The sequence below is a fragment of the Ewingella americana genome, assembly GCF_006438725.1.
GTDB classification, from domain to species: Bacteria; Pseudomonadota; Gammaproteobacteria; order Enterobacterales; family Enterobacteriaceae; genus Ewingella; species Ewingella americana_A.
Genome location: NZ_RCZD01000005.1, coordinates 460454 through 501960, shown reverse-complemented (window position 1 = coordinate 501960; position 41507 = coordinate 460454). Strand labels below are relative to the sequence as shown.

General features: G+C 49.3%; 40 protein-coding genes and 4 tRNA genes (1 of these 44 cut by a window edge). 12 read left to right on the top strand and 32 right to left on the bottom strand.

Annotated elements, in window-relative coordinates; translation table 11 throughout:
- On the bottom strand, positions 1 to 196 hold a 196-nt coding region (locus tag EAH77_RS25375; protein WP_206664890.1), incomplete at its 3' end, for a hypothetical protein.
- A gap of 170 nt (positions 197 to 366) precedes the next feature.
- Complete coding sequence (gene gmhB / locus EAH77_RS12350; RefSeq protein WP_140473042.1) at positions 367 to 933, bottom strand: D-glycero-beta-D-manno-heptose 1,7-bisphosphate 7-phosphatase; 567 nt, start codon at positions 931 to 933, stop codon at positions 367 to 369.
- Positions 934 to 1109: 176 nt separating this feature from the next.
- Between gmhB and metN the strand changes: the two genes are divergently transcribed.
- The 6 genes from metN (at position 1110) to proS (ending at position 6798) form a co-directional block, all read left to right on the top strand.
- Positions 1110 to 2141: a methionine ABC transporter ATP-binding protein MetN gene (gene metN, locus EAH77_RS12345; protein ID WP_140473040.1), complete on the top strand. Its 1032-nt coding sequence runs from the start codon at positions 1110 to 1112 to the stop codon at positions 2139 to 2141.
- Complete coding sequence (locus EAH77_RS12340) at positions 2134 to 2787, top strand: methionine ABC transporter permease MetI (RefSeq protein WP_140473038.1); 654 nt, start codon at positions 2134 to 2136, stop codon at positions 2785 to 2787. Before metN ends, EAH77_RS12340 begins: the two co-directional genes overlap by 8 nt.
- A 61-nt stretch (positions 2788 to 2848) precedes the next feature.
- Positions 2849 to 3664, top strand: coding sequence for a MetQ/NlpA family lipoprotein (locus EAH77_RS12335; RefSeq protein ID WP_140473037.1), 816 nt, complete (start codon positions 2849 to 2851; stop codon positions 3662 to 3664).
- Positions 3665 to 3848: 184 nt separating this feature from the next.
- Positions 3849 to 4256: an Rcs stress response system protein RcsF gene (gene rcsF, locus EAH77_RS12330; protein WP_140473035.1), complete on the top strand. Its 408-nt coding sequence runs from the start codon at positions 3849 to 3851 to the stop codon at positions 4254 to 4256.
- Positions 4253 to 4960: a tRNA (N6-threonylcarbamoyladenosine(37)-N6)-methyltransferase TrmO gene (gene tsaA / locus EAH77_RS12325; RefSeq protein ID WP_140473033.1), complete on the top strand. Its 708-nt coding sequence runs from the start codon at positions 4253 to 4255 to the stop codon at positions 4958 to 4960. The genes rcsF and tsaA overlap by 4 nt, the downstream gene beginning before the upstream one ends.
- A gap of 119 nt (positions 4961 to 5079) precedes the next feature.
- The gene (proS, locus tag EAH77_RS12320; protein ID WP_140473031.1) at positions 5080 to 6798 is read left to right on the top strand and encodes a proline--tRNA ligase; all 1719 of its coding nucleotides are present in this window, start codon (positions 5080 to 5082) and stop codon (positions 6796 to 6798) included.
- Between the two features lie 160 nt (positions 6799 to 6958).
- Here proS and luxS read toward each other — a convergent pair whose 3' ends face one another.
- The 14 genes from luxS to mltB all read right to left on the bottom strand — a co-directional run bounded on the left by luxS (position 6959) and on the right by mltB (position 18232).
- Positions 6959 to 7474, bottom strand: a complete 516-nt coding sequence (gene luxS / locus EAH77_RS12315) for an S-ribosylhomocysteine lyase (RefSeq protein WP_140473010.1) — start codon at positions 7472 to 7474, stop codon at positions 6959 to 6961.
- Positions 7475 to 7630: 156 nt separating this feature from the next.
- Entirely contained in the window at positions 7631 to 9193 is a 1563-nt protein-coding gene (gene gshA / locus EAH77_RS12310) for a glutamate--cysteine ligase (RefSeq protein WP_140473008.1), read from the bottom strand.
- 84 nt (positions 9194 to 9277) lie between these two features.
- Positions 9278 to 9706, bottom strand: a complete 429-nt coding sequence (locus tag EAH77_RS12305; protein WP_140473006.1) for a YqaA family protein — start codon at positions 9704 to 9706, stop codon at positions 9278 to 9280.
- Complete coding sequence (gene yqaB, locus EAH77_RS12300) at positions 9703 to 10269, bottom strand: fructose-1-phosphate/6-phosphogluconate phosphatase (protein ID WP_140473004.1); 567 nt, start codon at positions 10267 to 10269, stop codon at positions 9703 to 9705. Before yqaB ends, EAH77_RS12305 begins: the two co-directional genes overlap by 4 nt.
- A gap of 169 nt (positions 10270 to 10438) precedes the next feature.
- Positions 10439 to 10515, bottom strand: a tRNA-Arg gene (locus tag EAH77_RS12295).
- A gap of 52 nt (positions 10516 to 10567) precedes the next feature.
- Positions 10568 to 10644, bottom strand: a tRNA-Arg gene (locus EAH77_RS12290).
- A gap of 111 nt (positions 10645 to 10755) precedes the next feature.
- Positions 10756 to 10832: transfer RNA gene (locus EAH77_RS12285), tRNA-Arg, on the bottom strand.
- An 8-nt stretch (positions 10833 to 10840) separates the two neighbouring features.
- Positions 10841 to 10933, bottom strand: a tRNA-Ser gene (locus EAH77_RS12280).
- A gap of 327 nt (positions 10934 to 11260) precedes the next feature.
- Positions 11261 to 11446 carry a carbon storage regulator CsrA gene (csrA, locus tag EAH77_RS12275; RefSeq protein WP_013574027.1) on the bottom strand — a complete coding sequence of 62 codons (186 nt, stop codon included), beginning with the start codon at positions 11444 to 11446 and terminating at the stop codon, positions 11261 to 11263.
- A 256-nt stretch (positions 11447 to 11702) separates the two neighbouring features.
- Positions 11703 to 14330, bottom strand: a complete 2628-nt coding sequence (alaS, locus tag EAH77_RS12270) for an alanine--tRNA ligase (RefSeq protein ID WP_140473002.1) — start codon at positions 14328 to 14330, stop codon at positions 11703 to 11705.
- A 137-nt stretch (positions 14331 to 14467) separates the two neighbouring features.
- Positions 14468 to 15022 (bottom strand): recombination regulator RecX, encoded by a 555-nt coding sequence (recX, locus tag EAH77_RS12265; RefSeq protein ID WP_241673452.1) that lies wholly within the window; start codon positions 15020 to 15022, stop codon positions 14468 to 14470.
- A gap of 230 nt (positions 15023 to 15252) precedes the next feature.
- Entirely contained in the window at positions 15253 to 16320 is a 1068-nt protein-coding gene (gene recA / locus EAH77_RS12260; protein WP_140472998.1) for a recombinase RecA, read from the bottom strand.
- Between the two features lie 110 nt (positions 16321 to 16430).
- Positions 16431 to 16925: a nicotinamide-nucleotide amidase gene (gene pncC, locus EAH77_RS12255; protein WP_140472996.1), complete on the bottom strand. Its 495-nt coding sequence runs from the start codon at positions 16923 to 16925 to the stop codon at positions 16431 to 16433.
- 194 nt (positions 16926 to 17119) lie between these two features.
- On the bottom strand, positions 17120 to 18232 hold the full coding sequence (gene mltB, locus EAH77_RS12250) for a lytic murein transglycosylase B (RefSeq protein ID WP_140472994.1): 1113 nt from the start codon (positions 18230 to 18232) through the stop codon (positions 17120 to 17122).
- 325 nt (positions 18233 to 18557) lie between these two features.
- On the opposite strand from mltB, the gene mutS reads away from it, so the two are divergent.
- Positions 18558 to 21113 (top strand): DNA mismatch repair protein MutS, encoded by a 2556-nt coding sequence (gene mutS, locus EAH77_RS12245; RefSeq protein WP_140472992.1) that lies wholly within the window; start codon positions 18558 to 18560, stop codon positions 21111 to 21113.
- 171 nt (positions 21114 to 21284) lie between these two features.
- Here mutS and rpoS read toward each other — a convergent pair whose 3' ends face one another.
- The 4 genes from rpoS to surE form a co-directional block, all read right to left on the bottom strand.
- Complete coding sequence (gene rpoS / locus EAH77_RS12240; RefSeq protein ID WP_140472990.1) at positions 21285 to 22286, bottom strand: RNA polymerase sigma factor RpoS; 1002 nt, start codon at positions 22284 to 22286, stop codon at positions 21285 to 21287.
- 50 nt (positions 22287 to 22336) lie between these two features.
- Entirely contained in the window at positions 22337 to 23341 is a 1005-nt protein-coding gene (gene nlpD / locus EAH77_RS12235; RefSeq protein WP_140472988.1) for a murein hydrolase activator NlpD, read from the bottom strand.
- A gap of 243 nt (positions 23342 to 23584) precedes the next feature.
- Positions 23585 to 24211: a protein-L-isoaspartate(D-aspartate) O-methyltransferase gene (locus EAH77_RS12230; RefSeq protein ID WP_140472986.1), complete on the bottom strand. Its 627-nt coding sequence runs from the start codon at positions 24209 to 24211 to the stop codon at positions 23585 to 23587.
- Positions 24201 to 24965: a 5'/3'-nucleotidase SurE gene (gene surE / locus EAH77_RS12225; RefSeq protein ID WP_140472984.1), complete on the bottom strand. Its 765-nt coding sequence runs from the start codon at positions 24963 to 24965 to the stop codon at positions 24201 to 24203. The genes EAH77_RS12230 and surE overlap by 11 nt, the downstream gene beginning before the upstream one ends.
- A gap of 294 nt (positions 24966 to 25259) precedes the next feature.
- Between surE and EAH77_RS12220 the strand changes: the two genes are divergently transcribed.
- The 4 genes from EAH77_RS12220 (at position 25260) to EAH77_RS12205 (ending at position 29480) form a co-directional block, all read left to right on the top strand.
- Positions 25260 to 25637, top strand: a complete 378-nt coding sequence (locus EAH77_RS12220) for a GtrA family protein (RefSeq protein ID WP_241673447.1) — start codon at positions 25260 to 25262, stop codon at positions 25635 to 25637.
- A gap of 377 nt (positions 25638 to 26014) precedes the next feature.
- The gene (locus EAH77_RS12215; RefSeq protein ID WP_241673446.1) at positions 26015 to 26998 is read left to right on the top strand and encodes a glycosyltransferase family 2 protein; all 984 of its coding nucleotides are present in this window, start codon (positions 26015 to 26017) and stop codon (positions 26996 to 26998) included.
- The gene (locus EAH77_RS12210; RefSeq protein WP_140472982.1) at positions 26998 to 27336 is read left to right on the top strand and encodes an EamA family transporter; all 339 of its coding nucleotides are present in this window, start codon (positions 26998 to 27000) and stop codon (positions 27334 to 27336) included. The genes EAH77_RS12215 and EAH77_RS12210 overlap by 1 nt, the downstream gene beginning before the upstream one ends.
- A 50-nt stretch (positions 27337 to 27386) precedes the next feature.
- Positions 27387 to 29480 (top strand): DUF7024 domain-containing protein, encoded by a 2094-nt coding sequence (locus tag EAH77_RS12205; protein ID WP_161985796.1) that lies wholly within the window; start codon positions 27387 to 27389, stop codon positions 29478 to 29480.
- A gap of 709 nt (positions 29481 to 30189) precedes the next feature.
- Here the strand turns inward: EAH77_RS12205 and EAH77_RS12200 are convergent.
- The 10 genes from EAH77_RS12200 to cysG form a co-directional block, all read right to left on the bottom strand.
- Entirely contained in the window at positions 30190 to 30573 is a 384-nt protein-coding gene (locus EAH77_RS12200) for a hypothetical protein (RefSeq protein ID WP_140472978.1), read from the bottom strand.
- Between the two features lie 636 nt (positions 30574 to 31209).
- A complete protein-coding gene (gene truD, locus EAH77_RS12190; RefSeq protein WP_140473087.1) occupies positions 31210 to 32256 on the bottom strand; it encodes a tRNA pseudouridine(13) synthase TruD in 1047 nt (348 codons plus the stop codon).
- A 19-nt stretch (positions 32257 to 32275) separates the two neighbouring features.
- Positions 32276 to 32749: a 2-C-methyl-D-erythritol 2,4-cyclodiphosphate synthase gene (gene ispF, locus EAH77_RS12185; RefSeq protein WP_140472976.1), complete on the bottom strand. Its 474-nt coding sequence runs from the start codon at positions 32747 to 32749 to the stop codon at positions 32276 to 32278.
- Entirely contained in the window at positions 32749 to 33468 is a 720-nt protein-coding gene (ispD, locus tag EAH77_RS12180; RefSeq protein WP_140472974.1) for a 2-C-methyl-D-erythritol 4-phosphate cytidylyltransferase, read from the bottom strand. The genes ispF and ispD overlap by 1 nt, the downstream gene beginning before the upstream one ends.
- Positions 33469 to 33470: 2 nt before the next feature.
- Entirely contained in the window at positions 33471 to 33794 is a 324-nt protein-coding gene (gene ftsB, locus EAH77_RS12175; RefSeq protein ID WP_140472972.1) for a cell division protein FtsB, read from the bottom strand.
- 165 nt (positions 33795 to 33959) lie between these two features.
- On the bottom strand, positions 33960 to 34316 hold the full coding sequence (locus EAH77_RS12170) for a DUF3561 family protein (protein WP_140472970.1): 357 nt from the start codon (positions 34314 to 34316) through the stop codon (positions 33960 to 33962).
- 61 nt (positions 34317 to 34377) lie between these two features.
- The gene (gene cysC / locus EAH77_RS12165; protein ID WP_140472968.1) at positions 34378 to 34983 is read right to left on the bottom strand and encodes an adenylyl-sulfate kinase; all 606 of its coding nucleotides are present in this window, start codon (positions 34981 to 34983) and stop codon (positions 34378 to 34380) included.
- Between the two features lies 1 nt (position 34984).
- Positions 34985 to 36412 carry a sulfate adenylyltransferase subunit CysN gene (gene cysN / locus EAH77_RS12160; protein WP_140472966.1) on the bottom strand — a complete coding sequence of 476 codons (1428 nt, stop codon included), beginning with the start codon at positions 36410 to 36412 and terminating at the stop codon, positions 34985 to 34987.
- Positions 36413 to 36424: 12 nt separating this feature from the next.
- Positions 36425 to 37333, bottom strand: coding sequence for a sulfate adenylyltransferase subunit CysD (gene cysD / locus EAH77_RS12155; RefSeq protein WP_140472965.1), 909 nt, complete (start codon positions 37331 to 37333; stop codon positions 36425 to 36427).
- Between the two features lie 9 nt (positions 37334 to 37342).
- Entirely contained in the window at positions 37343 to 38767 is a 1425-nt protein-coding gene (gene cysG / locus EAH77_RS12150) for a siroheme synthase CysG (RefSeq protein WP_140472963.1), read from the bottom strand.
- A 300-nt stretch (positions 38768 to 39067) separates the two neighbouring features.
- Between cysG and EAH77_RS12145 the strand changes: the two genes are divergently transcribed.
- On the top strand, positions 39068 to 40096 hold the full coding sequence (locus EAH77_RS12145) for an aminopeptidase (RefSeq protein ID WP_140472961.1): 1029 nt from the start codon (positions 39068 to 39070) through the stop codon (positions 40094 to 40096).
- A gap of 155 nt (positions 40097 to 40251) precedes the next feature.
- On the opposite strand, the gene EAH77_RS12140 is transcribed toward EAH77_RS12145, so the two are convergent.
- Both EAH77_RS12140 and cysI read right to left on the bottom strand, forming a co-directional pair.
- The gene (locus EAH77_RS12140) at positions 40252 to 40983 is read right to left on the bottom strand and encodes a phosphoadenylyl-sulfate reductase (protein ID WP_140472959.1); all 732 of its coding nucleotides are present in this window, start codon (positions 40981 to 40983) and stop codon (positions 40252 to 40254) included.
- A gap of 33 nt (positions 40984 to 41016) precedes the next feature.
- Positions 41017 to 41507, bottom strand: partial view of an assimilatory sulfite reductase (NADPH) hemoprotein subunit gene (gene cysI / locus EAH77_RS12135; RefSeq protein WP_140472957.1) — the 3' end only. Its footprint extends 1246 nt past the window's final position; 491 of the gene's 1737 nt are visible here — the last part of the coding sequence; its start codon lies off the right edge, out of view; it ends in the stop codon at positions 41017 to 41019.

Sequence of the window (41507 nt, the reverse complement as noted above, 5' to 3'; positions counted from 1 at the left end):
TTCGTAATAATTCACTTAAATGAATTACTGCTTGGTCACTCTTTAAGACTTGATATTTTTTGCCACCGAAGTGGCTGATATCGTCTTGTGAGTGCCCACACAGATTGTCTGATAAATTGTTAAAGAGCAGTGAGTTACGCGCTTTCGCTTGGCAACTCGAGGTGGCGTATATTACGCTTTCCTCTTTCAGTGTCAACCGTTTATTTCATTCGGTTGCCGCTGTTTTTAATCTTTCCGACCCGGTTACTTCGTGATGTTGTTCACGTTGTTCCCTGTCGATGGAGCGGCATTATAGGGAGCTGGGCCGGAATGGCAAGCGAATAAATACAGTTTTATTTCGTTTGCCTGTTTTTTATTCACAAAGCCTTATTTAGCCGCGTTTTTGATGAAAGAAGGCAGCTCTGCAAGGCTTGCGAGCACGCCATCTGCCAGCGCCTCACCTTCTGTAGTAACCGGCTTACCGCTTTTCACCAATATCTTGTGCCCTACGCCAGCAGCTGCGGCTGCCTGCATGTCTTCGATTTTATCGCCTACCATATAAGAAGCGGCCATATCGATGTTCAACTCATCTTTTGCGGTAAGAAACATGCCGGGCATTGGTTTGCGACATTCACATACCTGAGTAAAAGCCTCTACCGTACCTTCAGGATGATGAGGGCAAAAATAGATACCATCCAGATCGACACCACGGTCGGCCAGTGACCAATCCATCCATTCCGTTAACCGGAGAAATTGTGCTTCGGTAAATTTACCGCGTGCAATACCTGACTGGTTGGTCACCAGTACTAAAGCAAAACCCATTTCCTTCAATTGCAGGCAGGCTTCTATTACACCTTCAATAAATTGGAAATCATCGATTTCATGGACATACCCATGATCAACATTAAGGGTACCGTCTCTATCTAAGAAAATTGCTGGAACAGTCTGTGCCACGTCTTGGCTCCTGATGGCGGGTTAATAGATGTAGTATCGCATGTTTTAAGGTGGAGTGAGAATGCTATCCCAGTTGACTTAGACGTCTAGACGCCTTAGCATCCACGACATACTTATGGCGTAAGCCACAGAGTCACTTTCATCAAGCTACGACCCAAAGATAGAATAAGAAGAATATGATTAAACTTTCTAACATCACCAAAGTGTTTCAGCAGGGTTCGCGTTCTATCGTCGCACTCTCTGACGTGAGCCTTCACGTCCCTGCTGGACAGATTTATGGCGTGATAGGAGCATCAGGTGCGGGTAAAAGCACGCTGATTCGTTGTGTCAATTTGCTGGAACGTCCGACTGAAGGACAGATTTTCGTGGACGGCCAGGATTTGATGGCATTTTCTGAAAAAGCACTGACGCGAGCACGCCGCCAGATTGGCATGATTTTCCAGCACTTTAACTTGCTCTCCTCCCGTACCGTGTTCGGCAATATTGCTTTGCCGTTGGAACTCGACAATCTCTCTTCAATTGAGATAAAAAAACGTGTAGCGGAATTATTGAAGCTCGTTGGTTTGGAAGATAAGCATGATGCCTATCCGGCTAATCTTTCCGGTGGCCAAAAACAACGTGTGGCGATCGCCCGCGCTTTAGCCAGTAATCCTAAGGTTTTGCTGTGTGATGAAGCGACCAGTGCGTTGGATCCGGCAACGACTCGTTCTATTCTTGAATTACTCAAAGACATTAACCGTCGCTTAGGGCTGACTATTTTATTGATCACCCATGAAATGGACGTTGTTAAACGCATTTGCGATCAGGTTGCGGTCATCAGTGATGGCAAATTGATTGAGAAAGATAAAGTCAGCGAAATGTTCTCGCATCCTAAAACGCCGCTGGCTCAACAGTTTATTCAGTCCACATTGCATTTGGATATTCCCGATGATTATGCGGAGCGCTTGGTCGCTGAACCGGCAAAAGACCGCGTTCCTTTATTACGCCTGGAGTTCACTGGCCAATCGGTGGATGCACCATTGCTATCTGAAGTGGTTCGCCGCTTCAACATTAATAACAATATTATCAGCGCGCAGATGGATTACGCCGGTGGTGTGAAATTTGGCATTATGCTGACGGAAATGCATGGCGAAGAAGCCAGTACGCAGGCAGCCATTCAGTTCCTGCATGAAAATCAAGTGAAAGTCGAGGTGCTCGGTTATGTCTGAGGCAATGATGTGGTTAATGGGCCGGGGCATCTGGGAAACCGTAGTAATGACGCTGACCTCCGGCTTTTTCGGCTTTGTGCTGGGTTTGCCGTTTGGTGTACTGCTCTACGTTACCCGCCCCGGTCAGATTGCAGAAAATAAAAAGGTATACCGCGTAATGTCAGCGGTAGTGAACATTTTCCGCTCGATTCCGTTCATCATTTTATTGGTGTGGATGATCCCATTCACCCGACTGATTGTCGGTACATCTATTGGTTTACAGGCGGCCATCGTTCCATTGACCGTAGGTGCAGCGCCGTTTATTGCCCGTATGGTTGAGAATGCGCTGTTAGAAATACCCAGTGGCTTAGTCGAAGCGGCTCGCGCTATGGGCGCAACACCGATGCAGATTATTCGAAAAGTATTACTGCCTGAGGCCTTACCCGGTCTGGTCAATGCCGCAACGATCACGTTGATCACTCTGGTCGGGTACTCCGCAATGGGTGGTGCAGTTGGCGCTGGCGGCCTGGGGCAGATCGGTTATCAATACGGTTATATCGGTTATGACGCCACGGCCATGAATACTGTATTAGTCTTATTAGTGTTTTTGGTTTATCTGATTCAATTCTTTGGAGACCGTATAGTCAAAGCGGTAACCCATAAGTAAGGCAACAACGGCTGTACCTAAACATTGCGAATAATTTATCTCCGCTTATAGAGGAAAGGATATGTCTACTAAATTTAAATCCATCGTGGTTGTCGGCGCGCTTCTGGGAACGCTGGCGTTGGTTGGCTGCGGTCCTAAAGAACAAGATCCAAATCATATTAAAGTGGGCGTGATCGTGGGTTCTGAACAGCAGGTTGCTGAAGTTGCTCAGAAAGTTGCCAAAGAAAAATATGGCCTGAATGTTGAGTTAGTCACTTTCAACGACTACGTTCTGCCGAATGAAGCGCTGAGCAAAGGCGATATCGACCTTAACGCCTTCCAGCATAAACCCTACCTTGATCAACAGATCAAAGATCGTGGATATAAATTGGTTGCAGTCGGCAACACTTTTGTCTACCCGATTGCGGGTTACTCCAAGAAAATCAAATCAACTGATGAGCTGAAAGAGGGCGATCAGGTCGCCTTACCGAACGACCCAACTAACCTGGGACGTTCTTTGCTGCTGTTGCAAAAACAAGGTTTGATCAAACTGAAAGATGGTGTTGGCCTGCTGCCGACTGTCCTCGATGTTACCGAAAACCCTAAAAATCTGAAACTAGTTGAACTGGAAGCACCACAACTGCCACGTTCGCTGGATGACAACAAAATTGCGTTAGCGGTGATCAACACCACCTACGCAAGCCAGATTGGTTTAACCCCTGAGAAAGACGGTATCTTCGTGGAAGACAAAGAGTCTCCTTATGTAAACCTGTTGGTTGCTCGCGAAAACAACAAAGATGCTGAGAACGTTAAGAAATTCGTTCAAGCCTATCAGTCAGACGAAGTGAATGCCGCTGCCAATAAAATCTTCAATGGCGGCGCGGTGAAAGGTTGGTAAGTTTTATTCCTCTGCCTATTACAGAGCTTAAAGAGAAAACTTTTCTAAATAACTTCTTTTAGAAAAAACTCTTTTAGAAAAAAATAACAAGGCGGGCCAATGCCCGCCTTGTTATTTTCCCAATACCTTGCTTCAATACCGCCACATTCTTTCCCCTAACATAGTAAAAAGCAGAGGATATACCATGCGTGCTTTACCTCTCTGTTTGTTCGCTCTCTTGCTAGCTGGATGTTCCGCGACTCATAAAACGCAGCCACCCACTCCTGAACAGCCAACTCCGGTAGAAATTAAACCTGTAAAACCAAAACCAGTCGCTGTTCGTCCGGCACCGGTTAAGCTGTACAAAGATGCTGAAGCTCTGGTAGGAACACCGTTCCGTGACCTGGGTGAAGTATCGGGTGAATCCTGTCAGGCAGACACACAAGACGCGCCACCAAGTCTGGCAACGGCCCGCAAAAGAATGTTGACGCGTGCGTCTTACATGAAAGCCAATGCCGTATTGTTACATCAGTGCCAGATCCTCAGTGGCGTTCCCGGCTGCCATCAACAGGCCGTTTGTCAGGGCTCAGCGCTGAACGTTACCTTCAAATGACCTCGTTTTCCTTCGCTCAAATAGGGACAATTCACTCTCCCTATAAAGAGAAGTTTGCTGTCCCCCGCCAGCCCGGCTTGATTGAAGATGGCGGGGGAGAACTGCATCTACACTCCCCTTACAATCAACCTGAAGCGGTGCGCGGCCTTGAAGAGTTCAGCCATATCTGGGTGATGTTCATTTTTCACCAGACCATGGACGGCGGCTGGCGCCCTACTGTGCGCCCTCCCCGTTTGGGCGGAAATACCCGGACTGGCGTATTCGCCACCCGTTCGACCTTCCGGCCAAATCCGCTGGGGATGTCATTGATTGAACTGAAGGACATTCGTTGCCAAGGCCAGAACGTCATACTGGAATTGGGTAGTCTCGATCTTGTCGATGGCACTCCGGTGGTAGATATAAAACCCTATCTGCCCTTTGCCGAGAGTCAACCCGAAGCCCGTGCAGGTTTTGCGCAATCAGCACCACCTGCCAATATGCCGGTGGAATTCACCCCGCAGGCCGAGCAGCAATTAGCGGCTAATTTGTCAACACACCCCAACTTGCGCCGTTTTATCACTCAGGTTTTAGGCCAGGATCCCCGCCCCGCCTATCGTAAAGGTGAAGAACTGGCACGGGATTACGCAGTAAATCTGTTGGAATTCAATGTCCGCTGGCGCGTTGTGGGCGAGCTAAACCAGGTCTTATCCCTCGACAAAAACTAATTTTCCATCCCTTCTCTTTTGACAGCCCTCAGTCGCTGGTAAACTAAGAAACTTTTCACGCTTTGGCTGCCCGATGGCAGCCCGATTGCAATTAGCAGTGCTAACGGAATCAACACAACATGCGTACAACTCAATATCTGCTCTCCACACTCAAAGAGACGCCAGCCGACGCCGAAGTGATCAGCCATCAGTTGATGCTGCGCGCCGGAATGATCCGCAAACTGGCTTCAGGCCTCTATACCTGGCTGCCGACCGGCCTGCGCGTACTTCGTAAAGTCGAAAACATCGTCCGCGAAGAAATGAACAACGCCTGCGCTATCGAAGTCTCCATGCCGGTAGTTCAGCCCGCCGACTTATGGCAGGAGAGCGGTCGCTGGGAGCAATATGGTCCGGAGTTGCTGCGCTTTGTTGATCGCAGCGATCGCGCCTTTGTACTAGGCCCGACGCATGAAGAAGTGATCACTGACCTGATCCGTGGCGAAATCAGCTCTTATAAGCAACTGCCGCTGAATTTCTTCCAGATCCAGACCAAATTCCGCGATGAAGTTCGTCCGCGCTTTGGCGTGATGCGTTCGCGCGAATTTATCATGAAAGATGCTTACTCTTTCCATACTACGCAGGAATCCTTGCAGGAAACTTACGACGTCATGTATGCGGCCTACAGCAAGATTTTCAGCCGTATGGGCCTGGATTTCCGCGCTGTTCACGCGGATACCGGCTCAATTGGCGGTAGCGCATCGCATGAATTCCAGGTTCTGGCCTCAAGCGGTGAAGATGACATCATCTTCTCTACCGAATCTGACTACGCGGCGAACATTGAATTGGCTGAAGCAGTAGCCCCTGCGGCACCACGCGCAGCAGCGACAGAAGAACTGCGCCAGATTGCAACGCCACATGCCAAAACCATCGCCGAACTGGTTGAGCAATTCCAGGTCCCGGTCGAGAAAACGGTTAAAACCTTGATGGTTCATGCCACAGAAGAGAGCGGCCACAAGTTGGTTGCGCTGCTGGTGCGTGGCGATCATGAATTGAACGAAGTGAAAGCCGAGAAGCTGCCACAGGTTGCCTCCCCGCTGACTTTTGCTACTGAAGCCGAGATCCGCGCCGTCGTTAACGCGGGTCCGGGTTCACTGGGTCCGGTTAATCTGCCGATGCCAATCGTAGCTGACCGCACCGTCGCGGCCATGAGTGATTTCAGCGCCGGTGCTAACATCGACGGACAGCATCATTTCGGCATCAACTGGGAACGCGATTTGCCGTTGCCACAGGTTGCCGATATTCGTAACGTCGTTGAAGGTGATATCAGCCCGGATGGTAAGGGTACATTGCTTATTAAACGCGGTATCGAAGTGGGTCATATCTTCCAACTGGGTACCAAATACTCGGAAGCGATGAATGCCACAGTGCAAGGCGAAGATGGGCGCAATCAGGTCATGACCATGGGTTGTTACGGCATCGGTGTGACCCGCGTCGTTGCTGCGGCGATTGAGCAGAATCACGATGACCGTGGCATCATCTGGCCAGACGCGATTGCACCTTTCCAGGTCGCGATCCTGCCAATGAATATGCACAAGTCATTCCGTGTCAAAGACGTAGCGGAAGAGCTCTATCAGGCTCTGCGCGCGAAAGGCATCGATGTGATCCTCGACGATCGTAAAGAGCGTCCTGGCGTGATGTTTGCAGATATGGAACTGATCGGTGTACCGCATCAGGTAGTTATCGGCGATCGTAATCTTGACGCGCAAGAGCTAGAATACAAAAATCGTCGTACCGGTGAAAAGCTGATGATCAAACAAAGCGATATTCTTGAGCATTTACTGAGCCAGATCCCACGCTAATCACGGGATAACCACCACTCCAGCTGACTAGTCCTGCTATAGGTTGACACATTTTCCTCAGTGTTCGAGTTAAATGTGTCAACGCTATTTAGGACAGGTCATAGCAATAAAAAAAGACGCGATATCGCGTCTTTTTTTATTGCTATGACCCGCACAACGACTAGATGTGCAGCTCGGTCAGCTTCTCTTTTGGCAGCGCCAAATCTTCGTTGTGATTGACCACCACATCATGATCGAGAATGTGCTGTGCAATTTCCTGAGCTTCTTTCAGGGAATGCATTTCGTAAGTTCCGCACTGGAACTCATTCAGCTCTGGAATTTTACGTTGGTCTGTCACTTTGAGAACATCGGCCATGGCCGCTTTCCATGAATCAGCCACCAATTTCTCGGTAGGTACACCGATCAGACTCATGTAGAACCCGGTACGACAACCCATTGGTGAAATATCAATGATTTCTACACCGTTCCCATTGAGATGGTTACGCATGAAACCAGCAAACAGGTGCTCCAGAGTGTGGATGCCGCGCTCAGGCATGACTTCAATATTCGGACGGCAAAAACGCAGGTCGAATACAGTGATGGTATCCCCGTGAGGGGTTTTCATGGTTTTTGCGACGCGAACAGCAGGTGCTGCCATACGGGTATGGTCTACGGTAAAGCTATCCAACAGTGGCATATCGTCACCCTCCTAAAGAAAAAATGTTTTTTTTATCGAACTCAGGAAACCTTTTCCCATAATGCGAGTCTGAATATATGAAAGACGCACATTCGTTATCATCATCCCTGTAAACAGAGATGTTATTTGGCCACATTAATTGTGGCCTTTTTCTTTTTAGCCGCCCGCAAGTGCGGCCAGATACTCTTCAAAGCTTAGCTTATCATTCGCCTCAAGGTCGCGTTGCCGTTGCCATGAAGCTTCACACTCTGCTGCAAGCTTTTCTGCGCTAAGAATTTCCAGCGGTTCTTGCAACAGTATCTGACGGTATTTTTCAGCAAGTTTTAAGCCGAGATTGCCTGAACCAGGCGCTTTCATCTCACGCAAGATACGTGCGGAATAGGTCAACTCAGGATCGTCAAATCCAGCAACCAGCTCGCAACAGACATCCTGATACTGTTGATTACCGTTCTGACTATCGAGCACTTCAGCAACGCGTCGCAGGTCAGCAAAGAGCGCCTTCCCAACCTGCTCAAGAGGCTTACGCTGGTCGTTACAACCGATACCAATCGTCTGGCCCGGCTTGCGCCCTTCCAAAATCACCCGATTCCAGTTCTTACGCGTACAAAGCAATTCGTCACTGTTCATCTCTGGCGCATCCGCCAAAGCACACCATATCAAAAACAGATCCAGGAAACGCGCCTGAGACGCATCCACACCAATTGGCGAGAAGGGATTCACATCCAGGGAGCGAACCTCAATGTACTCAATCCCACTACGCATTAGTGCATCGGAAGGCGTTTCACCTGAACGAGTGACACGCTTCGGACGAATTGGAGCATAAAGTTCGTTCTCAATCTGTAACACATTGGTGTTCAATTGCAGATATTTGCCATCTTTTTTAACGCCTATTGCAGCGTATTCTTCAGAAGGCGTGCCTATTGCCTGTTTAACACCTTTCACATAGGTTTCGAGGTCGTTAAAGGTAATACCCAAATTGCTTTGTGATTTATTGGTATAGCCTAAATCGCTCAGACGCAGCGACGTTGCGTACGGCAGATAACACAAGCCCGATTCTGTATGCTCAAAGGGTAATTCCGTTTCACGCCCGTTGAGGAAGGACGAACAAATTGCCGGAGATGCCCCAAACAGATAAGGGATCACCCAGCCAAAACGGTAATAGTTACGGATCAGTTTAAAATAGGCGGCAGAAATCTCATGCTTGCCGCTTTCGGCATCCGTGATACCAAGACGCGCCTGCCAGAACTCCAGCGGCAGTGAGAAATTGTAATGAATGCCAGAGATGATCTGCATTAAGGCGCCGTAGCGATTTTTCAAACCTTCGCGATAAAGCGTTTTTAAGCGCCCTATATTTGAGGAACCGTATTGCGCAAGTTCAATCTCCTGCTCTGCCCCGACAAAACAAGGCATACTCAGCGGCCACATTCTTTCATCACCCAGTTCGCGGGCAACATGGCGGTGGATATCACGCAGGAATGTCAGAAGATGGTCGATATCGCCATCTACAGGAGTGATAAACTCCAGAAGGGATTCTGCGAAGTCGGTCGTGATCCAATGATGCGTTAGCGCCGCACCTAAAGCTTCTGGATGCCCTGTTGCCGCGAGTGAACCATCTGCATTAACACGAAGCGTTTCGCGCTCTATGCCACGGCGAATACCTTTTACTGCCTGAGGGTGGGCTTCCAACCAGGAAAGCGCCTGAGATACATCCGGGATCAAATTGACCTCCCGCTATTTGAAGACATTAACTTGCAAGCATACTGAATCTGCATAGATGTAACCATCATGATAAGCGATACAAATCTAACTCCACCATGAGATCCCCTGTAACGTAATGACAGTTAAAACTGCATAACGTATCGTTTTCCCAATACAAAGGAAAAACACTATCGGGCCCCACGGCATGCGCAACCAGCCAGCCAACACACATAACACATCACCGACAACCGGCAACCAACTGAGCAATAGCGCAGCAGGGCCAAAACGATTTAACCAAACCAGGGCGATATTAAGACCGCGCTGCGGTTTCAGCTCCGGCAGTAACCGGCCAATGATGATATTGGTTATCCCACCTAAGGTATTGCCAAAAGATGCAGCGATAACTAATAAAAATGGCGACGCACTCCCAGCAGACAGTAGACCAACCAATAAAATCTCTGAATTTCCCGGTAGCAGCGTCGCACTGAGAAAGCTGCTGCCAAAGAGTGAGGCCAGCGCCAGCGTGCTACTCAAAGGGTGCGAACATCCACCACGGCCATATTGGCACGTTGTGCGGCCTGAATACCGAAATCAGCATCTTCAAATACCACACATTTCTCAGGCGGTACGCCAATAAGTTCAGCGCAAAGCAGAAAGGTGTCAGGGGCCGGTTTGTGATTCATCACATCATTGGCACCCACGATAGCGTCAAAGCAGTCACGTAAGCCTAAATGACGAAGCAAAGCATCGGCCATCCAGTGTTCGCTGCCAGTGCCTACAGCCATAGGGCGTCGGCCATGATAGAACTTCACCACATCAATAAGCGGAAGGGGTTGTACGGTATCCAACAGCATCTCTTGCACCGCCGCGGTTTTCTCCGCGGCAAGGTGGTGTGGATCCAAATCGACCTGGTTGTCATCAATAATAAATTTGGCAATACGCCACGTCGGGGAACCATTGAGAGCTACCATCGCCTCGAAATCAAAATGCATATTGTATTTGGACAACACCTGATGCCAAGCTTTGCGGTGGGTGGGTTCTGTATCCAATATGGTTCCATCCATATCAAAGATCAAACCCTGGTAGAGATCGTACATCTTGTACTCCTGCTCACAATAAAAACAGGAAACTACTTTAGCGTAAAGTCTGCTGAATGTCGCATTTTGTCAGGGAGCATAAGCGGGGGGCGAGCAATGAGATAAGTAGGATTTTAAAGGTGTAGGGAAGCTGGAAAGCAAAAAACCGCCGAAGCGGTTTCTTTAAATATGGTGCACCCAGGAAGATTCGAACTTCCGACCGCTCGGTTCGTAGCCGAGTACTCTATCCAGCTGAGCTATGGGTGCAAAGTTGTTTACTATAATTTGTTGTTCGATGCGGGATAAGCAAGGCAAAGAATGGTGCACCCAGGAAGATTCGAACTTCCGACCGCTCGGTTCGTAGCCGAGTACTCTATCCAGCTGAGCTATGGGTGCATTTTGATTCTTACTGCAGATTTTACCCAACCATTTTTCCCTACTGCATTAGCTTTCGCTTCTGCCCATCACGCTCATTTGATTGCAAATCAACATACGTTCTGGAAAGTATGGTGCACCCAGGAAGATTCGAACTTCCGACCGCTCGGTTCGTAGCCGAGTACTCTATCCAGCTGAGCTATGGGTGCATTTTAAATGGCGGTGAGGCGGGGATTCGAACCCCGGATGCAGCTTTTGACCGCATACTCCCTTAGCAGGGGAGCGCCTTCAGCCTCTCGGCCACCTCACCATACGCCTCTTGCGAGTTGCGCTGACTAACTTTGTTTAAGCTCATCGGCACTGCGTGGCGCACATATTACTTTCCCGCACTTATAAGTCAAACCCTTTTTTCCCAACAATCGCTTGTTTGGACAATTCACGCGCAACATGCGCAGTTTCACGGCAAAAAGCAGGGCCAGAGTGAGGAATAACACTATTTTTTCTAGAGATAGCGATTCACAGAGGAAGAGTAATTTATCGAAAAAAGTAGAAAAATGGGGGATGAAATCAGAAGGGAAAACCAAGAATCTGCAGAAAAAGGGGTCAGCGCCTCGCCGTTAACGAGACGCCTGGTAAATCAGTAACTCGTTTGTTGAGACTTCTCAGCCTGAATACGCTGATAAATCTCTTCACGATGCACAGAGACCTCTTTGGGCGCATTCACACCAATACGCACTTGGTTACCTTTAACACCTAAAACGGTAACAGTTACCTCATCGCCAATCATGAGGGTTTCACCAACTCGGCGAGTCAGAATAAGCATTCTTTGCTCCTTGAATAATTAAAAGAGTCGGGTCTCTCAGTTTCCCGGCCATTATCTATCAACCGCGGGTAAAACGTAAGCCATGACCCCCACATTAAGTGTAACGAGCCTGCGACATAAACCATGAATATTTTAAGCTTAGCTGAAAACAAGACTTTTGTGGCATTTCTGGCCTAACCTATCCCACCTGCGATAGTGAAAACGCCATACTGTACAATACATTATGGCGTTTCTTTGTGTAGTGATTTATTTCTTATTACAGCCTGGCGCTTACCCAAGCCTCTACACCAGCAAGAGCAGATGGAAGAGCCTGAACGTCACTACCCCCTGCCTGTGCCATATCAGGACGACCACCACCTTTACCGCCAACCTGCTGCGCGATAGAAGCAATTAACTCGCCTGCTTTGATGCGGTCTGTCAGATCTTTGGTCACACCAACGATCAAACTGACTTTATCATCAGCAACCGTCGCCAGAACAATAATCACCGAACCCAGCTGATTTTTAAGATCATCCACCATGGTGCGCAGCATTTTTGGCTCGACGTTATCCAACTGACTAACCAGCAATTTAGCGCCTTTCACTTCTTTGGTCTGGCTGGAAAGCGAAGCACTTTCCTGTGCAGCTTGCTGATCTTTAACTTGCTGAAGCTCTTTTTCCAGCAAACGGGAACGTTCGATCAGTGTACGGATTTTATCCGTAACACTGTTTACGTCACCTTTGACTAAATGCGCCACGTCCTGCAACAAATCACTCTGCTGATGCAGTGCAGCGATAGCATTTTCGCCAGTAATAGCTTCGATACGACGAATACCTGCAGCCGTGCCTGATTCGCTCTGAATACGGAAGAGCCCAATATCACCGGTACGGCTCGCATGAGTCCCCCCACAAAGCTCCGTCGAGAAGTCGCCCATCGACAATACGCGCACGCTGTCATCATACTTCTCGCCAAACAGCGCCATTGCGCCCTGCTCTTTTGCATCATCCAGTGCCATGATTTTGGTCTGAATTGGCAAATTGCGACGAATTTGCGCATTAACCAGATCTTCAACCTGACGAATTTCCTCAGGTTTCATCGCCTCAAAATGTGAAAAGTCGAAACGCAGATAATGGTCATTGACCAATGAGCCTTTCTGAGCGACATGCTTACCCAACACCTGTCGCAAAGCTGCATGCAGTAAATGCGTGGCAGAGTGGTTCAGGCGGATGCGTTCACGGCGAGCCACATCAACGTTAGCTTCAACTTCGTCACCGATGCTGAGCTTACCAGTAGTCAATGATCCCTGATGACCAATGGCCTTACCGTATTTCTGCGTATCAGAAACCGTAAAGACACCGGATGCCGTTTTCAGTTCACCTTTGTCGCCAACCTGCCCACCGGACTCACCATAGAATGGGGTGTCATCCAGAACCACAATAGCGTTGTCACCTGCGTTAATCGCTTCAACGGGTTGCCCATCGATAAACAATGCCACTACTTTTGAATGACGCTGCAAGTGCTCATAACCGGAGAACTGGGTAACGCCATCGACGCGTACCATACTGTTGTAGTCGGCACTAAAACCACTGGACTCACGCGCACGGCGGCGCTGAATTTCCATGGCTTTTTCAAATCCGGCTTCATCAACTTTAAGATTACGCTCGCGACACACGTCTGCGGTTAAATCCAGCGGGAAACCAAAGGTGTCATACAGACGGAAAGCAATTTCGCCATCGAGAGTGTCCCCTTTGAGCGAGGATAACTCTTCGTCCAGCAATGCCAAACCACGTTCCAGGGTGCGCGCAAACTGCTCTTCTTCTGTTTTAAGCAACTGCTCAACCATCGCCTGCTGCTGTTTCAGCTCTTCTGCTGCCGGGCCCATCACTTCAATCAAAGGCGCAACCAATTTGTAGAAGAAGGTGTCTTTCGCACCCAACATGTTGCCATGACGGATGGCACGACGAATGATACGGCGCAATACGTAGCCACGGTTTTCATTCGATGGGATCACACCATCAGAGATAAGGAATGCGCAGGAGCGAATATGGTCTGCGATAACCCGCAATGACTTGTTATTTAAGTCGGTCGCACCGGTGACCCGAGCCACAGCACCAATCAGTTTCTTAAATAAATCAATATCATAGTTTGAGTTCACATGCTGCATTACTGCAGTGATGCGTTCCAGGCCCATCCCGGTATCAACCGATGGCTTAGGCAGCGGGAGCATGGTGCCATCAGACTGGCGGTTGAACTGCATGAAGACAATATTCCAGATCTCGATATAACGATCGCCATCTTCTTCAGCTGAACCCGGAGGGCCGCCCCAAATATGGTCGCCATGATCGTAGAATATTTCAGTACAAGGTCCGCATGGGCCGGTATCACCCATTTGCCAGAAGTTATCTGAAGCGTAAGCACCGCCTTTATTGTCGCCGATGCGGATAATGCGTTCTTTAGGAACGCCAACTTCTTTTTCCCAAATAGCGAAAGCTTCGTCATCGGTTTCATACACCGTGACCCAAAGTTTATCTTTCGGCAGATTGAACCAGTGCTCACCGGTCAGTAATTCCCATGCATAGTTAATAGCATCATGCTTGAAGTAATCACCGAAGCTGAAGTTGCCCAGCATTTCAAAGAAGGTGTGGTGACGGGCGGTGTACCCGACGTTCTCCAGATCGTTATGCTTACCGCCTGCGCGGACACAACGCTGAGACGTGGTTGCGCGGGTGTAATCGCGCTTATCCAGACCCAGGAAAACGTCTTTAAATTGGTTCATCCCGGCATTGGTAAACAACAGTGTCGGATCGTTAGTTGGGACAAGCGAACTGCTTGAAACAATGTTGTGTCCCTTACTATGGAAGAAATCGAGAAACGCTTGTCGGATCTCAGCGGTGCTCTTGCTCATAAATGTCCCGGAATCTGGCTTGAATAACGGTTCGTGAGCAGGAAAGTGCCGTATTCAGCATCAAACTGTACATCCCACGAACAAAAAGTGTGGATAAGATAAATTTTCTTCGCAGGGAAGTAAAATCCCGTATGCAGTCAATCATCAAAATCGCGATAAATTGACTGAATTTCTTCATTGAAGAAGCCACGATAGAGCAAATAGCGCATCACTTTTGATTTTTCTTTCCAGTCTGTAGGCAACGGCTCATCAAATTTACGTACAGCAAGCTCGCGGGCTATTACACACCAGTCGACGTCACTGTTTTCTAAAGCAGTGGCAATAATCTCTTTATCTACCCCTTTCTGCTGTAGCTCCGAACGGATCCGCTGGGCGCCGTACCCTTTATGACTTCGGCCCGAAATATAGCGTTCGGCAAATTTAACATCATCCAGCCAATTGTGCTGGTAGCAATAATCGATGACCGACTGGACGTGTTCGGGGGAAATATCTTCGGGGAACTGACGCTGCGTTTTCTTCTGCTCCTCTTCCTCTTGCCACTCTTTGGAGAACGAAAGTGTAGATTTGCGTGCCGGGGGTTTAGAGGAGTGAGAAGGTTTAGCATAGGAAGGTTTACTGAAGGCGACGGGTGGGGTCAGTAGTTTACGTCTAAGTTCCATCTCGCCATGATCACGCAGAGATAACAACCGCATAGCACGGCTAATTAGCGCATTAACTTTTCCAGCGTCACTCTCTTTCGCAGGCGGGAAAAGCGAGGAATTGTCTTCTTGCCCTCCCTCCTGCAACAATTTTTCAAGATTTACCGCTTTGTCATCAGACATTTTGGTCACCTTATATTAGCAAAACGCCAGCCTGAATATCAGGCTGGCGTTTTGTAGACCGCAAAGGGATCCTGAACAACCGGTTCAGGTTCCCGACGGAATTAGAACTCTTCGCTGGTTTCTACGCTATCGCCCAGGTCTTCAACCGTAGCCGTAGCATTGATTTCACCCGTGCCGCCGTTCAGCAACATGTCACGCAGCTTCTTGTCTATCTCTGCGGCAATTTTCGGGTTTTCTTTCAGGAAGTTGCTGGAGTTCGCTTTGCCCTGACCGATTTTTTCACCGTTGTAGCTGTACCATGCACCGGCTTTTTCGATCAATTTGTGCTTAACGCCCAGATCGACCAGTTCACCATGGATATTGATACCTTCGCCATACAAAATCTGGAATTCAGCCTGCTTGAAAGGTGCAGCAATTTTGTTCTTCACCACTTTCACGCGCGTTTCGCTACCAATAACCACATCACCATCTTTGATGGCGCCAATGCGGCGGATATCAAGACGCACGGAAGCATAGAACTTCAGCGCATTACCGCCGGTCGTCGTTTCCGGGTTACCGAACATCACACCAATTTTCATACGGATCTGGTTGATGAAAATCAGCAGAGTATTGGCATTTTTCAGGTTACCAGCCAGCTTACGCATCGCCTGGCTCATCATACGTGCCGCGAGGCCCATATGAGAGTCACCAATTTCGCCTTCGATTTCAGCTTTTGGCGTTAGGGCAGCCACGGAGTCAACGATGATCACATCAACAGCACCAGAACGGGTCAATGCATCGCAGATTTCTAACGCTTGCTCACCGGTATCAGGCTGCGAACACAGCAAGTTATCGATATCAACGCCCAGTTTTTTAGCATAAATCGGGTCAAGGGCGTGTTCAGCATCGATAAATGCGCAAGTTTTACCTTCGCGTTGCGCTGAGGCAATAACCTGCAGCGTCAGCGTGGTTTTACCAGAGGATTCAGGTCCATAAATCTCAACGATACGGCCCATCGGCAAACCGCCGGCACCCAACGCAATATCCAAAGACAAAGAGCCGGTAGAGATCGTTTCAACATCCATGGAGCGATCTTCACCGAGACGCATGATGGAGCCTTTACCAAATTGTTTTTCAATCTGGCCCAGTGCTGCAGCTAACGCCTTTTGCTTATTCTCATCAATAGCCATTTTTGCTCCTTCGTCTGACGTTGAGTGAATGACCTCACTTACGTCACTGAATGTAATTTATGTACAGGTAATTGACGCTAATTATACTGTATGCTCATACAGTATCAAGCCTATTTTTCAAGAAACTCATTCAGCGCAGTTTGTAATGAAAAAACAGCAGCTTGCAAACGAACTGACTCACGATCGCCAGAAAATTGACGTTTTAACGCCATAATTCTGCCTTCGCTGTCTGCAAAACCAAACCACACGGTTCCCACCGGTTTAGCTTCTGTTCCACCATCAGGCCCGGCAATGCCACTTATTGACAGTGCCAGATTGGCGCCAGCGGCATGTAACGCACCTTGTGCCATCTCACGAACGCTCTCTTCGCTGACAGCACCGAACTCGTGCAGAGTGGCTTCAGCCACACCGAGTAGCTGATGTTTAGCGGCATTGCTGTAGGTCACAAAACCGCGATCAAACCAGGCTGAACTGCCGGCAATATCCGTAATGGCTTTTGCCACCCAGCCCCCGGTGCAGGACTCGGCACAGGTGATCCATAACCCCTTATCTTTTAATTTATTGCCCACCTGCTCGCTTAGCTGATGTAACTGATGTTCATTCATAACTGATCCTTGCGGGCGTTAATGATATGAACCGATGTTATCACTTATACCCTGCACAAATCAGCCCGAGCACCTTTTTTGCGAGATGTCTTCAAGAGAAAAATACATCAGCCTTTTGTAAAGCCAGCGAAAACAAAAAGGGCCACATACATGATGTGACCCTTCTTAAAGAGGTCTTATTTTACGTTGAAAACTCAGTTCCCCTGCCTTGCCTTACTGACTGCCTCACCCAGTTGCCACACGGCCATTGCATAATGCGTGCTGTGGTTATAACGGGTGATGGTGTAGAAATTCGGCAGACCGTACCAATACTGGAAATTCTGGCCCATATCCAGGCGCAGCAGGCTGGCTTCCTGATAATTGCCCAGCGAACCCAACGGGCTAAGGCCAGCGGCTTTCAAGGTAAACAACGGATACTTGGTTTTAAAACCGTTTTCAAGCAGCGGAGCCTGGCCGGTCGCAGGTATCGCCACTGGTGCCCCTTTCGTCCAACCATGGGCTTTAAAATAATTGGCAACGCTGCCAATGGCATCCACCGGATCCCATAAATTGGCATGCCCGTCACCGTTGAAGTCCACCGCATAGTCTTTATAAGAGGATGGCATAAATTGGCCGTAACCCATGGCACCGGCGAAAGAACCACGCAAACTTAGCGGATCATCTTGTTCCTGACGGCACATCAGCAGGAAAGTTTCCAACTCGCCCTGGAAATAGTCGGCACGGCGTGGATAAGCAAAGGAGAGCGTCGCCAGCGCATCAATGATGCGGGTCTTACCCATCACTCGGCCCCAACGGGTTTCCACCCCAATGATACCGACGATAATTTCCGGCGGCACGCCGTAAACTTGCTCTGCGCGTTGCAATGCCTCTTGGTATTGATTCCAGAAAGCCACGCCGTTTTGCACGTTATCTGGCGTGATGAACTTAGCGCGATAACGCAACCAAGCTCCATTTGGCCCTGACGGCGGCCCAGCCGTTGGCGCTTGTTGATCCATCAAGCGCAATACAAATTCCAAACGCTTGGTTTGAGCCAAAACATCGTGCAACTGCTGGCGGTCAAAACCGTGCTCGGTGACCATCTTGTCAACGAACTGGTTCATTCCTGCATCGTAGGCAAAATCACCATTTTGCAACTGGCCAGTGTGCTCGGGTTTTAGAAGAAAACCGCCACTCGTCGCGGCCGCTACAGTTGCGGTACTGTTTCCACCTGAGAAGGGATTGCGTGGCCCTTCAGGAGGAGGAGTCGGCTTGCTACTGCAGGCAGCAAGCAGGGTAATAACAGGAAGAATGGCAGCCAAATGACGCATCAGATATCCATATAGCCATGCAAGAAATAAGTGAAGGCTATGTTAAAGCATTGCCCTGCGTGAACAAACTGGAATATGGATTTGAATTACATTGCATCTTTGCGGCAATCCTCGAACTTTTACCTGTGACAGCCCGTTACTGGCTGGGCTAGTATAGCGGGGTGAAAGCACCATCTGGCATGGCCATTTTTTGATGATGTTATTACATTATCGCCTGTGTATTGCCCGCCCTTTCACGCGGGATTCAGTGAAACTGATGTGATACTCGAATGAGAAAAATGAAATCACACATTCTTAAAATTCAATGGATTAAAAGAACACATCTATGAGTAATAATGCCGCAACCGACGCCCACACCCCCATGATGCAGCAGTACCTGCGCCTGAAAGCCGAGAACCCTGAGATCCTGATGTTTTACCGCATGGGAGATTTCTATGAGCTGTTCTATGACGATGCAAAGCGCGCCTCGCAGTTGCTGGATATTTCCCTTACTAAACGCGGTGCTTCGGCCGGAGAACCTATTCCAATGGCGGGGGTGCCCTATCACGCCGTCGAAGGTTATTTAGCAAAATTAGTGCAACTTGGTGAGTCGGTCGCCATTTGCGAGCAAATTGGGGATCCGGCGCTCAGTAAAGGCCCGGTTGAGCGTAAAGTCGTGCGCATTGTTACGCCAGGCACGGTCAGCGATGAAGCCCTGCTCAATGAGCGCCATGACAACTTGCTGGCAGCCATTTGGCAGGATGGTCGTGGTTTTGGATATGCCACGCTGGATATCAGCTCAGGCCGTTTTCGCGTGGCGCAGCCAGAAGATCTGGAAACCATGGCGGCTGAAATACAGCGTACCAATCCGGCAGAACTGCTTTACCCGGAAAGTTTTGAAGCCATGCAGCTTATCTCTTCCCGCCGCGGCCTGCGCCGCCGGCCGATGTGGGAATTTGAACTGGAGACGGCTAAACAGCAGCTCAACCTGCAATTTGGCACCCGTGATCTAAGTGGTTTCGGCGTAGAGCAGGCACCGCAGGCACTACGCGCTGCGGGCTGCCTGCTGCAATATGTGAAAGATACGCAGCGCACCGCCCTGCCACACATCCGCGGCGTCACCATGGAGCGCTTGCAGGATGGCATCATTATGGACGCCGCCACCCGCCGTAATCTGGAATTGACACAAAACTTGTCGGGAGGCGTAGAAAATACGCTGGCGGCGATCCTCGATCACGCCGTAACACCGATGGGCAGCCGCATGCTCAAGCGCTGGATCCACATGCCAACGCGCGATGTAAAAGTGTTGAACCATCGTCAGTTGGCATTGGGATCATTGCAGGATCTGAGCGCTGAGTTGCAGCCGGTTTTGCGTCAGGTTGGTGATCTGGAACGTATCCTTGCCCGTCTGGCACTGCGCAGTGCGCGCCCACGCGACTTAGCCCGTATGCGCCACGCATTACAACAACTGCCGGAAATCCGCGCCTTGTTGCAACCGCTGGAACCAGACCATATCCAAACGCTGGTGAAAAACTGCGGTGAATTTAATGAACTGGTCGCCTTGCTGGAATACGCCGTGGTTGAATCCCCCCCGGTATTGGTGCGCGACGGCGGTGTGATAGCACCGGGCTATAACGCCGAACTGGATGAATGGCGTGCACTTGCGGATGGCGCGACCGATTACCTCGATCAGTTGGAGATCCGCGAACGCGAAAAGCTGGGGCTGGATACGCTTAAGGTTGGTTTTAACGGCGTGCACGGTTACTTCATTCAGGTTAGCCGCGGGCAGAGCCACTTAGTTCCTATTCACTATGTCCGCCGCCAGACACTGAAAAATGCTGAGCGCTATATCATTCCTGAACTTAAGGAATATGAAGACAAAGTACTCACGTCGAAAGGCAAGGCACTTTCCCTGGAAAAAGCGTTATACGAAGAGTTGTTTGATCTGCTGATGCCGCATCTTGATGCGCTGCAACAAAGCGCCAGCGCGCTGGCGGAGCTGGACGTGTTGAGTAATCTGGCAGAACGGGCTTATACGCTGAACTACGCCTGCCCGACGCTGAGCGATAAACCAGGGATTCACATTACCGGTGGCCGTCATCCGGTAGTAGAACAGGTGCTTAGCGAACCCTTTATCTCCAACCCGCTCGTCATGTCGCCACATCGCCGCATGTTGATCATTACCGGCCCGAACATGGGCGGTAAAAGTACCTATATGCGCCAGGCTGCGCTGATTGTACTGATGGCGCATATTGGTTGCTACGTACCTGCCGAGCAAGCAGTCATTGGCCCGGTAGACCGCATATTCACCCGCGTGGGTGCGGCGGATGATCTCGCGTCCGGGCGTTCGACATTTATGGTGGAAATGACCGAAACGGCCAATATTTTACACAACGCCACAGAAAACAGCCTGGTCCTGATGGATGAAATTGGCCGTGGCACATCAACTTATGACGGGCTGTCTCTGGCCTGGGCCTGTGCGGAAAGCCTGACCAACCGTATTAAAGCCATGACGCTGTTCGCCACCCACTATTTCGAGCTGACAACCCTGCCGGAAAAAATGGAAGGTGCGGTGAATGTCCACCTCGACGCCATCGAGCATGGGGATACCATTGCCTTTATGCACAGCGTTCAGGAGGGTGCGGCGAGTAAGAGCTATGGCCTGGCCGTTGCGGCACTGGCGGGGGTTCCGCGTGATGTTATCAAACGGGCGCGACAGAAACTGAAAGAGCTGGAAACCCTCTCCAACAGCGCAGCAGCCAGTAAAGTGGATGGTCCGCAACTGGCACTGCTGACAGAAGAGGTGTCACCAGCCGTAGAGGCGCTTGAAGCGCTTGATGTCGACTCGCTGTCACCGCGCCAGGCACTGGAGTGGATCTACCGTTTGAAGGATATGGTCTGACACGTACAGATTTATCCAAAATCATTGGCGTTACAGCAAGGCTGCAGTAGCCGTCAAGGATGAAGGATAAAAGGCATAAAAAAACGGTGGGTATAAACCCACCGTTTTTATTGGGTACAGACTGTCTGAGTCCTGCATCCGTTCAGTTTGTTACGTTGCTAAGCGGGCAATTTACTCGCGAAACAGGGCTTCAATACTCAGTCCCTGTGCCTGCAAAATCTCGCGCAGGCGGCGCAACCCTTCAACCTGAATCTGACGAACTCGTTCACGCGTCAAACCGATTTCACGGCCCACATCTTCCAGCGTTGCAGCTTCATAACCTAACAGGCCAAAGCGACGCGCCAGAACTTCACGTTGTTTTGCGTTCAACTCGAATAACCACTTAACGATACTCTGTTTCATATCGTCGTCTTGTGTGGTGTCTTCAGGGCCGTTTTCTTTTTCGTCGGCCAGAATGTCTAACAGCGCTTTTTCAGAGTCACCACCCAACGGGGTATCTACTGAAGTAATACGCTCATTCAGGCGCAACATACGGCTGACGTCATGTACCGGCTTGTCGAGTTGCTCAGCAATCTCTTCAGCGCTCGGCTCATGGTCCAGTTTATGCGCAAGTTCACGTGCAGTACGCAGGTAAACGTTCAACTCTTTAACGATGTGAATTGGTAAGCGGATAGTACGGGTTTGGTTCATAATCGCCCGTTCAATCGTCTGACGAATCCACCATGTAGCGTAAGTGGAAAAGCGGAAACCGCGTTCCGGGTCAAATTTTTCAACTGCGCGGATCAGACCCAGGTTACCTTCCTCGATCAAATCCAGCAGTGCCAGACCGCGATTACTGTAGCGGCGGGCAATTTTAACCACCAAACGCAGGTTACTTTCGATCATACGGCGGCGAGATGGAACATCTCCCCGCAGCGCACGGCGTGCAAAATAAACCTCTTCTTCTGCGGTTAGCAGAGGAGAGTAACCGATCTCACCAAGGTACAGTTGAGTTGCGTCCAGCACTCTTTGGCTTACAGCCTGTGACAACAACTCTTCTTCAGCATCAGCGTCAGTGGTGTCGTTATCAGCAGTCTCTTCGACTGTGTTTTTCTCGTCAAAGGCTTCAGCGCTGTTCTCATCGAAATCTACATCATCATGTAACTCGTTAACTTTCAGCGTATTCTGACTCATAAGCTGCTCCTACCCGTGGTCCCGAGGGCAGAATCAAGACTCTGCCCGAGTTATCGCTGCGGAAGATAACGCAGCGGGTTTACGGATTTCCCCTTGTAACGAATTTCAAAATGCAATCTAACTGAACTGGTTCCGGTGCTACCCATGGTTGCTATTTTCTGTCCCGCCTGCACTTCTTGTTGTTCCCGGACCAGCATTGAATCGTTATGAGCATAGGCGGACAGGTAATCATCATTGTGTTTGATGATGATTAGATTACCGTAACCGCGAAGAGCATTACCTGCATAAACGACACGCCCTGAAGCGGTAGCTAAGACAGGCTGTCCACGCGAACCAGCGATATCGATCCCCTTATTTCCCCCTTCGGAAGCTGAGAAATTATCGATAATCTTCCCGTCAGTCGGCCATTTCCAGGTGGAAATCGGACCGCCATTAGTCGTCGTGCTGGTGACAGGAGTACTGGCTACGGCAACAGGTGCTGGGGTGGTGACCACACCTGATGAAGGCAACATTTTACCTACATTCTGTTTACCCGAAGAATCAGAATACGTGGTAGTTGGTTGAGATGCAACCACCGTTCCCTGGATTAATCCTACAGAAGGCGCTTTCGGAACACCGCCATTCGTGGCATCGGTGGAAGCTAACATTCCCCCCGTGCTGGCGTTGGATGAGACGTTATTAATTTGTACGGTCTGGCCGACATTCAGATTATAAGGGGCAGCGATATTGTTACGCGCAGCAAGGTCTCTGAAGTCATTGCCGGTGATCCAGGCGATATAAAATAGCGTGTCACCACGCTTCACCTGATAAGTGCTTCCGCTGTAACTTCCTTTCGGAATTGCGTTATAACTGCGGTTATAAACGATGTGCCCCTCAGGGCTTGTCGTGGTCGTCACCGGTGCGGAATTCAGAGTATTCTGACCTCCGCCGCCGCCGTTGACGCTGCTAATTGGGGCCGAAGTCGAGGCATTATTGGTACATCCCACCATCCAGGCGCTGACAAATGTACACACCGCAATGCGGCTTAAGGTTTTCATTGGGCTTCCCGTGCTCATATTTCCCCCGTTACGGCAATCTCAGAATCTATCTATTCACCGCTCACACGCCGCCACATGCGGTCTGAATGCCAATTGACACAGTGAAAGCGGGTAACACATCCAGGCTAAGCTCTTGCCCACCCGATGGCGACAGTAAAAAAACTGTAGGGGATGCTATCAACATCGCCATTACAGCACCATATATCAGTTGTATTTAAATTTTAAGGGTTTAGTCCTGAACAACGCGGCCAGAAAAAGGATTCAGGCCAGTTCACCTTTTACTAAGGGGACAAATCGGACCGCTTCAATATTTTCGACAACAAATTCGCTGCCACGTCGCGTGATGCGCTGAAGTGTCTGATTCTGCTCACCAACCGGCAGGATCATAACCCCGCCCTCGTCCAGTTGCGAAAGCAAATCCTGAGGGATTTCGGGGGGGGCGGCCGTCACGATAATCGCATCAAAGGGGCCGCGTGACGGCCAGCCTTCCCAGCCGTCACCGTGCCGGGTCGAGACATTATGTAAATCGAGCTGTTTCAGGCGGCGCTTCGCTTGCCACTGCAGCCCCTTGATGCGTTCAACGGAAAAAACGTGCTCGACCAAATGCGCCAGAATCGCCGTCTGATAACCCGAGCCTGTACCAATTTCCAACACCCGCGAGGCAGGTGTAAGGCGCAGCAGTTCGGTCATTCTCGCCACAGTGTAAGGTTGCGAAATCGTCTGACCAGACCCGATGGGTAGTGCGGTATTTTCGTAGGCTTTGTGCTGAAAGGCTTCATCGACAAAACGCTCACGCGGCACGGTTTCGATGGCGTGCAGCAAATTTTCATCCTTAATACCCTGCTGGCGCAGCTGCTCCAGCAAGTTGTACATCGGTTTATTCACCATGCCTGTTGACCCCGGTTTTAGCTAACCACGCATTGACCACATCCTGAGCCGCATAAGCGGTTAAATCGACCTGAAGCGGCGTGACGGAGACATATCCTTGCGCGACAGCGGCAAAGTCTGTGTCGGGCGCGATATCAAACTTATCACCCGGTGGGCCAATCCAATACAAATCTTGCCCACGTGGGTCCTGCTGGCAAAACACCAGCTCGGCAGGATGACGGCTGCCGCAGCGAGTAACGCGAATACCTTTAATCTCAGAGAGCGGTAAATCAGGCACATTGATATTGAGGATTTTACCGGTGCGCATCGGCTCGGCGGCCAGAGCACGTAAAATCCGGCAGGTAATGATGGCCGCGGTATCGTAATATTGATGGCCGTCGAGGGAGACCGCGAGCGCCGGATACCCAAGATGTCGACCTTCCATCGCTGCCGCTACGGTACCGGAATAAATCACATCATCGCCAAGATTCGGCCCCGCATTGATACCCGATACGACGATATCAGGACGCGGCCTCATCAGCGAGTTTACCCCCAGATAAACGCAGTCTGTTGGCGTGCCGTTAATTACTGCGGTGTCGCCGTTGGGATAGGACTGAATACGCAAAGGACCATCCAGCGTAAGGGCATTAGAGGCGCCACTGCGATTGCGATCGGGGGCCACCAGTTTCACATCAGCAAACTGTCGCAGCGCGGCAGCCAGCGTCTGTATCCCCGGCGCAAGAACGCCGTCGTCGTTACTCAGTAATATCCGCACCCTTAATGTAACTTATTGATTTTTATAAGCGGAAGTTTGATATTCATATTTTTTTATCCGGTTATTTATCCTGTTCCAGTCTGACTGCTCAATTTTCTGGCGCATGGAGGAAGGGAATTGATAGTGTATTCTAGCGACATGGGCAGGATAGTGGTAGGCGAAAATGTCTGACTTTATTCAGGCTCTTTAATGAAGCTCCTCCATGATTCAGCGCAGCATGAAGTTATCTTTCATTAAGGTTGTAAGATAAATCTCAAATGGTAAAATCCGCTGAAATTTTTCAAGGTTGACACTGTGAAATCATTAACGGCACACAGACAGGCTGTGGCGTATGCATCTGTTGGCTTAGTTAACACCGCCATCACCGCAGTCGCTATATTCGCGCTTATGCACTTCGGCCTGGGACTCTATCTATCCAACGCCTGTGGGTACATTTTCGGTATAATTTTTAGCTTTGTTGCAAACTCTATTTTTACTTTTTCAAAATCTCTATCACTTTCCAGGCTGGCTAAATTTCTCATAGCGAGTTTGGCGTGTTGGATTATCAACATTTTCGCGATCAAGTTATTTTTGTTGGCATTCCCGTCGCAAATTTACATTTCTCAGTTAGTCGGCATGGGTGCATATACAGTGTCTGGGTTTTTTATAAACAAATTATGGGTAATGAAATGACTAGCAATCACCACAAGAAACGCCTATTAACCGATTGATTATTAATCACAAAAACATAAACTTTATGTAAAAAACACTTAAAAAATTGAGTTTGTAACTCATTGAGTTAACGAGAAGCAATGTGAGTTTTGCAGAACAACTTCCAACAACTTAAAAGCCACTCGCGCGAAGCATTTCAAGCCTATAATGGTGCTTTACCCTAATTGGTTATGGACAGAACAGAGCAGAGCAAAAACGAACTGAGATCTCGACTATATGATTTGATATTAACCCTTAACGGACTAAGTAAAATCATCTATCATTGCTACTGCTTGTAACACTATCTCAAATAAAGTTTTTGGTTAGGCAGTATAATCTTCTACAATCGGCTGTAATTTATGGGTGCGTTGGATAATATGGAACATAATGCAATTAACATAGCTGTTGTTATACCTTCATACAAAGTCAAAAAGCACATATTAAATGTTTTAAACAAAATAGGTCCTGAGGTTAAAAAAATCTATGTGATCGATGACTGCTGTCCTGATGGAAGCGGAGATTTTGTTAAAGAAAATTGCAGCGATGAACGAGTCGTCGTTATCAAACACGATACCAACCAAGGGGTCGGTGGGGCGGTAATGACCGGATATTCGGCCGCCCTAGAAGATGGGATAGACATTATTGTCAAGATTGATGGTGACGATCAAATGGACCCCTCTTTAATTCGGATATTTGTGGCACCAATTCTTGCTGGCGATGCTGATTACACAAAAGGTAATAGATTTTTTAACCTTGATAACATAAACGTAATGCCTAAAGTTAGGCTATTTGGGAATGCCGTTCTTTCCTTTATGACTAAATTATCATCTGGATATTGGGATCTATTCGACCCTACAAATGGGTATACAGCAATTCACGCTGATGTGATTAGGCATTTACCCATGAAGAAAATATCTAAAAGATATTTTTTTGAATCTGATATGCTTTTTAGACTTAACACGCTTAAGGCTGTAGTAGTCGACATACCAATGGATGCGAAATATGATGATGAAGAAAGCAATCTAAAAATAAAAGCAATCATTGGTGATTTTATTTTCAAACACTCTCGGAATTTTTTTAAACGCGTATTTTATAATTACTATCTGCGCGACATGTCACTAGCTTCTTTCGAGTTACCAATTGGTATTCTATTCCTAATGTTTGGTTTCATAACCGGAGTATTGGGCTGGATAAATGGTGTCCAATCAGGCATACCAGCGACACCTGGCACTGTCATGCTTTCAGGGTTGCCCATTATACTAGGACTGCAACTAATATTAGCATTTATAGGCCATGATATTAGTAACGTCCCAAGAAGAACATTCCATAACAGGTATAAATAATGTTTTATATTGTTGCATTCATATGCGTCCTTGGTATAGCTGTTGGACAGATTTTATTCAAATTAAGCGCTATAGAGCTACATAAGACTGGTAGTATCTTCGCACAAACTACATTGATTATGATGGTTAGTGCTTTTGCGCTTTATGGATTAACCACTCTGGCGTGGATATGGGTTCTTCAAAAAATAGATCTTGGAAAAGCATATCCATTAATGGCTTTTGCATTTGTTTTAGTCCCGATAGGAAGTTATTTAATTCTGGGTGAGAAATTCAATCAACAATATTTCATAGGCGTTGCTTTTATTATTGTTGGTATTATATTAGCAGTCAGGTCATAGGGAAACCTTGTAATTTCCTGACTAATTTATAAAAGATTTAAGGTTTAATGATGAAAAATACATTACCTAAAATAAAAACAAATACATTTTTTATTTTAATAATAATATTAGCTGTTGTTTTTTTAATTGCAAGAAACATGGGTTTGTACCCAACTGTGTTTGCTGATGAATATACTTACAGTAAGTTTTCAAGGCTTCTTCCTCTAGGAGATTCTACACTCCCAAACTATCTTTTTTTATCTATATATAGCGTTACAGATCTTTGTGGGGCGGGATTCCTGGAATGCGCACGATTGTTAAACGTACTTTTTTTTGTGCTGTCCTCGCCATTCATCTATCTTATTGGAAGAAATTTTACCGGACATAAGACATCGTTACTAATAGCCTTTCTATCGATGCTATCTCCAATAAACACCTACACGGCATATTTTATGCCAGAGTCATTGTACTACTTATCTTTTTGGGTATTAACATATTTAGTCTTGAGTCTCAAAAAAGAAAGTGATTTATCAAATTGGCTTTTTATGGGTTTCGTTTTTGGCCTCAGTGCATTAATCAAGCCTCACGCTTTACTTTTAGTCCCAGCACTCGTTGTATATTTTTTAATAATTCACATTCATGGCGGAAAAGAGAATAAGGATGCATCAAGTTATGTGAATTATCTCGGGTTGTTAGCAGCGGCTATTGCAACAAAAATAATAATTGGTTATGTTTTAGCTGGCAAACCCGGTATAACAATTTTTGGCTCTACATATACATCTATGGCTTCTGGGGCAGTTGACTCAGGACATTATATTAACCTAATTAAAATTGCCTTAAGTAATTTGCAAGGTCACTTACTTTCATTATTCATTTTATTTTCAGTACCAGTATGCCACTTAATATTCATGTCTCGGCATTTTTTTAAACATGAAGAAAATCAACAAAATGTAGTGAAAATTACACTTTACACTTCTTTGATTTTATCCTCACTTTTAATTGTAGTCACTTTTTTTACCGCATCTGTCTCTGGCTCAGGGCCTTATGAAACTATATCCAGATTGCACATGCGCTATTATAATTTTGCTTTCCCCCTTCTTATTCTTGTCGTTGCTTCACAATTAAATGAAAATGTGAACCCCACTACTAGAAAATGGCGAGCAATAATTGGATTGCCTATCCTCGCAGCATTAAGTTATGGGGTTTTTACAAAATTAGCACCCTACTCTCCAAACTTCATTGATAGCCCAGAACTTAGAGGATTTATTTATAGCACGCCTGCTTTTTATGTACTAAGCTTTATGTCTATAATTTCACTTATGTTATGGATATATTCAATTAGCATTGGTGCGAAATTTTTCTTGTATTTGTTTCTGCCTTTTTCAATATTAACTTCAACTTTCTTCATCAATTACGATGTAAGAGGTCGTATTAATACAAACGTATATGATAGTGCAGGGTTATTTACAAAACAATATTTCAAGAATATTGGTATGTCTGATGAAGATATTGTTTCAAAAGTTGCAATAATCGGCCAGGACTCTGCAGGTCTCTTTCGGACATTGTTCTACATTGATAACTCTAGAATATCGATGGATGACTCAAAATCGGCAATGATAGCAACCCCGGATGTTCCAAATTATGATCTATCGAGGCTCCCCCCGGAGAAAGAATGGGCATTGGTGATTGGTGATTATCCAAAATTCGAAAATGCAAGCGTCCAGCTACCCATGAATGGTTTCACACTGGTTAAGCCTGTACCTCCAATTTATTTTTCGAAAAATACTTGGCCGGGCGTGATTTCCAAAGCTTATGGATTATCTTCAGCGGAGAAATGGGGGGCGTGGTCTATCGGGAATGTTGTAAAATTTGAGTTTTCCGATCCCCTTCCGCTTAAATTTAATATTCGTCTTACTGCACATGCTTTCGGACCTAATGTCGGAAAGGAATTCGTTGCGATTGTTGGTGGAACTTCGAAAAAATTCAAACTAGGTGAAAATGATGAGGAAAAGGTAATAACATTCGATAATGCAATGAAAACTAATTCATTACAGATCGTTGTTCCTTTCCCCTCCTCACCTAAAATATTTTCTAAGGGTCTGAATGGGGACGTGAGAAATTTAGGTATTGGTTTAGTCCAGATGACCATAGTACCGCTTCAATAAGCCATAAACTGTATCCAGAGAAAGTAAGGCATGATGTTCTTATTTTTTCCTTAAAGAAGTCCCGATGATGGGACTTCTTGTTATTTAGCTATATTTTTACAAATTATCGTCTACTTATCCTGTGTCGGGGGTGTCAAAAACCTCTGAAGCATAACTGGTTGTTCATCAAAATAAATAGACCAGCGCTGATCTGAACTGTCAACAGTACCCTGATTGTGCCACGATTCGATCGGTTGCGGTCCGCCGAAATAAGAAATAATGACTGCTTCGGTCGTATCAGTAAACTGTACGTAGAGTAATGTCATGCAAACCTCTTATTTAGAATGTATAAGCCGAGCATGACACGTTATAACATGTCGTCACATTGGCCACATATAGAGTTAAATGCAATGTCTGCGCAGTAATGATCGGAATTATGATCCTGCTTCAGCGCCGATGCCCGTCGCCGTATACCCTGCAGTTGCAGAACCACCTGCTCCATTTGAGTCAGCGGTAATAGTTATGCTGCTATACACACCTCCGCTGGCATTGTTATTAGTCGTGTTGGGTGTAAGGAATGCGTCTTTCGCATTTTTGGGAATGCGGGCGCCCGCACTAAATGAAGATAATGGGTTAGTAATCCCCGACGCGGTCATATTGACTAATACTATTGGGGCAAAAGCTACTCTTCGACCATTCTGATAACCAATCTTAAACTGGTCACTCGCATTTATTCCCCACACAGAGAATAATGTTGATTTATCGGCGTGTGGCCCGTCAAACCTTTAAGTACTTTTTGAATTGAATGACGAGTACCACGCTCACGGAAAATGCTAATCTTTATTGAGTTGCGAAATATATCGTCTGACTGCCCCGCCGTTCTCCCGTAATTATTCCCAAAAAAGTCATATGCGATCATATCCAGCCATCCGTCCGTGACCGTGCCGATCCGCGTTTGTAATTGAGCATAGAGATACAGCGAATAGCACCAAGCAAGCGCCTGCGCGCAGGCCGATAGAATAGCGTCGCGAAAAATAGAATTGTCACCGAACCAACTCGGAGGGATGAGCGCTTTTAGACGCCCGAGGATGTCATTCTGGTCACCAGTTGCCATTTAGCTCACCGCGATGGTTCCAGCATGAATGACTTGCTGCCCTGAAGCTGCAGGGTCGGATGTGCCGCTATTGAGAGTAACCGATGACAGATTAGTCACCAGCGAACTGTCATCGTAGGCGACTGTCGCCAGTTGCGTATATGGAAATAACTGTCCGAGCGATAGGCTGGCAATATATGACTGCAATGTTGAGATGACGAGGGCGACACTCGCAGAGTGGCTTCCTGATGGGTCAGTTGTGATAACCATTACAACGTTTGCCGATACCCGAACCGGCGGGAATACTCCGAAGAAAATAGTGAACCCGCGTACTGCATCAATCGCTGTATAAGCTGAGGAGATGAATCCGCTAGACGGTTGACCCGCAACCGTCGTCTACTACCGCGTAGAAATAGCCAGGTTGAGCCGTTCCGTTGTAAGCAAAATTCTCAATCAGCGTGTACGTGACGCCAGTCTGCATACTTGAAAGCGCGTAGCCAATTACCGCCTTGGTTGCCTTAGATAGCGAGGCGATCCACAGAACGAAGCGAGCGCGGAAAGCATCATCATGCGACAACATGGGGCAGCAATCACTTATAGATAGGGCGTTTAGCGTGGAAAATGCCACAGCATGAGATCGGATGAATCACTGATATATTAATCAGTAATATCCGCATCACTATTTTCCTGGCGCATCAGTTCCCGTACCACGCTGGTCGCAAAGCTGCCGGCAGGAAGCCAGAATTTCAGCTCCAGTGTGACCTCATCCCAGCTTTTCCAGCTCATGTGTAAAGGCTGAAGCATCACCGCACGCCGTGCGGGTTCGACACGTTCGCGTTTAATTAGCGATAACAACTCAGTGCAATCCGTCAGACAGTCTTGCTCGAAAGCTTCTGCAGTATCGGTGGTACCCAGCGGGCCATCACCCGGCAGAGGCGCAGTGACCAACAGTTCATTACTATCGACACGCGGCTGAAGGGTGTCAAATTCCGCTTCCGTTGCCACGAACCAACTTCCCCGCCCGCTCAGTTGCAGAGCGTCGCCCAGCATAACCTGACGGTGAGTATTGTCGGCAACACGCCGGCTGGCAATAATATTAAACATCGCGCTACGGCTGGCAGAGAGGTAGAAACTGCGCTTTGACCGCTCGTTAACGCGAATGTCGTTATTTGCCCACTTGCGTGCCTGCACCAGATTGTTGCCACCGCGCCCGAAACGCTGCTCGCCAAAGTAATTCGGCACCCCTTGAAGAAGGATGTTTTGCAGTCGCGTTTCAATATCGGCGAGATCGCTTAGCTGACGTAACACCAGCGTAAAAGCATTGCCTTTCAGGGTGCCGATGCGCATTTTTTTAAGGTGACGGACAGCGCGAATCACTTCACAACCTTCGAGCGCAAACTGGCTGAGATCCGGGTCCTGTTTACCTGGCAGATGCAGACAAAACCACTGTTCAGTGACTGCGTGACGGTCTTTCAATCCGGCATAACTGACTGAACGCGGATGAATACCTGCAAAGCGTGCCAGCTGTTCAGCCACAAATTGGGTATTGCAGCCATTTTTACGAATCCGCACCAGCAGATGCTCACCCTCGCCGTCAGGCTCAAAGCCGAGATCCTCCTCGACGATAAAATCTTCCGGGTTGGCTTTGAGCTTGCCAGTTGACAGGGGCTCGCCGTACAACCAGGTGAGGCGGGACATATCCATCGAATTATTTTCCACTGCGTCAGTCCTTGATCAACAGGGCTACGGCCTCGCAGGCAATACCTTCGCCACGGCCGGTGAAACCCAGTTGTTCAGTTGTCGTGGCTTTTACGTTCACGTCATCCATATGACATTGCAGATCTTCAGCCAGGAATACCCGCATCTGAGGAATGTGCGGTGCCATTTTTGGGGCCTGCGCAATGATCGTGATATCCAGATTACCAAGCGTATACCCTTTGGCGCGAATACGGCGATAGGCTTCGCGCAGTAGTTCGCGACTGTCAGCGCCTTTAAACGCCGGATCAGTGTCCGGGAACAGTTTACCGATATCGCCCATCGCCGCCGCGCCCAGCAGGGCGTCAGTCACCGCGTGCAGGGCGACATCACCGTCAGAATGGGCCAGCAAACCTTGCGGGTAAGGAATACGCACGCCGCCGATCACCAATGGGCCTTCGCCGCCGAATTTATGCACGTCAAAACCGTGACCGATACGCATTATGCGCTCTCCTTTTGATACAACTGGGTTAAATAGAATTCTGCCAGCGCCAAATCTTCCGGCCTGGTGACTTTAATATTGTCTGAACGCCCGGCAATCAGCATCGGATGAAATCCGCAATACTCCATCGCAGAGGCTTCATCCGTCACTGTTGCACCTTCATCCAGCGCGCGGCGCAGACAGGTTTTCAGTAATTCGAGAGGAAAAAATTGCGGCGTGAGCGCGTGCCATAACTCTTCGCGATCGACAGTATGGGCAATGTTGCTGATGCCCGGTTGACTGCGTTTCATAGTGTCGCGCACCGGTGCAGCAAGAATCCCCCCCACATTGCTGAAAGCAGAAATTGCCAGCAGCCGATTTAAATCATCAATGTGCAGACAGGGACGGGCTGCATCATGCACCAATACCCAACCTTGAGATCCGGCTTGTTCGAGACCGGCCATTACCGACTCTGCACGCTGACTGCCCCCCGTTACCGCGTGAATACGGGGATCTAAAGCAATAGGTAACTGCGCAAATTGCACATCGTGCGGGCTAAGCGACACCACAATTTTTGTGACCTGCGGACTTTGCAGCAGCGCACGGATCGAATGTTCGATCAGTGTCATACCGCCAATGGAAAGGTACTGCTTAGGACATTCTGTCTGCATACGGCTGCCGATACCGGCAGCGGGCAAAACAGCAATAATTTCTGGGGGGGAACCTGCGAAGTGGCTCATAGCTATTGTTTTAGGTTGTTTTGCGAAGTACTGATACCCGCATTACGCTTTGACTGGTCAGGCACCAGGCGATAGAAAGTCTCACCGGGCTTAATCATGCCCAGTTCATTACGCGCGCGTTCTTCGATAGCTTCCTGACCACCGGTCAAATCATCGATTTCAGCAAAGAGTTGATCATTTCGTGACTTGAGTTTGCCGTTGTTGGCCTGCTGTACCTCAACGTCGTCATTCACACGAACATAATCGTGAATACCATTCTTACCTAGCCACAGCGAATACTGTAACCAGCCAAGCAAAACCAGTAATAGCAGCGTTAATTTGCCCATCCCCGCCCCCTAAAAAAGCCGCTCAATCATCCCACAACTTTCAGCCGGACTCCACACTGACAGGGAAATTGGCGGTGAGATTCAGAGTTAAGGCCGTAATTATGGGGAAGAATGACACAATGGTTTACATAGAGATAAGAAATTGCTGAGAAAATGGTCAGAAATTTACCAGCCTGACAGGAAAGAGAAGACCGTCCAGAACATCCCCATCACTGCAACACCGGAGGCCAACAGCGTTTGCCACCAGTTACCACTAAACAACATGCTGAAAGCGATGCCGATTAACACAGCGACAGGCATCAGAGCCAGGAAGAATGGCCAGGTATAGAGGAAAAAAAACAAGGTGTTAGAGCCGTAGACCAGAAAAGGAAGAGTAAATGCCAGCCAGTAAAAAACAAAGCCTGTACAGCCGCCAAACATCGAATACGAGGGATCTTCTGCATCAGAAACCGGATCATCCGACACCGCCACGGGGCGGTCTATCCAGATCCGACTGACTATTCTGTGAAGTAATGCCTGCATAGCGTGATCCCCGTTGTAACAGTGTAGACCGGCACGTTCTGGGACGTTTGGCCGGCAACATTCAGGGATTGATAATAGCGTGGTGACGCAGTACATCTAACAATTGCGCAACCAAATGTGTTACCAATTGTTCGCCATCAAGATGCACATCCGGGGCTTGCGGTGCCTGATATTCAGAGTCGATCCCGGTGAAATTTTTCAGTTCACCGGCACGCGCTTTCTTATACAGACCTTTAGGATCGCGCGCTTCGCAGATATCCAGCGGCGTATCCACAAAGACTTCGATAAACTGCCCGTCATCCAACAAATTACGTACTATGTCACGCTCGGCACGATGGGGTGAGATAAACGCTGTCAGCACCACCAGCCCGGCATCTACCATCAGTTTGGCGACTTCGCCGACCCGGCGGATATTTTCGCGGCGGTCGTCGTCGCTAAAACCCAGGTCCCGGCACAACCCGTGACGCACATTATCGCCGTCGAGCAAATAAGTACTAACGCCCAGCGCATACAGCGCCTGTTCCAGCGCCCCGGCAACGGTAGACTTGCCGGAACCTGAAAGTCCGGTAAACCACAGCACGGCCCCTTTGTGACCATGCTGCTGTTCGCGATCCTCACGCGTCAGGGCGTGCGGATGCCAGACGACGTTCTCGTCCTGTAAAGCCATGTTATTTCCCACCTAACAGATCGCGGGCGCCCCAGTGCGGGAAGTGACGACGGATCAGACCATTAAGCTCCAGTTCGAACGCACTGAAGGCCCCCGGCTCCTGATAAACACTCTCCAGCGCCTCACGCACCAACCCGGCACCGACGGTGACGTTGGTCAGCCGGTCGATAAAGATCATTCCACCGGTCACGGCATTACTTTGGTAGTTATCCAGCACCAGCGGCTCATCAAAGGTCAGCTCAACCAGGCCAATGCCATTGAGCGGCAAAGCCTCAACAATGCGCTGGGTCAGCGAGTTGATTTCCACTTGATACTCAATATTCTCTACACGGGCACGCGCTCTCTTACCGCCAATCTTGATGTCGTAGCTCTGCCCGACACTCAGCGGCTGCTCTGCCATCCAGACAATATCAACTTTGGCATTCTGTACCGCTTTGACCGTTTCAGCTGCGTCCACCAGCAGATCGCCGCGGCTGATATCGCGCTCATCAGCCAGCACCAGCGTGATCGCTTCGCCAGCCCAGGCTTCTTGCAAGTCACCGTCGAACGTCACAATGCGCGCGATAGTCGACTCAACGCCGGAAGGCAGGACTTTGATTTTTTGCCCGACACGTATCGACCCCGACGCCAGCGTACCGGCGTAACCACGGAAATCGAGGTTAGGACGATTAACGTACTGCACCGGGAAACGCATCGGTTGCTGTTCGCGGATATTAATCACGTTGACAGTTTCCAGCACATCAAGCAGCGTCGGGCCGGTATACCAGTCCATTTTATCGCTCGGACTTGCCACGTTGTCGCCTTCAAGGGCAGAGAGCGGGACAAACTTGATATCCAGGTCGGTCGGCAACTGCTGGGCGAAATCCAGATAATCGGCTTTAAACTGCTCAAATACGCTTTCGCTGTAATCCACCAGATCCATTTTGTTCACCGCAACCACCAGGTGGCGGATCCCTAACAGGGTAGCGATAAAGCTGTGGCGACGGGTTTGATCCAGAACCCCTTTACGGGCATCGATCAGCAAAATCGCCAGGTCACAAGTCGACGCACCGGTGGCCATATTGCGGGTGTACTGCTCATGTCCCGGCGTGTCGGCAATGATGAATTTACGCTTCTCGGTAGAAAAATAGCGGTACGCCACATCAATGGTAATGCCTTGCTCGCGCTCGGCTTGCAGGCCATCGACCAGCAAGGCCAGATCGAGTTTTTCGCCCTGTGTGCCGTGACGCTTGCTGTCACTGTGCAGCGAAGAGAGCTGATCTTCATAAATCTGACGGGTGTCATGCAGTAAGCGGCCGATCAAGGTACTTTTACCGTCATCGACGCTGCCGCAGGTCAGGAAACGCAACAGGCTTTTATGCTGCTGGGCATGCAGGTAGGCTTCTACGCCGCCCTGTTCTTCAATTTGTTGTGCAATAGCATTGTTCATTTTGGTCGCTCCTCAGAAATAGCCCTGACGTTTTTTCAGTTCCATCGAACCGGCCTGGTCACGGTCAATTGCCCGTCCCTGCCGTTCACTGGTGGTCGACACCAGCATCTCTTCGATGATCTCAGGAAGCGTCTGCGCTTCAGACTCCACCGCGCCGGTCAGAGGCCAGCAGCCAAGGGTACGGAAACGCACCATTTTCTGTTCAACCACTTCGCCCGGTTGCAGGTCAATGCGATCGTCATCCACCATCAGCAACATGCCGTCACGCTCCAGCACTGGACGCGGTGCGGCCAGATAGAGTGGAACGATCTCAATGTTTTCCAGATAGATGTACTGCCAGATATCGAGCTCAGTCCAGTTGGAGAGCGGGAAGACACGGATGCTTTCGCCTTTGTTAATCTGGCCGTTGTAGTTATGCCACAGCTCCGGGCGTTGGTTTTTAGGATCCCAACGGTGGAAACGGTCACGGAATGAGTAAATACGCTCTTTGGCACGCGATTTCTCTTCGTCACGACGTGCGCCACCAAAGGCGGCATCAAAACCGTATTTGTTCAGGGCCTGTTTCAGGCCTTCGGTTTTCATGATATCGGTATGCTTGGCACTGCCGTGTACGAATGGGTTAATGCCCATCGCCACGCCTTCCGGGTTTTTATGCACCAGCAATTCAAAACCATAATTTTTGGCCGTGCGGTCGCGGAATTCATACATCTCGCGAAATTTCCAGCCCGTATCCACATGCAACAATGGGAATGGCAGAGTACCCGGGAAGAAGGCCTTGCGCGCCAGATGCAACATCACCGACGAGTCTTTACCGATGGAATACATCATCACCGGATTGGCGAATTCAGCCGCAACTTCACGGATAATATGGATACTTTCCGCCTCCAGCTGCCGTAAATGTGTGAGTCGTTTTTCGTCCATAACAGATCCTTAAGCCAAATTCACGACAGTCGGGCGTTGCACGCCGTCAGTCTGTGGATGATGCCCAAACCAGGCAAGTTGAGAGTGAAGTGCCACGACTTCACCGATCACCAGCAGCGCCGGCGTCGGCGCCTGTTGAGCTAAATGTTCAAGACTATCCAAAGTACCCGTGAGCACCTGTTGGTCTGCACGAGTACCACGTCCGATAACAGCCACCGGCGTGGAAGCCGCACGACCATGGGCGATCAATTGCTGACTAATTTCAGCCGCCTTCAGCGTGCCCATGTAAATCGCTAATGTCTGTTTGCCCTTTGCGAGGGTTTCCCACTGCACGCCATTGTCTTCAGGACGGCAATGGCCGGTCACAAAGACCACGCTTTGCGCGTGATCACGGTGTGTCAGCGGAATGCCGGCATAAGCCGTCGCCCCCGCAGCTGCGGTCACACCCGGCACCACCTGGAAAGGAATTCCGGCGGCCACGACGGCCTGTAACTCTTCACCACCGCGACCAAAAATAAACGGATCGCCGCCCTTTAGCCGCACCACTTTCTTCCCCTGCAGTGCGAGTTCCACCAGTAAGCGGTTAATATCGTCCTGCGCCACAGAATGGCTGCCTGCCCGTTTTCCCACGCAAATTCTGTCTGCGTCGCGCCGTACCAGGTCCAGCACTTCATCACTGACCAGATAGTCATAAAGCACCACGTCCGCCTGCTGCATGACCTGCAAACCGCGTAAGGTGAGTAATCCTGCATCACCCGGCCCTGCGCCGACCAGCGTCACTTCTCCGCTTTGCGAGATAGATTCCGGGTTATCTAACTGTTGCTGCAATACTTGCTCGGCCTGTGGAATCTGTCCCGCAGTGACCAGCGAAGCAAAACGGCCATCGAATGCCTGTTCCCAGAAACGGCGGCGGGCCCTCATTGAGGTAAACCGCTGTTTCACGCTTTCGCGCCATCCCCCGGCAATTTCAGCCATTTTCCCAAGACTGGCGGGGAGTAAGGTTTCCAGTTTTTCACGCAACAGACGCGCCAGCACCGGAGCAGTGCCGCTGGAGGAGATCGCGACAACAATCGGTGAACGATCGACAATTGAGGGGAAGATAAATGAACACTTCGGCTGGTCATCCACCACGTTCACCAGCAACTGCCGCTGGTTGGCCTGCTCGAAGACTTCGGCATTGAGCCTTGCATCATCCGTAGCGGCAATCACCAGAAAAACGTCATCGAGCTGTTGAGGCTCAAAGCGCTCTGCTATCCAGCTGACCTGCAACGCCTGACGACGATGTTCGAGTTCAGGAGTGAGCGATTGCGCGACGATGCGGACTGCTGCGCCGGCACGCAGTAGGAGATCAATTTTGCGTGCTGCGACTTCACCGCCACCGACAACCAGCACGGGGCGTTGTCTGAGGTCGGCAAAAATGGGTAGATAGTCCACAACGGCCTTATTTATTCGCGAAGATAATTCACACGACTATACGTGGTGGGAATAATTGATCTGAAATGACGAAATGGAATGAATAGTTCCAGAATGGAATATAGGCCACAGAATTCTTCAGCAGGTTACGGATTTCAGCAACAAAAAGAGCCCTTTGAGATAACGGGAAATTGTCTATTTGGCCGCACAATCGCATACTATTGCCCAATTAAGACCGCCATACGCGGCCTGCTGTATGCTTGAAGGATGACGGATAACGTCTTCCGCTCTCACAGACCTCCTGATAAGGATTTTTCGGCTATGTTTTCCACTTTACGCATGAAGCTCGCGCTGCTGACGATCAGTATCAGCTGCGTGGGTTTTGCTCATGCGGCTAAACTTTCGAATGAACCCGCTCCCGGCGTTATCGCCGCGACACAAACCCGCCATATCGCGACCTATTTTCCAGGGCGGATGGCGGGCAGTCCCGGCGAACTTATCGCCGCAGATTACCTGAACCAATACTTCGAAAAACTGGGTTACCAGAGTGATTTACGCGGTTTCGATACCCGCTATCTCTACAGCAGCAAAGACGGCAAGCAGAGTTGGCACAACGTTCACGCTACATCGGTGATTGCCGCACGACCTGGCGTGGTGCCACAGCAGATTATCGTCATGGCGCATTTCGACACTTATCTGCCGCAAAGCGACGCGGATTCTGACCACAATCTCGGCGGCCTGACCTTACAGGGCGTGGACGATAACGCCTCAGGCGTCGGTGTGATGCTGGAACTGGCTGAACAACTCAGCAAAGTGAAGACACACTACAGTTTGCGCTTTGTGGCGCTGAGTGCAGAGGAAACCGGAGCGCAGGGAGCAGAAGATTATGTTCAGCGCATGTCGCCGCAAGAGAAGAAAAATACCTTGCTGGTGGTAAATCTCGATTCATTAATTGTCGGCGATAAGCTCTATTTCAAAAGCGGCAAAAACACCTCAGCCGCCGTCACCAAGCTAACCCGCGACCGTGCGATTAAACTGGCTCATCGTTACGGCATCGCCGCCGAAAGTTATGCAGGTAAAGATTGCTGTAGCGGGATGCAGGCGCTGGACAACGCACATATTCCCCTGCTGATGGTCAGCGCGACCGATTATTCGCTGGGTAAGAAAGATGGCTCGCAGCAACGCGCCATCAGCCCGCATTTCCCGGACGGAACATCACGTCATCAGGGGCAGTTGGATAACCTGCAATATCTGGATCGTGTCCTGCCAGGGCGCATCGATAAACGCGCGAAAGAGAGTGTGAAGATTTTACTGCCGCTGATTAAAGAACTGGCGAAGCCCGCTCAATAAAACGCCTCATTTCGCCGGGCCAATAGCCGTTATCGTTGTAGACAGTTTGGACACGGACAGCGCGGAGAACCCGGAGCGTACACGTAGTACGTGAGGAGTTCGGGCACTGCCCGTTGGTTTACAACGGTAAGAAAAATGGCAAATAAGATAGGCTATCACTCATGTAAGCCACACTCGCGTTTCAGACCAAAAAACCTTGTATCCTCTTCGCTCATGCCCTCTTCCCACTTTTTAGTGGTGTGAGTATCGCCGACGGACAGATAACCCTGATCCCACAGCGGGTGATAGCTCAGATCGTTGTCTTTCAGATACTGGAAAATCTGTCGGTTATCCCAGTCGATGATCGGCAAGATTTTAAACACGCCACGCTGCACCGCCAGCACCGGCAAATGGGCACGGCTACCAGACTGCTCACGGCGTAGCCCGGCGAACCAGGTTTTTGCACCGAGTGTTTCCAGCGCACGGTTCATCGGTTCGACTTTATTGATATCGTTGTAACGTTCGATCCCTTCTACGCCTTGTTCCCACAGTTTACCGTAGCGCGCTTCCTGCCATGCAGGCGAGTGCTCAGCACGGAACACCTGAAGGTTGAGGTTCAACTGTTCGGTAAGCTTATCGATAAACTGGTAGGTTTCCGGGAACAGATAACCGGTGTCGGTGAGGATCACCGGAATGTCGGCTTTCTGGCGGGTTACCAGATGCAAACAGACCGCCGCCTGAATGCCGAAACTGGATGAGAGCGCGAACTCCCCGGGCAAATTTTCCAGCGCCCACTGCACACGATCCTGCGCCGACAGTTTTTCCAACTGGCCGTTGGTTTCACCCAGCGCCAGCGCCTGCCCGGATTTCGGCATCTCATTCAGTTCAGCAAGAGTGAGCAAACTCATAAACTCTCCATCCTTCAGGTTGCAGTCGTACTGTTAGTCGTAAAAGTCACGGGCCGGGTCGAGTACCGGACGAATGATCCCCGCACGGATCACGTAGTCGCCGAAACCTTCATCGGTTTCGCGCTCTTTGGCCCAGCGCCCTACCAGTTCGTCGATGATCGCCAGAATCTCGGTATCGGAGATGTTCTCGCGATACATCCGCGGAATGCGCGTACCGGCACGGTTGCCGCCCAGATGCAGGTTGTAGCGGTTCATCGCTTTACCCACTAAGCCAATTTCGGCCAGCAGCGCACGGCCACAGCCGTTCGGGCAACCAGTAACACGTAAAACGATGTGCTCTTTACCGACGCCATGGCTATGCATGATGCCTTCCACTTTCGTCACAAACTCCGGCAGGAAGCGTTCGGCTTCGGCCATCGCCAGCGGACAAGTTGGGTAAGACACACAGGCCATCGAATTTTTGCGCTGTTCAGTGACGCTATCGTCGATCAGGCCATGGTTGCGGGCCAGCGTTTCGATCGCGT

What these genes read in the sequence shown, in the direction of transcription:
- metN (WP_140473040.1), top strand. Translation starts at nt 1,110, where the DNA reads ATGATTAAACTTTCTAACATCACCAAAGTGTTTCAGCAGGGTTCGCGT.
- EAH77_RS12340 (WP_140473038.1), top strand. Translation starts at nt 2,134, where the DNA reads ATGTCTGAGGCAATGATGTGGTTAATGGGCCGGGGCATCTGGGAAACC.
- EAH77_RS12335 (WP_140473037.1), top strand. Translation starts at nt 2,849, where the DNA reads ATGTCTACTAAATTTAAATCCATCGTGGTTGTCGGCGCGCTTCTGGGA.
- rcsF (WP_140473035.1), top strand. Translation starts at nt 3,849, where the DNA reads ATGCGTGCTTTACCTCTCTGTTTGTTCGCTCTCTTGCTAGCTGGATGT.
- tsaA (WP_140473033.1), top strand. Translation starts at nt 4,253, where the DNA reads ATGACCTCGTTTTCCTTCGCTCAAATAGGGACAATTCACTCTCCCTAT.
- proS (WP_140473031.1), top strand. Translation starts at nt 5,080, where the DNA reads ATGCGTACAACTCAATATCTGCTCTCCACACTCAAAGAGACGCCAGCC.
- luxS (WP_140473010.1), bottom strand. Translation starts at nt 7,474, where the DNA reads ATGCCACTGTTGGATAGCTTTACCGTAGACCATACCCGTATGGCAGCA.
- yqaB (WP_140473004.1), bottom strand. Translation starts at nt 10,269, where the DNA reads ATGTACGATCTCTACCAGGGTTTGATCTTTGATATGGATGGAACCATA.
- csrA (WP_013574027.1), bottom strand. Translation starts at nt 11,446, where the DNA reads ATGCTTATTCTGACTCGCCGAGTTGGTGAAACCCTCATGATTGGCGAT.
- alaS (WP_140473002.1), bottom strand. Translation starts at nt 14,330, where the DNA reads ATGAGCAAGAGCACCGCTGAGATCCGACAAGCGTTTCTCGATTTCTTC.
- recX (WP_241673452.1), bottom strand. Translation starts at nt 15,022, where the DNA reads ATGCGGTTGTTATCTCTGCGTGATCATGGCGAGATGGAACTTAGACGT.
- recA (WP_140472998.1), bottom strand. Translation starts at nt 16,320, where the DNA reads ATGGCTATTGATGAGAATAAGCAAAAGGCGTTAGCTGCAGCACTGGGC.
- pncC (WP_140472996.1), bottom strand. Translation starts at nt 16,925, where the DNA reads ATGAATGAACATCAGTTACATCAGCTAAGCGAGCAGGTGGGCAATAAA.
- mltB (WP_140472994.1), bottom strand. Translation starts at nt 18,232, where the DNA reads ATGCGTCATTTGGCTGCCATTCTTCCTGTTATTACCCTGCTTGCTGCC.
- mutS (WP_140472992.1), top strand. Translation starts at nt 18,558, where the DNA reads ATGAGTAATAATGCCGCAACCGACGCCCACACCCCCATGATGCAGCAG.
- rpoS (WP_140472990.1), bottom strand. Translation starts at nt 22,286, where the DNA reads ATGAGTCAGAATACGCTGAAAGTTAACGAGTTACATGATGATGTAGAT.
- nlpD (WP_140472988.1), bottom strand. Translation starts at nt 23,341, where the DNA reads ATGAGCACGGGAAGCCCAATGAAAACCTTAAGCCGCATTGCGGTGTGT.
- EAH77_RS12230 (WP_140472986.1), bottom strand. Translation starts at nt 24,211, where the DNA reads ATGGTGAATAAACCGATGTACAACTTGCTGGAGCAGCTGCGCCAGCAG.
- EAH77_RS12215 (WP_241673446.1), top strand. Translation starts at nt 26,015, where the DNA reads ATGGGTGCGTTGGATAATATGGAACATAATGCAATTAACATAGCTGTT.
- EAH77_RS12210 (WP_140472982.1), top strand. Translation starts at nt 26,998, where the DNA reads ATGTTTTATATTGTTGCATTCATATGCGTCCTTGGTATAGCTGTTGGA.
- EAH77_RS12205 (WP_161985796.1), top strand. Translation starts at nt 27,387, where the DNA reads ATGAAAAATACATTACCTAAAATAAAAACAAATACATTTTTTATTTTA.
- EAH77_RS12200 (WP_140472978.1), bottom strand. Translation starts at nt 30,573, where the DNA reads ATGGCAACTGGTGACCAGAATGACATCCTCGGGCGTCTAAAAGCGCTC.
- truD (WP_140473087.1), bottom strand. Translation starts at nt 32,256, where the DNA reads ATGGATATGTCCCGCCTCACCTGGTTGTACGGCGAGCCCCTGTCAACT.
- ispF (WP_140472976.1), bottom strand. Translation starts at nt 32,749, where the DNA reads ATGCGTATCGGTCACGGTTTTGACGTGCATAAATTCGGCGGCGAAGGC.
- ispD (WP_140472974.1), bottom strand. Translation starts at nt 33,468, where the DNA reads ATGAGCCACTTCGCAGGTTCCCCCCCAGAAATTATTGCTGTTTTGCCC.
- ftsB (WP_140472972.1), bottom strand. Translation starts at nt 33,794, where the DNA reads ATGGGCAAATTAACGCTGCTATTACTGGTTTTGCTTGGCTGGTTACAG.
- EAH77_RS12170 (WP_140472970.1), bottom strand. Translation starts at nt 34,316, where the DNA reads ATGCAGGCATTACTTCACAGAATAGTCAGTCGGATCTGGATAGACCGC.
- cysC (WP_140472968.1), bottom strand. Translation starts at nt 34,983, where the DNA reads ATGGCTTTACAGGACGAGAACGTCGTCTGGCATCCGCACGCCCTGACG.
- cysN (WP_140472966.1), bottom strand. Translation starts at nt 36,412, where the DNA reads ATGAACAATGCTATTGCACAACAAATTGAAGAACAGGGCGGCGTAGAA.
- cysD (WP_140472965.1), bottom strand. Translation starts at nt 37,333, where the DNA reads ATGGACGAAAAACGACTCACACATTTACGGCAGCTGGAGGCGGAAAGT.
- EAH77_RS12145 (WP_140472961.1), top strand. Translation starts at nt 39,068, where the DNA reads ATGTTTTCCACTTTACGCATGAAGCTCGCGCTGCTGACGATCAGTATC.
- EAH77_RS12140 (WP_140472959.1), bottom strand. Translation starts at nt 40,983, where the DNA reads ATGAGTTTGCTCACTCTTGCTGAACTGAATGAGATGCCGAAATCCGGG.